This is a genomic window from Planococcus shenhongbingii, from assembly GCF_030413635.1.
In the GTDB taxonomy this organism is placed as follows: domain Bacteria; phylum Bacillota; class Bacilli; order Bacillales_A; family Planococcaceae; genus Planococcus; species Planococcus shenhongbingii.
In genome coordinates this window covers 3,627,801-3,685,471 of sequence record NZ_CP129235.1, presented here as the reverse complement: position 1 = coordinate 3,685,471, position 57,671 = coordinate 3,627,801, and the positions used below count along the sequence as shown (strand labels likewise).

General features: G+C 46.7%; 48 protein-coding genes, 1 pseudogene and 1 riboswitch (2 of these 50 cut by a window edge). Of the genes and pseudogenes, 34 read left to right on the top strand and 15 right to left on the bottom strand.

Features of this window, described 5'->3' with window-relative positions; all coding sequences use genetic code 11:
* Nucleotides 1–989, top strand: the 3' portion of a protein-coding gene (locus tag QWY16_RS17820) for a DUF916 domain-containing protein (RefSeq protein ID WP_300990576.1). It extends 22 nt beyond the left edge of the window; only the last 989 of its 1,011 coding nucleotides appear in the window; its start codon lies off the left edge, out of view; it ends in the stop codon at nt 987–989.
* A gap of 126 nt (nt 990–1,115) precedes the next feature.
* On the opposite strand, the gene QWY16_RS17815 is transcribed toward QWY16_RS17820, so the two are convergent.
* Genes QWY16_RS17815 through QWY16_RS17795 form a run of 5 tightly spaced genes read right to left on the bottom strand, consistent with a single transcriptional unit; the run spans nt 1,116 to nt 5,095 of the window.
* Nucleotides 1,116–1,898, bottom strand: a complete 783-nt coding sequence (locus QWY16_RS17815; RefSeq protein WP_300990575.1) for an FAD synthetase family protein — start codon at nt 1,896–1,898, stop codon at nt 1,116–1,118.
* A gap of 21 nt (nt 1,899–1,919) precedes the next feature.
* Nucleotides 1,920–2,927, bottom strand: a complete 1,008-nt coding sequence (gene dmpG / locus QWY16_RS17810; RefSeq protein WP_300990574.1) for a 4-hydroxy-2-oxovalerate aldolase — start codon at nt 2,925–2,927, stop codon at nt 1,920–1,922.
* 12 nt (nt 2,928–2,939) lie between these two features.
* The gene (locus tag QWY16_RS17805; RefSeq protein WP_300990573.1) at nt 2,940–3,821 is read right to left on the bottom strand and encodes an acetaldehyde dehydrogenase (acetylating); all 882 of its coding nucleotides are present in this window, start codon (nt 3,819–3,821) and stop codon (nt 2,940–2,942) included.
* Complete coding sequence (locus QWY16_RS17800; protein WP_300990572.1) at nt 3,818–4,609, bottom strand: 2-keto-4-pentenoate hydratase; 792 nt, start codon at nt 4,607–4,609, stop codon at nt 3,818–3,820. Before QWY16_RS17800 ends, QWY16_RS17805 begins: the two co-directional genes overlap by 4 nt.
* 12 nt (nt 4,610–4,621) lie before the next feature.
* Nucleotides 4,622–5,095: a flavin reductase family protein gene (locus QWY16_RS17795; RefSeq protein WP_300990571.1), complete on the bottom strand. Its 474-nt coding sequence runs from the start codon at nt 5,093–5,095 to the stop codon at nt 4,622–4,624.
* A gap of 408 nt (nt 5,096–5,503) precedes the next feature.
* Here QWY16_RS17795 and QWY16_RS17790 point away from each other — a divergent pair, with 408 nt between their 5' ends.
* From QWY16_RS17790 to QWY16_RS17775, 4 genes are all read left to right on the top strand, one after another.
* Nucleotides 5,504–7,324: a helix-turn-helix domain-containing protein gene (locus QWY16_RS17790; RefSeq protein ID WP_300990569.1), complete on the top strand. Its 1,821-nt coding sequence runs from the start codon at nt 5,504–5,506 to the stop codon at nt 7,322–7,324.
* 329 nt (nt 7,325–7,653) lie between these two features.
* Complete coding sequence (locus QWY16_RS17785) at nt 7,654–8,859, top strand: acyl-CoA dehydrogenase family protein (RefSeq protein WP_300990568.1); 1,206 nt, start codon at nt 7,654–7,656, stop codon at nt 8,857–8,859.
* Nucleotides 8,860–8,882: 23 nt separating this feature from the next.
* Nucleotides 8,883–9,860 carry a catechol 2,3-dioxygenase gene (locus QWY16_RS17780; protein WP_300990567.1) on the top strand — a complete coding sequence of 326 codons (978 nt, stop codon included), beginning with the start codon at nt 8,883–8,885 and terminating at the stop codon, nt 9,858–9,860.
* A gap of 92 nt (nt 9,861–9,952) precedes the next feature.
* A complete protein-coding gene (locus QWY16_RS17775; protein ID WP_436837154.1) occupies nt 9,953–10,789 on the top strand; it encodes an alpha/beta fold hydrolase in 837 nt (278 codons plus the stop codon).
* Between the two features lie 72 nt (nt 10,790–10,861).
* Here QWY16_RS17775 and QWY16_RS17770 read toward each other — a convergent pair whose 3' ends face one another.
* Nucleotides 10,862–11,371, bottom strand: coding sequence for a DUF6241 domain-containing protein (locus tag QWY16_RS17770; RefSeq protein WP_300990566.1), 510 nt, complete (start codon nt 11,369–11,371; stop codon nt 10,862–10,864).
* Between the two features lie 108 nt (nt 11,372–11,479).
* The gene (locus tag QWY16_RS17765) at nt 11,480–11,626 is read right to left on the bottom strand and encodes a hypothetical protein (protein ID WP_300990565.1); all 147 of its coding nucleotides are present in this window, start codon (nt 11,624–11,626) and stop codon (nt 11,480–11,482) included.
* Nucleotides 11,627–11,768: 142 nt separating this feature from the next.
* On the opposite strand from QWY16_RS17765, the gene QWY16_RS17760 reads away from it, so the two are divergent.
* Together QWY16_RS17760 and QWY16_RS17755 are read left to right on the top strand one after the other, a co-directional pair.
* On the top strand, nt 11,769–12,455 hold the full coding sequence (locus QWY16_RS17760) for a FusB/FusC family EF-G-binding protein (RefSeq protein ID WP_300990563.1): 687 nt from the start codon (nt 11,769–11,771) through the stop codon (nt 12,453–12,455).
* Nucleotides 12,456–12,698: 243 nt separating this feature from the next.
* Nucleotides 12,699–13,889 (top strand): CaiB/BaiF CoA transferase family protein, encoded by a 1,191-nt coding sequence (locus tag QWY16_RS17755; protein ID WP_300990561.1) that lies wholly within the window; start codon nt 12,699–12,701, stop codon nt 13,887–13,889.
* A 230-nt stretch (nt 13,890–14,119) separates the two neighbouring features.
* Here QWY16_RS17755 and QWY16_RS17750 read toward each other — a convergent pair whose 3' ends face one another.
* Entirely contained in the window at nt 14,120–15,223 is a 1,104-nt protein-coding gene (locus QWY16_RS17750) for a CdaR family transcriptional regulator (RefSeq protein ID WP_300990560.1), read from the bottom strand.
* Nucleotides 15,224–15,366: 143 nt separating this feature from the next.
* Between QWY16_RS17750 and QWY16_RS17745 the strand changes: the two genes are divergently transcribed.
* From QWY16_RS17745 to larC, 6 genes are all read left to right on the top strand, one after another.
* Nucleotides 15,367–16,527 (top strand): glycerate kinase, encoded by a 1,161-nt coding sequence (locus tag QWY16_RS17745; protein WP_300990558.1) that lies wholly within the window; start codon nt 15,367–15,369, stop codon nt 16,525–16,527.
* On the top strand, nt 16,524–17,648 hold the full coding sequence (locus QWY16_RS17740; RefSeq protein ID WP_300990557.1) for a 2-keto-3-deoxygluconate permease: 1,125 nt from the start codon (nt 16,524–16,526) through the stop codon (nt 17,646–17,648). The genes QWY16_RS17745 and QWY16_RS17740 overlap by 4 nt, the downstream gene beginning before the upstream one ends.
* An 86-nt stretch (nt 17,649–17,734) precedes the next feature.
* A complete protein-coding gene (gene larA, locus QWY16_RS17735; protein ID WP_300990556.1) occupies nt 17,735–19,012 on the top strand; it encodes a nickel-dependent lactate racemase in 1,278 nt (425 codons plus the stop codon).
* Between the two features lie 24 nt (nt 19,013–19,036).
* Nucleotides 19,037–19,870, top strand: coding sequence for an ATP-dependent sacrificial sulfur transferase LarE (larE, locus tag QWY16_RS17730; protein ID WP_300990555.1), 834 nt, complete (start codon nt 19,037–19,039; stop codon nt 19,868–19,870).
* A 151-nt stretch (nt 19,871–20,021) separates the two neighbouring features.
* A complete protein-coding gene (gene larB / locus QWY16_RS17725; protein WP_300990554.1) occupies nt 20,022–20,717 on the top strand; it encodes a nickel pincer cofactor biosynthesis protein LarB in 696 nt (231 codons plus the stop codon).
* A complete protein-coding gene (gene larC / locus QWY16_RS17720) occupies nt 20,698–22,035 on the top strand; it encodes a nickel pincer cofactor biosynthesis protein LarC (protein ID WP_300990553.1) in 1,338 nt (445 codons plus the stop codon). Before larB ends, larC begins: the two co-directional genes overlap by 20 nt.
* A 185-nt stretch (nt 22,036–22,220) precedes the next feature.
* Here the strand turns inward: larC and QWY16_RS17715 are convergent, their stop codons facing one another.
* Nucleotides 22,221–22,931 (bottom strand): FadR/GntR family transcriptional regulator, encoded by a 711-nt coding sequence (locus QWY16_RS17715; protein WP_300990551.1) that lies wholly within the window; start codon nt 22,929–22,931, stop codon nt 22,221–22,223.
* Between the two features lie 202 nt (nt 22,932–23,133).
* On the opposite strand from QWY16_RS17715, the gene QWY16_RS17710 reads away from it, so the two are divergent.
* The 6 genes from QWY16_RS17710 to QWY16_RS17685 all read left to right on the top strand — a co-directional run bounded on the left by QWY16_RS17710 (nt 23,134) and on the right by QWY16_RS17685 (nt 31,769).
* Nucleotides 23,134–24,282: a M24 family metallopeptidase gene (locus QWY16_RS17710; protein WP_300990550.1), complete on the top strand. Its 1,149-nt coding sequence runs from the start codon at nt 23,134–23,136 to the stop codon at nt 24,280–24,282.
* A gap of 13 nt (nt 24,283–24,295) precedes the next feature.
* Complete coding sequence (locus QWY16_RS17705) at nt 24,296–26,419, top strand: hydantoinase/oxoprolinase family protein (protein ID WP_300990549.1); 2,124 nt, start codon at nt 24,296–24,298, stop codon at nt 26,417–26,419.
* Nucleotides 26,404–28,137: a hydantoinase B/oxoprolinase family protein gene (locus tag QWY16_RS17700; RefSeq protein ID WP_300990548.1), complete on the top strand. Its 1,734-nt coding sequence runs from the start codon at nt 26,404–26,406 to the stop codon at nt 28,135–28,137. The genes QWY16_RS17705 and QWY16_RS17700 overlap by 16 nt, the downstream gene beginning before the upstream one ends.
* 100 nt (nt 28,138–28,237) lie before the next feature.
* Entirely contained in the window at nt 28,238–29,257 is a 1,020-nt protein-coding gene (locus QWY16_RS17695) for a sugar ABC transporter substrate-binding protein (RefSeq protein WP_300990547.1), read from the top strand.
* A gap of 21 nt (nt 29,258–29,278) precedes the next feature.
* The gene (locus QWY16_RS17690; RefSeq protein ID WP_300990546.1) at nt 29,279–30,763 is read left to right on the top strand and encodes a sugar ABC transporter ATP-binding protein; all 1,485 of its coding nucleotides are present in this window, start codon (nt 29,279–29,281) and stop codon (nt 30,761–30,763) included.
* A gap of 13 nt (nt 30,764–30,776) precedes the next feature.
* Complete coding sequence (locus tag QWY16_RS17685) at nt 30,777–31,769, top strand: ABC transporter permease (RefSeq protein WP_300990545.1); 993 nt, start codon at nt 30,777–30,779, stop codon at nt 31,767–31,769.
* Between the two features lie 135 nt (nt 31,770–31,904).
* Here QWY16_RS17685 and QWY16_RS17680 read toward each other — a convergent pair whose 3' ends face one another.
* Complete coding sequence (locus tag QWY16_RS17680; protein ID WP_300990544.1) at nt 31,905–33,032, bottom strand: 2-methylaconitate cis-trans isomerase PrpF family protein; 1,128 nt, start codon at nt 33,030–33,032, stop codon at nt 31,905–31,907.
* A gap of 130 nt (nt 33,033–33,162) precedes the next feature.
* Between QWY16_RS17680 and QWY16_RS17675 the strand changes: the two genes are divergently transcribed.
* Nucleotides 33,163–34,026 (top strand): LysR family transcriptional regulator, encoded by an 864-nt coding sequence (locus QWY16_RS17675; protein ID WP_300990543.1) that lies wholly within the window; start codon nt 33,163–33,165, stop codon nt 34,024–34,026.
* A gap of 185 nt (nt 34,027–34,211) precedes the next feature.
* Nucleotides 34,212–35,519, top strand: a complete 1,308-nt coding sequence (locus tag QWY16_RS17670; RefSeq protein WP_300993515.1) for a CitMHS family transporter — start codon at nt 34,212–34,214, stop codon at nt 35,517–35,519.
* 48 nt (nt 35,520–35,567) lie between these two features.
* Here QWY16_RS17670 and yyaC read toward each other — a convergent pair whose 3' ends face one another.
* Nucleotides 35,568–36,155 carry a spore protease YyaC gene (gene yyaC, locus QWY16_RS17665; protein ID WP_300990542.1) on the bottom strand — a complete coding sequence of 196 codons (588 nt, stop codon included), beginning with the start codon at nt 36,153–36,155 and terminating at the stop codon, nt 35,568–35,570.
* Between the two features lie 252 nt (nt 36,156–36,407).
* Between yyaC and tcuA the strand changes: the two genes are divergently transcribed.
* Nucleotides 36,408–37,904 (top strand): FAD-dependent tricarballylate dehydrogenase TcuA, encoded by a 1,497-nt coding sequence (gene tcuA / locus QWY16_RS17660; protein WP_300990541.1) that lies wholly within the window; start codon nt 36,408–36,410, stop codon nt 37,902–37,904.
* Nucleotides 37,905–37,968: 64 nt separating this feature from the next.
* On the opposite strand, the gene QWY16_RS17655 is transcribed toward tcuA, so the two are convergent.
* Entirely contained in the window at nt 37,969–38,865 is an 897-nt protein-coding gene (locus QWY16_RS17655; protein ID WP_300993513.1) for a LysR family transcriptional regulator, read from the bottom strand.
* 78 nt (nt 38,866–38,943) lie between these two features.
* On the opposite strand from QWY16_RS17655, the pseudogene QWY16_RS17650 reads away from it, so the two are divergent.
* Nucleotides 38,944–39,264, top strand: a pseudogene (locus tag QWY16_RS17650) (HU family DNA-binding protein); the annotation flags it as partial.
* A gap of 468 nt (nt 39,265–39,732) precedes the next feature.
* Here the strand turns inward: QWY16_RS17650 and QWY16_RS17645 are convergent.
* A complete protein-coding gene (locus QWY16_RS17645; RefSeq protein ID WP_300990540.1) occupies nt 39,733–40,170 on the bottom strand; it encodes a hypothetical protein in 438 nt (145 codons plus the stop codon).
* Nucleotides 40,171–40,348: 178 nt separating this feature from the next.
* On the opposite strand from QWY16_RS17645, the gene QWY16_RS17640 reads away from it, so the two are divergent.
* From QWY16_RS17640 to QWY16_RS17605, 8 genes are all read left to right on the top strand, one after another.
* On the top strand, nt 40,349–40,753 hold the full coding sequence (locus tag QWY16_RS17640; protein ID WP_300990539.1) for a (deoxy)nucleoside triphosphate pyrophosphohydrolase: 405 nt from the start codon (nt 40,349–40,351) through the stop codon (nt 40,751–40,753).
* 24 nt (nt 40,754–40,777) lie between these two features.
* Complete coding sequence (locus QWY16_RS17635) at nt 40,778–43,669, top strand: DEAD/DEAH box helicase (RefSeq protein WP_300990538.1); 2,892 nt, start codon at nt 40,778–40,780, stop codon at nt 43,667–43,669.
* 25 nt (nt 43,670–43,694) lie between these two features.
* Nucleotides 43,695–44,021 carry a nucleoside triphosphate pyrophosphohydrolase gene (locus QWY16_RS17630; RefSeq protein WP_300990537.1) on the top strand — a complete coding sequence of 109 codons (327 nt, stop codon included), beginning with the start codon at nt 43,695–43,697 and terminating at the stop codon, nt 44,019–44,021.
* Nucleotides 44,014–46,437, top strand: a complete 2,424-nt coding sequence (locus QWY16_RS17625) for a DEAD/DEAH box helicase family protein (protein ID WP_300990536.1) — start codon at nt 44,014–44,016, stop codon at nt 46,435–46,437. Before QWY16_RS17630 ends, QWY16_RS17625 begins: the two co-directional genes overlap by 8 nt.
* Before the next feature lie 206 nt (nt 46,438–46,643).
* Nucleotides 46,644–48,347 carry an AAA family ATPase gene (locus QWY16_RS17620; protein WP_300990535.1) on the top strand — a complete coding sequence of 568 codons (1,704 nt, stop codon included), beginning with the start codon at nt 46,644–46,646 and terminating at the stop codon, nt 48,345–48,347.
* Nucleotides 48,340–49,371, top strand: a complete 1,032-nt coding sequence (gene mcrC / locus QWY16_RS17615; RefSeq protein WP_300990534.1) for a 5-methylcytosine-specific restriction endonuclease system specificity protein McrC — start codon at nt 48,340–48,342, stop codon at nt 49,369–49,371. The genes QWY16_RS17620 and mcrC overlap by 8 nt, the downstream gene beginning before the upstream one ends.
* 77 nt (nt 49,372–49,448) lie before the next feature.
* Complete coding sequence (locus QWY16_RS17610) at nt 49,449–50,300, top strand: hypothetical protein (RefSeq protein WP_300990533.1); 852 nt, start codon at nt 49,449–49,451, stop codon at nt 50,298–50,300.
* A gap of 118 nt (nt 50,301–50,418) precedes the next feature.
* Nucleotides 50,419–50,913 carry a GNAT family N-acetyltransferase gene (locus QWY16_RS17605; RefSeq protein ID WP_300990532.1) on the top strand — a complete coding sequence of 165 codons (495 nt, stop codon included), beginning with the start codon at nt 50,419–50,421 and terminating at the stop codon, nt 50,911–50,913.
* A gap of 265 nt (nt 50,914–51,178) precedes the next feature.
* Here QWY16_RS17605 and gnd read toward each other — a convergent pair whose 3' ends face one another.
* Complete coding sequence (gene gnd, locus QWY16_RS17600) at nt 51,179–52,591, bottom strand: NADP-dependent phosphogluconate dehydrogenase (protein WP_300990531.1); 1,413 nt, start codon at nt 52,589–52,591, stop codon at nt 51,179–51,181.
* A 70-nt stretch (nt 52,592–52,661) separates the two neighbouring features.
* A complete protein-coding gene (gene zwf / locus QWY16_RS17595; protein ID WP_300993512.1) occupies nt 52,662–54,098 on the bottom strand; it encodes a glucose-6-phosphate dehydrogenase in 1,437 nt (478 codons plus the stop codon).
* A gap of 315 nt (nt 54,099–54,413) precedes the next feature.
* Between zwf and QWY16_RS17590 the strand changes: the two genes are divergently transcribed.
* From QWY16_RS17590 to QWY16_RS17580, 3 genes are all read left to right on the top strand, one after another.
* A complete protein-coding gene (locus tag QWY16_RS17590; RefSeq protein ID WP_300990530.1) occupies nt 54,414–55,031 on the top strand; it encodes a cyclase family protein in 618 nt (205 codons plus the stop codon).
* A gap of 198 nt (nt 55,032–55,229) precedes the next feature.
* Nucleotides 55,230–55,331: riboswitch (purine riboswitch) on the top strand.
* A 240-nt stretch (nt 55,332–55,571) separates the two neighbouring features.
* Nucleotides 55,572–56,507 carry a nucleoside hydrolase gene (locus QWY16_RS17585; RefSeq protein ID WP_300990529.1) on the top strand — a complete coding sequence of 312 codons (936 nt, stop codon included), beginning with the start codon at nt 55,572–55,574 and terminating at the stop codon, nt 56,505–56,507.
* 48 nt (nt 56,508–56,555) lie between these two features.
* On the top strand, nt 56,556–57,671 hold the 5' portion of the coding sequence (locus tag QWY16_RS17580; RefSeq protein WP_300990528.1) for a nucleoside permease. It continues 150 nt past the right edge of the window; 1,116 of the gene's 1,266 nt are visible here — the first part of the coding sequence; it begins with the start codon at nt 56,556–56,558; its stop codon lies beyond the right edge, outside the window.

The following is a 57,671-nucleotide window of genomic DNA, read 5'->3' as shown; positions in this document are numbered from 1 at the left end:
CACTTGCTTTTCTCTTTTTCGTACCGACCATTACTTTAGCTGCTGAACCAACTTCTTCACTGGAGGTGGAACCGATTTATCCGGAAAACCAAGTAATGGAAACGAAAGGGTATTTTGATGTAGATGTCTTGCCGGATGAACAGGTGACCATGCACTTGCGCTTAAGAAACAATGAAGAAACTCCAATAGATGTTCGGGTTGAAAAGGCTAATGCTTATACAAGCCCGACAGGAGGTATTTTGTATCAGCTGGAAACAGAATCCGAAGGTACTACATTGTTGGATGATGCAGTACGGTTGGCTGACCATATGGAAACGGAAGAAATGGTCACGATTCCAGCATTGGAGTCAGTTGATTTACCGGTCCAAGTGACTGTTCCAGACATAGATGGGCAAACTTTGCTCGGCGGCATTAAAATTATCCAGCTCACGGACACAAAAGAAGCGGAGGGCGAAGCTGGAAAAGATGAAGCGACATTTACCATTGATACAGAAACGGCTCATGTGTTTGCCATCCAATTGAACCTGCCGACCAACGCGGAACCGGATTTTTCAACAGGAAAAGCCGGATTTACTGCGCCTACTGCGCAAGTGTATTTAGAGGTCATTAATGATGCGCATTTGATCCAAGGGAACATTGAGTGGACTTATTCGGTTTTGGATCATACAGGAACAGCACTTTTCGATGGTACTGTCACGACATTCAATATGGCTCCGAAATCGAAAATCCGTTTTCCGGCTGCCTGGAACCATGAGGAACTTAAAGATGGCAGCTACACCTTAGTGGCAAACGGCCAGGCCGGCGATCAAGTGATTGAAGTAGAGGAACCTTTCGAGATTTCAACTGAGGAAGTTGAAGAATATGCTGAAGTCATAAATCCAACAGCGGTTGTTGAAGGTGGCGACATTCCGATGTGGGTCTGGGTCAGCATCGCAGTCGCTTTTGGAGTTATCATGTTCTTACTTGGGCAAAGAAGAAAAAAAGTATAAAAGAATAGTTAATGATAAGGCTAGGGTGCTTTAATAGGAAGAAACTGGACATGCACCTAAAATAATATAGAGAAAAAGGAAGAGGCGGAGCCCTGAAGTGTGGCTTCGCCTCTTCCTTTTTATAAACTAAAAATTTCCTATCGCCCGAATCCACTCGATTTTAACCCCGTGGCTCCATCGGCTGAAATCATAAGTGAACTTTGCTTCTTTATCGTTTAGCACCTGTGCTTTGCACACGACGGTTTCATCGTTATGGTGCAGCTTCACTTCGTATTTTCCAGGCGCCGGCAAGGAATAGAAGGGCAGCAAGCCGTTTTTAGGACACCAGTTCACGGAATAGGATTTTCCCAATAGCTTGCGCACGATGGAAATATTTCCTTGGGCCAACGCTTGGCGGATGCGGGTGGAGCTAATTTTTTCGCCGCCATATTCGACCAGCTCGACAACGGATATGTTGAAATGCCCTTTGCCTTGTTCGGCGAGTGACTGCGTATTCCCGCTGCCCCCTGAGCCGTAGTGGAAATCACCGCCGCATACTACGTGGATGGCATTCAGCCCGGTCAAAAACGTTTCGACAAAATCCGCAGGGGGGATGCCGGCGATGTCGCGGTCAAAATGGACCAGAAACAACGTATCAATGCCGAGTTCCTCTAAGACCGCCTGTTTTTCTTCAAGCGGCATCAAGTACCGGAACGGAGCCGCCCCTTTGGACAATACCGTTTTTGGATGGGGGAAAAAGCTCATGACCGAAGACGAGACCCCGTAATGATCCGCTAAACGTTTCGCTTCTTGAATGACGGACAAGTGGCCTTTATGCAAACCATCAAAAAACCCGATTGCAACTGTCTGCTGTGGAAAGTGATGTTGCCATTGCTGCATGTTTTGGCTTGTTAAATGAATGGTTTGCATAAAAAGCCCTCCCGAACCGTACTATTTTTGAACTGCTATTCCTTGGGCAACGTCATAAATCAGATCTTCCTGGCCGCCGACCGCTTTCATGTGGCCCAGTTCCACCAGGATATCGCGTTCGTCAACGCCGAAGCGTTTCGCGGCCACTTGTGTATGCAAAAGGAAACTGGAATAGACGCCTGAATAGCCCATTACCAGACTGGAGCCGGTGATTTCCTGAGGCCGTGGCATGAACGGGGTTACAACGTCATTGGCGGCATCCATGATCTTATAAAGGTCGATGCCGGTCTGATAGCCGAGTCGTTCAAGAACGGCGACCATCACTTCTGTCTGGGTGTTGCCGCTGCCGGCACCTAATGCGCGCAGGCTGCCGTCGATATAGGTGGAACCCGCTTCAACGGCCGCAATCGTATTGGCCATGGCCATTGACAGATTATTATGTCCGTGGAAGCCGATTTCACAGCCGACGGATTGCTTCAAGGCGGAAATGCGCTCGGTGACATCCTGCGGCAGCATATAGCCTGCAGAGTCCGTGACATAAATGACTTCGGCGCCGTAACTTTCAAACAGTTTGGCTTGTTCGACGATTTTCTCCACCGATGCCATATGCGCCATCATCAGGAAACCGACCGTTTTCAATCCCAGTTCGCGCCCAAGTGCAATGTGCTGCGCTGCGACGTCCGCTTCTGTGACATGCGTCGCGACACGCACCATTTTGGCTCCGGCTTTTACGGCATCCTGCAAATCGCCTTTGACGCCGATGCCAGGGATCAATAAGACGGAAACTTCCGCCTGCTTGCATTCATCCGCCGCAATTTCGATCAGCTCGAGCTCGTCATGGGCAGACAAACCGTATTGCAAAGACGATCCGCCCAGTCCGTCCCCGTGGGAAACCTCGAAATAGCGGACGCCTGCCGCGTCCAGCCCCCTTGCCGTATCACGGACTTGCTGCGGCGTGAACGCATGGGACATCGCATGGCTTCCGTCACGGAGTGTTACATCTAAGATTTCAAATGATTTCTTTTCCATTAGTCCCTCTCCTTACGCGTTTGCCGCGATTAGCTCTTTTGCCATTTCGTTTGCCACTTTTGCAGCGGCGGCGGTCATGATATCCAAATTGCCGGAATAGGCAGGGAAGAAATCGCCCGCACCTTCCACTTCCAAAAACACCGATACACGCTGTCCGTCAAATTGCGGCGCTCCCCGCAAACGATAGCCCGGAACATATTCCTGGACGTTTGCCACCATTTTTTCGATCGAAGCGGTCACTTCCTTTTCATCGAATTCCACGTCTTTGATCAATGCATTGACCGTATCGCGCATAATGACCGGCGGCTCGGCAGGATTCAAGATGATGATCGCTTTGCCTTTTTCAGCTCCGCCGACTTTTTCGATGGCACGCGCAGTGGTGTGGGTGAATTCATCAATATTGGCGCGTGTTCCTGGTCCGGCGCTTTTGCTGGCAACCGTCGCCACGATTTCCGCATATGCCACCGGAACAACCCGGCTGATGGCATGGACAATCGGAATCGTTGCCTGTCCGCCGCACGTCACCATATTGACATTCGGCGATTCGAAATTCGCCTTCAAGTTGACGGAAGGGACCGTAAATGGGCCGATTGCCGCCGGCGTCAAATCGATGACTTTCTTTCCGGCAGCCGTCAATAGGTCGCTATGCGCTTTATGGGCATAGGCACTCGTTGCATCAAACACGATATCGACCAGGTCGAGCTGCTCCATCAACCCGTCAATACCGTTGGAAATGGCGGTATAGCCGGCATCCTTTGCACGTTTCAGCCCTTCAGAATCAGGGTCGATCCCGACCATGACACTCATCTCCAGTGAATCGCAGCGCTCGATTTTATACATGAGATCCGTTCCGATATTTCCGGAACCGATGATTCCTACTTTTAATTTGCTCATTTTGTCACCTCTGCCGGTTGGAATGAAATGCTGACATCGCCGAGTTCCCCGAAATCCGCCGTGAAACGGTCGCCGGCTGAAAACGGCAGGGCTTTGGATAACGCGCCGGATAACACGAACATGCCCGGCTCGATTGCGATATCATAGCGGCCCACTTCATTGGCCAGCCAGACAACGGCATTCAGCGGATTGCCGAGCACCGCGCTGCTTGACGCTTGGTCGATCGCTTCACCGTTTTTATAGACCGTCATGCCGATATTGGCGATATCAATATCCGCTAATGCCGTTTGTTTAGAACCCAACAGTGCACCGGCTGATGAGCCATTGTCAGCCACCGTGTCTTCAAACTTGATGCGCCAGTCTTCGATCCGGCTGTCGATGATTTCGATGGACGGCACGACGTAATCCGTCGCGCGGATCACATCTTCAATCGTCACATCCGGCCCTTTCAACGCTTCTTTGAAGACGAAGGCGATTTCAAATTCCACTTTCGGCTGGATAAACCGCTCCGCATCGATTGCGCGGGCTTCTTCAAACACCATCGAATCGAGGACGAATCCGTAATCCGGTGTATGGACATTCAGCATTTCCTGCATCACTTTGCTCGTTAAGCCGATTTTCAAGCCTTTGACCACGGCGCCTTCGTTCTTTTTCAGCTCGATCTGATGCAATTGGATCCGGTAGGCGTCATCGGCTGTAATACCCGCTTCCGTTTCCGTTAAAGGAGCGATGGGCTGTTTATCTATTTCTGCATCCCGCAATTTCTGGGCGATTTTCTCGAGTTCCATTGTCTCACCTGCTTATGCTTTATTTGTTTCAAGCGCTGTTACTTCACGGTATTTCCCGGAATAAAAGAGCAGCGGATTTTTTTCTTCCAGCTGGATGGCAGTCACTTTCCCGATAAATAAGGTATGGTCGCCTTCCACGTAAGTCGAGGCGACATCACATGTTATTTGTGCTACTGCACCGTCGAGTACCGGCAGGCCATCCAAAGAGGCAAACTGCACATCACCTTGCGGCTTTCCAGCAAAATGGTTGGAAAGATATTCTTGGTCCTCAGCTAAAATATTGACCGCAAATCGATTTGACTGGGTTACTTTTTCTAAAAAGCGAGCCTTGTGTCCAATGGAAATCACGACCAGCTTCGGATCCAGTGACACCGACATGAATGCATTCGCGGTCATGCCGTGGATATCCCCTTCATGAGCCGTCGTTAAGACCGTGACACCCGTTGCGAATTTCCCCATTGCTTGTCTGAATAACAAATCATCCATTTTACATTCTCCTCTGCATTATGATATGTTGGCTAAAGCCCGGCTTCTTGTAACCGCTTACTTTTTGTTTCCAGCGGTTTCTTGATGGCTGGATGCAATTGGATTGGTGAACAGTGAAAATCTTACACCTTGAGAATATCAGCTCCCTCATGCTAAAAATACAAACGAACAGTAGCAATTATCTGTTTATTTTAGCGCGAAAAATCTAAAAGGTTTCCTAATATAGCAATTTATCGGAAAATTAGAAGTTGTTAAAATATTAATTGTGTATTTTAATAATATAGAAACTCAGTTGTGAATGCCTTTCTAAATATATCGATTTACTATATTCAATAAACGATATTCCGGAATGATAATAAGGAAAGATTTGAAAGTTAGAAGCTTGCAACATGATAAGGGGGAATGGGAATGAAATCTAAGCAGCTGAAATTGAGTGACGTATTTAACTCCCAGAAAGAAACCGCTGTAACTGAATTATATGACCGGGTGATCACCATCCCGATTGAAGCAAGAACTGCATTGAAAAAAGAACTCTTCAACGTCATCGGCAAAGACCGGACGAAAGGAGTCTTTACCCGCTACGGCTGGCATTGCGGGGTAAGTGACGGTGAAAAAGCGAAACTGTTTGAATGGGAAGACGTTTGGGAAGCCGTATATGCCGGGGCAAAATTCCACATGCTGCATGGCTATCTGGATAAAGTGGAAGTTCTGGAAGTGCGTACGGAACAGGAGCAGCTGGATTTTATTGAGGTGCTATGGGTCAATACATTCGAGGCGGAGCAATATTTAAAAGCAAATGATTTAAGCACCGAGCCGGTTTGCCATACATTATGCGGCTATGCCAGCGGCTACCTGTCAACCGTCTTGCAGCAGCCGGTCCTGGTAAAAGAAATAGAGTGCCGGGCGATGGGCCACGAGCAATGCAAATCCATCTGCATGCCGATTGAAAAATGGGGGGAAGAAATTACGAGTGAACAAGGCTATTACCAGGGCACCAGCATCATCAAGGAACTGGATGAAGTGACTGAGAAACTGAAGGCTGAGCGCGACCATCTGACCAAAGCGAATGACATCCATCAGCGTTTGATTGAGGAATTGCTGTCAAAACAGGGAATCCAAAAGATTGTCGACATTTTATATGAAACTACGGGATTAACGGCCTTTATAGAAGATGAGAATCATCAGATCCTGGTACAGGCAGGCCATTTGGATACGCCGCTTGAACTGCAGAAATTCCAGTCAAAATACACCGCTTTTACCCGTTATTCCGAAGGCATTTCACTGCTGCGCACGCCTGTTTTCTATGAGCAGAGAATAAAAGGTTATTGCTCATTCGTTTATAGTGGGGAAGAGGAGCCCACCGAACTCGATTATATGATTATTGAAAAAGCAGGGCTGACGTCTTCGATTATCCTGCTGAATGAGAACATCAAGATTAATACCGAGCAGAACATCAAACGCAGTTTCTTGGACGATATTCTGGAACGCCGTTTAACGGAAGAAGAAATGTACAAAGTCTCTTATTATTTGAATTTCGATTCCTCTTCGTCTTACTGGATGCTGACGATTGACCGCGACCGAAAGGAAATCGAAAACGAAATCGCCTTTAATGAAGAACTGATTCGCTCCATCTATCTTTTTTTGAATGAACGCAATATCAATGCAATCGTTTCGCAAAAACTCGACAAAATCATTATTTTGATTGAATATCCTTCTTTTGAGAATTTGAACATTTCGCAAGCCAAATTTATTGATCACTTGTTCAAATATTGCCTGCGGCGCTTCTCCAAATACAAATTCTGCATCGGCGTCAGCACGGTGATCGAAAAGTTTATGGATATCGCGCTGCTTTACAATGAAACATTGGCTGCATTGCGCGCCACAAACGAAGAAACACATGTTTCTTATTTCAAAAAACTCGGACTTGAAAGCGTGCTGTTCCAAATACAGGATGAAGTTCTGATTGAGCGCTTTGTTGACCAGCATATCGGCAAATTGCTCGCGATTGATAAAGAATTCGATTTAATCAGGACCCTTTATGCATATATAAGTAATGGCAACAGCATAAACAATACGTCGAAGAAGACCTCGATGTCCATCAGTGGGCTGCGTTACCGGCTCGCTAAAATCAGTGAAATTTTGAACCAGGACTTGACGGATACGGAAGCTCTGTTCTCCATTTACTTGGCCATCAACATTCTTAAATCAAAAGGAACGATTACAATTTAAAGCTATGAAGCCTTGCCACTCTTTGGAGTGGCAAGGCTTTTTTATATGGTCATCGGAAGATATGAGGTGTATTACTAAATTATAAAACTATATTTAAAAGAATTGTAATAACGTCTATTGTTTTAAAATCATTGACAGTAAGCCGTTAAAAGGTTTTTTAGTCTTCTTTAAAAGTATAGTGAAAAAGTATTTGAAAGGAAACGGGTGAAAACATTTGAATTTTCCGAAGATTTCATATCTATTTTCTGATTTCTCTGCCAGTTATGCTGTATTTAATTCTTACCGCTGCGACAGGGGTTTGAAAGCGCTTACCAAAAGGAGGAATTGTCATGTTAATCAATCAAGTAGAAGCCCGAAAAACGGCAGCCAACCGAGATGAGCTGATTGAAAAAGCGAAGCAGATCGGATTAATTGCTGAAAAGTATGCTTCAGAAGCTGAACAAAATGCCAAGCTTTCCGATGTGGTTATTGAAAAAATAAGAGAAGCGGAATTCCATAAGTTGCTACGCCCGAAGGCATACGGCGGGCAGGATCTGGATTACTTCACATTCGGTGAAATGATCCGGACAATCGCCTATCATAGTGTGCCTGCAGCCTGGTTAAGTTACTTCTTCGTTATACATGAAACATGGCCAGCTTTTCTACCGAAAGAAAGCCGTGAAGAATTATTCGGCAGCGGTGAATTGATGGCGGACGTATTCGCCCCAGTCGGAAAAGTGACCGACGACGGAGAAGGCTACCGTTTGTCCGGCCAGTGGAACTTCTGCAGCGGAGTTTTGTGGAGTGACTGGATTGCATTGGGTGCCGTTGCGAAATTAAAAGACGGGGAAGTGCCGGAGTACAGTATGTTTATCGTGCATAAAGATGACGTTGATATCGTAGACAACTGGGATACATTGGGGCTGCGCGGTACAGGCAGCAACGGCGTACTCGTGGACAATGTCTACATCCCCCCGAACCGGGTGTTCAAAATGGCCCGCGTACTGGCCGGCCAAGGGCTCGGGGAAGACAATTACGAGCCGGAATACCAAATCGCCAATGTGCCGTATATGCAATTCTTCCTAATGGGCTTCCAGTTTATCCAGATCGGCGGCGTTGAACGGCTGCTGGATATTTTCCAGAACAAAACGGAAAACCGCATCCGCATTTTCAACAATGGCCAGAACGAAAAAGAAGCGGCGAGCAGCCAGCGCGTCCTCGCGGAGATGAAAATCCAGCTAAGTTCGCTGAAAGGCTTGTCGAATGAGTATTTGGAGCGGCTGACGCATTACCAGGAAAACAGCATGAAGACTTTGGACGAGGAAGAGCGCGAAAAGCTGTTTGCGATCCGCGGCTACGTCTCGAAAAATGCGGCGGAAATGGCGCTGCGCGTTTTATTAACACTGGGCGGCAACTCGATTTTCAAAACCGACCCGACTGAAATGTTCGTCCGCGACATCATGACGGTGGCGGTCCATCCGACGCATCTGTACGAAGATTCACTGGCAGCATACGGCAAATCGATTTTCGGCTTTAAAGGAAACCCAACGTGGTAAAAAAATCTGAGGAGGCAACTACAATGACAAAAGAACCGATTTTGGATGTAGCACAACTGGCGCACGTGGAGATTTACAGCACGAACCTTGAAGGATCCGTCAAGTTTTTCAGAGAAATTTTAGGGATGGAAGAATCCTACCGCGAAGGCAATTCCGTTTACATGCGCGCTTACGAAGATTTTTATCACAATACGTTGATCATCACGGCAAATGACGAAGCGGGCCTTGGGCATGTTGCTTGGCGCGCCACTTCGCCGCAGGCTTTGGAACGCCGTGCCCAGGCGATTGAAGCAACGGGCTATGGCCTTGGCTGGATCGATGGGGACATCGGGCACGGACGTGCTTACCAGTTCACATTGCCGGATGGCCATAAGATGGAAATCCTGTGGGACGTGGAATATTACGAGGCACCGGAAGACCAGAAAACGCCATTATTGAACCGTCCGCAAAAGCGTCCGAACCGGGGAGTGCCGGTGCGCCGCATTGACCATGTCAATTTGGCAGCCAGCGAAACCAACAAAAATGTTGAGTTCCTCGAAGAAGCGCTCGGCTTCAAGGTACGCGAACGTATTCTGGATGAGGATAACAAAGATATAGCTGCATGGTTAAGTGTCAGTAATTTAGTGCATGACATCGCAATTACGGGAGATGGTTTAGGTGAAACAGGCCGCCTTCACCATATCTGCTACTGGTACGGCTATCCACAACATTTAGCGGATGTTGCCGATTTATTAATTGAAGCTGGATTTACTATTGAAGCAGGTCCAGGAAAGCATGGGGTAACACAAGCTAACTTCCTCTACGTAATCGAACCAGGCGGCAATCGAGTGGAATTGTTCGGCGACTCAGGCTACCAGATTTTCGATCCGGCCTGGAAAACGGTCGAATGGAAAGGCGCAGATCTGGAGCATGCGATCATCTGGCACGGCTCGAACCTGCCTGCGGAATTCTTCGAATACGCGACACCGGTCAGAACAAAAGCACCAGTGGAAAATGCATAATAAATAAAATGAATTTCCCGGCATCGACTAATAAGGGGCTGGAGGAAACTAGCAATCGTTTCTTCTGGCCTGTTTACTAGAATGGAAGGAGAATGATGATGACAACAACTGCAAACATCGCTTCAAAATTCATCGACATCAACGGCATCAACACGCATTACCACGAGGAAGGCACAGGGGAAGAAACGATTATCCTCATCCACGGCTCAGGCCCCGGCGTTTCTGCTTTTGCGAACTGGCGCCTCGTCATCCCGACGCTGAGCGAGAAGTACCATGTGTTCGCTCCAGACATCATCGGCTTCGGTGAAACAGATAAACGGGAAAGCAACGACTATCCTGTGGATTTATGGGTCGAGCATTTGATCGGCTTTATCGAAGCGGTATCGGATGGCCCGGTCTATCTGGTGGGCAATTCGATGGGCGGCGCCCTGTCGCTGCATGTCGCTTTACAAAGACCGGAATTAGTGAAAAAACTCATACTGATGGGAAGTGCAGGTATCCAATTCCCTGTTTCAGAAGGATTAGAAAAGGTATGGGGCTATAAAGCAAGCCTGGAGTCTATGCGCGAACTGATCAAAATATTCTCTTATAATCAGGAAGCCGCGAACAACGAAGAACTTGTCCGCCTGCGCTACGAAGCGAGCATACGCCCGGACGTCAAGCAGTCATTCGAAGCGATGTTCCCGGAACCACGCCAGAACAAGCTCGATGAACTGGCGCTGACGCACGACGAACTCCGCCAGATCCAGATTCCGGCACTCCTGTTCCACGGCCTGAACGACCAAGTTATTCCAATCGAAAAAACAAGCTACAAACTTATCGAACTGCTGCCGCACGCCGAGCTGCACGTCTTCAACGAATGCGGCCACTGGACGCAGATCGAAAAAACCGAACCGTTTGTGGAGCATATTTTGACGTTTATTAAATGAATAGAGTGAAGGGGAGAAGATGCCGATAATCGGCATCTTCTTTTTTGAGGTACAGTCCATTAACTTGTTCATTTATTGGAGATGCGTCTGGAGATATGCCTGTTCTTCCTCTTCCGACATCAAGCGGGTCGCTTTGCCGATGGAGCCGCCGTGCCAGTGCCAGATGGTGTTATGGACATCGACGGCACCGGAAAAATCGCCGTTCTGCCAGTCTTCCAGCGTATTGCGGTAAAAGGCTTTTTCCTTAAAGCTGCTGGCTTCGACAATCGCCAGCAGCTCTTCGATGTTTTTCTGGGTCATTGGCCTTGCCGTTCCCCATTTGTCTTCAGCGTAGACTTTGCTGTGGGTCATTTCGTGGAGGTAGAACTGCAGCCGTGTTTCGTTCATCGCTTCAGGCAGACCGGTGCCGGCCGTCTCCAGATGGTCCATGATTTTCTGTGCTTCCGGATCTTTAACGCTGCCAGCTGCTGCATCAGGCTCTTCGCTTTTCGCGGCTTCACGCTGAATGAACAAATAACCGCCAATGGCCAGCAGCGCAATGACAGTAAAACTGATGAATGTGGTCACTATGATCTGTTTCACTTAGAAACTCCTTTTCGCTAGTTAGTTTGCAATTGGTTCTTCTTTACCATTATCCGCTGTCATTTCTTGGATGGCAATGGTGTTTTAAGAAAAGGCGTTCTATCAAAATCAATAACAGCTTGGCTCAAAGCGCTTTTCAGATTTCTTCAAATGGAAAATGACAGTCAATTCGAGTATGATAAACCCATGAGGGAGAAATCCCTGTTTCTGAAGGGAAGTGATATCAGATGACAATGAAACTTCGATTGTCAGCATCAGCAGGAACTCATGCAAAGCCTGGTATTCCGAATGGCGATACTTTGCGTGGGACAAGAAAGATTTAAATCGCCCGTAAATGTGTCATTCCCTTACACGGCTTCCTTATAATCATTCAATTCAACAATAAGGAGTGACTCCAATGATACATGTAAAAGAAACATCCGATCGAACAGGATATACTGGCGAACGTCCGGAAGCATTTATCCGGAACGACCAGTTTAACTTTATTAAAGACCAGACGCGGATTTTGATCACCGGACAGGCGACCAGCAATGACGCCGAAGTGCTGAACGTTCTTCGGCACCTGGCGCACGAAAAAGTCTTCAAGCTGTTTCCATCGCTGAACGACGAACAGAAAGCGGTCCTTAATCCGCTGACAAGCGTCAAGGAAACAGCCGATGCCGAAGTGTTCCTCGAAGGGCTTGAGCCGTACATCATCCCGTTCAAAGCGGTCACCGATGCGGCCCTGAAAAAATTGTTCCCGAAAGCCAAAAAGCTGAAAGGGCCGAAACTGGAGTCGGTCGACTTCAGGAAAATGTCGTATCTTGCCTGGACCGAGAGTTCGAACTTGATGTACCTCGTCTATGAAAAAGATGGGCGCCTGGACGGCATCAACGGAACTCTTGCGCGCAGCCATAAAAAAGGCATCTGCTCGATTTGCAACCGCCACAGCGACGTCGGCATGTTCACTGCCAAGACGAAAGGCTCCGGACAGGACAATTACATCAAGCGCGGTAACTACATCTGCCAGGATGCGGATAACTGCAATCGCAATTTAAATTCCTTGGAGCGGCTTGAGGAATTTACGGAACTGATTCAGAAATAATAAGGTATAAGTTTTTTGACACGACATTAATTGAAATTCGTAGTTTAGAATCTGCCAGAATCTAAACTACGGATTTTTTATTTGTCTATTAGAAAAGATTATTACTAAAGCATTGATTTTTTCAAAAGGCTAAGATAAAGTCGTGGATATCGGAATAAATGAAAAATTCAGAGTATAATTATGGGCGCTGTCAATCAAGCTTTTAATGATGTTTATTTTTAATAGGGAAAGAGGTTGGATTATATGACTAAACCACTTGAAGGAGTGAAAGTTCTTGAGTTGGGCAGTTTAATAGCTGGTCCATTCGCGGCAAGAATTATGGGTGAATTTGGTGCGGAAGTTATTAAAGTAGAGCCTCCTGGCAAAGGAGATCCGATTAGAAATTGGAGGGTTGTACATGAAGGGACTTCTTTATGGTGGTATGTACAATCGAGAAATAAAAAATGTATTACGCTGGATTTAAAATCCTTAGAAGGAAAAGAGATAATACAAAAGCTTGCTGAGGAAGTAGATATTGTAGTGGAAAATTTTCGGCCGGGAACCTTGGAAAAATGGGGGATTGGCTATGAAGATTTGAAGAAGGTTAACAAAAAAATTATTTTCGTTAGAATTTCGGGCTACGGACAAGACGGCCCTTATAAAGACAAGCCGGGTTTTGGCAGTATCGGCGAAGCCGTCGGAGGCATCCGCCATCTTACTGGATATCCGGAGCTGCCGCCTACTCGTGTTGGAATAAGCCTTGGTGACTCTGTTGCTTCTTTGTATGGAGTGATTGGCGCTTTGATGGCTTTAAGGCATCGAGACATAAGCGGAGAAGGACAGATAGTTGATGTGGCTTTATATGAAGCTGTTTTTAGCTTAATGGAAAGTATGGTGCCGGAATACGATCATTCAAAAATAATCAGGGAGCGGACTGGGAGTACACTGCCAGGTATAACGCCTTCCAATATCTATCTTTGCAAAGACGGAAAATATGTGGTGATCGGAGCAAATGGAGACAGTATATTCAAGCGGTTATGCAAATGTATGGATCGCGAAGATTTATCTGCTGACGAAAGATTTCAAACAAATGAAGGGCGTTCCAACTATGCAGAATACCTGGATGGAGAAATTATGAAATGGACAAGCCAACATGATTTAAAAGAAATTCTAATAAAACTGGATGATTACAGTATTCCTTCCGGCCCGATATATAACGTAGCAGATATGATGGCAGATCCTCATTTTTTAGCAAGAAAGATGATTGAAGAAGTGGAGGTGGAAGGGATAGGGAAATTAAAATTTCCAGGAATCATCCCCAAATTAAGCCTCACTCCAGGAACGACAGAATGGTCCGGTCCGGCTCTAGGGAAGCATAACATGGAAATTTATAAAGATTTAGTGGGTTTAAGCGAAGAAAGAATCAAATCTCTGAAAGAGCAAGGAAAGATTTGATTTTTAATGGAGAGACTCGTATTTGCATCATCAATCTTCCTTCTATTTTAAATCATCAATTTAAGCTGATCGCGGCAATTACATCTGCCAGGACACGGATGTCTGTAATAGCAATTTGAATTCCTTGGAGCGGCTTGAGGAATTTACGGACATGATTCAGAAATAAATGAAGAAAAAGGGCTTTCCAGGAGACTGGAGGGCCCTTTTTGTGTAGACAGGGAAAGGGGGCATCAGGAACCGCTCTTCCGTTCTTTCTTCTGGAAAATCCACAGTGCCACTTGCAGCACCAAAGCATCCTCGAAGCTTTTTGGATCGTATCCCGTGTCCTCGATGATTTTCTTGAGGCGATAGATTAAAGTGTTGCGATGCAGGAAAAGCTTATCTGCCGTCTGCTGGATATTCTGGTTGTTGGCAAAGAACACTTCCAGCGTTTCGGCTTTCTCTGTATCGAAGTTTTTCAGTACCCGATGGGAAAAGCGCTCAGCCACCGTTTCATCTACTTGATAGAACAGCGACTTCACTTCGATGTTGGCGAAGGAAGCGCAGTCTGTGGCGGCATCGCTGATTTCAAGTGTGATTTCGCAATCCTTATAGGACTGGCTGAACTGGTCGGCTTTATAGAAAGGCAGGCTATAGGCAATCCGGAACTTCACTCCCAAACTTTTTAGCAATTGGTGAAGAGAGGCCACGCGTTCAGGAATATCAGACTCAGCTATGCCGGTCAAGGCGATGAACAGGCGGTTGAAGTTGATGAAGCTGACAATGCCTTTGCGCTTTCCTATGGCGCCCTCCACCTGCTCGATGAACGCCCGGTTTGTCAGGGAGCGTTCTGAAATTTGGACAATGATGGAGGTGAAAGGCGGAACCAGACTGATTTCGAGAAGCCGGAGATTTTCGTGAATATCCTTAAAGGAAGGATCTTTCTTCAGCAACTGATCAGCGACCATTTCCTTGGTGCGCTGCTTCCATTCCAACTGGGAGTCCAGGAATTCCTGCTTGATCATCAGTTCGGTTGTCATCTTGACCAGTTCCCCGATATCTACCAAGTCCTCCGGATTGCCCGTGATGCCAATGACCCCGATAATCTGGTTCCTGAAAACGAGAGGGAGGTTGACACCAGGCTGCGCACCTTCCCATTTCTGGTCAGGATAGATGACGAGCGTCTTTTTGGTGGCAAGTACTTCAAGCGCGCCTTCGTGAACCGCTCCGATGCGGGATTTGTCTAAAGCGGAAATGATGATGCCATCGGTATTCATGATGTTGACATTGCGCTGGAGGCGCAGTGAAGTCTCCCGGACGATTTCATTCGCTATTTTTTTCGTCAGCTTCTGCAAGAAATTCACCCCTTTTGGTTAGAATGAACAAAAAAGTTAGAATATTATGTGTTTTATTCGTATAGTACAGCCATAGACTGAAGAGGTCAATGTCCATATAATTTAGAAAATGTATTTGGAAGCGCTTTCGAAGGAGGAAATTTATGAAAATCATCATAGCTCCGGATTCATTTAAAGGAAGCCTAAGTGCTGTGGAAGCGGCAAATGCAATAGACAAGGGCATCAAAAAAGCTTTCAAGCAAGCGGAGACAACCCTGTTGCCGATAGGCGACGGGGGAGAAGGGACCATGGAGACACTGGTTGCAGCCACCGGAGGCGAAATTAGGAAGGCAAAGGTAACAGGGCCATTGGGGAACAGAGTTGAAGCAGCTTATGGCATTTTGGGTGACGGCAGGACCTGTGTAGTGGAGATGGCGTCAGCATCCGGCCTGCATCTGGTTCCGGAAGGCGGACTTTCTCCGCTGAAGGCGACGACTTACGGGACCGGCGAATTGATTCGCCGGGCACTTGATGACGGCTTCACTTCGTTCATCATCGGCCTTGGCGGTTCTGCCACCAATGACGGCGGAGCGGGGATGCTGCAGGCGCTCGGCATGGGCATCCTCGATGCGGAAGGAGATGAAATCGGCTTCGGCGGAGGAGCGCTCGCTGATGTCAGACGGATTGACGCAGGGGCATTGGATTCCCGCATCAGCGGAAGCACGTTTCTCATCGCCTCGGATGTGCAGAATCCTTTGGTCGGCCCGGACGGCGCCTCGCACGTCTTCGGTCCGCAAAAAGGGGCGGATCCGGAACAAGTGGAGCTGCTTGACCGGAACCTTGCCCACTGGGCAGACCGGATAGAAGACGCCGCCGGCATCCGGCTGCACGACTTGGCGGGCGCAGGTGCTGCTGGTGGCATCGGAGGTGCGTTTCTGGGCTTTTTCCCGGTGGCCATGAAGCGGGGAATTGATGTTGTGCTCGACTACATCCAGCTGGAAGAGGAGCTCGCAGACGCGGATCTGGTCATTACCGGGGAAGGGCAAGTCGACCGCCAGACGGCTTTCGGCAAGACGCCTCTTGGAGTTGCACAGCGCGCCACCAGCCAAAACGTGCCGACCATAATACTTGCAGGGTCGGTCGGAGAAGGGGCCGGTGTGCTGCACGATTACGGCGTGGTAAGCATCCACAGCATTGTTACGGGCCCCATGACTTTAGCCGAAGCCATTGAAAGAGCGGAAGAATTGCTGGAAGTCAGCACGGAACAGATTGTCCGGGCATATTTCCACCAAAACATAAAAATCAAAGGGAGGTTAGTAGTATGAACATCAAAGACACCATTGAAAAAGTACCCGGCGGCCTGATGGTCGTCCCGTTAATGCTTGGCGCTACTCTGAACACAATCGATCAGCTTCACTTGCCGTTTGTCCAGAGCTTTCTGAAGCGGCTGGGTGCGGCACCGACAGAAGAAGGCTTCTACGAGTTTCTCCGCATCGGCGGATTCTCCCAGGAATTGTTCAAAGACGGTGCATTGGTGCTGATCGCTTTGTTCCTTTTCTGCATCGGCAGCCAGATGAACATGAAAGTCGGCGCCAAGGCATTGAAAAAAGGTGTGCTATTGACCGGTTCCAAATATCTTGGAGGCGTGGCGGTCGGGGTGGCATTCGGATTCTTCTTTGATCCATGGCATGGCCTGCTCGGCCTCTCGACACTTGCCATAATCGCCGGAATGACCAACAGCAACGGCGGCCTGTATGCGGCATTGACTGGCCAATACGGCAACCGTTCCGACGTCGGCGGGTTGTCTGTCCTGTCGCTCAATGACGGCCCGTTCTTCACATTGGTGGCGCTTGGCCTGATGGGGACTGCATTCCCGGTCATCGCGTTTATCGCCGTCCTGCTGCCGCTTGGAATCGGCATGCTTTTAGGAAACCTGGACCCGAAAATCCGCGAATTCCTGAAGCCGGGTGAGACGCTGACCATTCCGTTCTTCGCATTCGCACTTGGGGCCGGCATGAACTTGGCCAACTTCTTCAATCCGGAAGTCCTGGCTGGCGGATTGGCACTTGCCTTCCTGACGTTCTTTGTGACGGCCTTGCTGGGCATACTGGTGTTCAAGATTTTCAAAGAGAAAAGCTTTATCGCACCCATCGCGGAATCTTCAACGGCAGGGAATGCGGCTGCCACGCCTGCGGCCATCCTGGCAGCTGCTGCGGTGGCGGTAAGTTCAGGCGCTATGTCAGCGGCGGAATATGCGCAGCTTGAAAGCATTGTGCCGATCGCGACCGCCCAAATCTCCATTTCGACAATCACTACTGCGCTGCTATGCCCGGTCGGTGTGATCCTGATGGACAGATACCAGCGTAGAAGAGGCATTGACGGCCGATTGGATGAAGTGGAAAATGTACCGCAAAATGTCAAAACCAAAGAAGCCATCGACAACTAAAAAAATTATCCCCCTATTTCCGATAGGGGGATTACGTGTTATTCAGCCCCCTGATCAAAATCTATCGGCAAAGTGAGGCATTCAGTATGAAAACAGAACTGCTTTATGGAAAAGACGGCATCACCTTGGATCTTCCGGACACTGCTTTTGTCATCGAACCGAAAAACCTTCCGAAACTGGAAAATGACCGGGAAGCGATCCGGCAGGCGCTCCGCAGCCCGATTAATGCGAAGCCGCTGCGCGAATCCGTCATGGCGACGGACACCGTGTCGATCGTCATTTCCGACATCACGCGCCCGACGCCGAACCACATCCTGGTGCCGGCGCTGATCGAGGAATTAGGCCACGTGCCGCTTGAGAACTTCGTCATCATCAATGGCACCGGCACGCACCGCGACCAGACCCGCGAAGAATTCGTCGGGATGCTCGGCGAATGGGTGGTCGACAACATCCGCATCATCAACAACCATTGCCATGACAAAGACACGCTCGTCCATGTCGGCCGCAGCCGCTTCGGCTGCGACGTCTACCTGAATAAGGATTACGTCGAATCAGATTTCCGCATCGTCACAGGCTTTATCGAACCCCATTTCTTTGCGGGCTTCTCCGGCGGACCGAAAGGCATGATGCCGGGAATCGCCGGAATCGAGACCATCATGACGTTCCACAATGCCCGGATGATCGGCGACCCGCTCGCCACCTGGGGCAATATGGAGAACAACCCGGTGCAGGACATGACGCGTGAAATCAACGGGATGTGCAAGCCGGATTTCATGCTAAACGTGACGCTGAACCGGGAAAAGGACATCACCGCCATCTTCGCCGGCGAGCTCTACGAAGCGCACGACCGGGGCTGCAAATTTGCCAAAGAGCACGCTATGCTGCGCTGCAGCGAGCGCTTTGACGTCGTCATCGCGTCAAACTCGGGCTACCCGCTCGATCAGAATCTGTACCAGGCTGTCAAAGGCATGAGCGCCGCACATAAAATTGTCAAAGAAGGCGGCACGATCATCATTGCATCCGAATGCTCGGACGGCCTGCCGGACCACGGCAATTTCAAGAAGATCTTCGGCATGGCAAAGTCGCCGCAGGAGCTGCTTGACATGATCAACAATCCGGAATTTAAAGTGTTCGACCAGTGGCAGGTGCAAAAACAAGCCGTCATCCAGGTATGGGCGGACATCTACGTCTATTCGAAACTGACCGACGAGCAGGTTGAAAGCGCCATGCTGAAGCCGACGCACAATATTGAAGCGACCATCGAAGAATTGAAGAAAAAATACGGGGAGGGCATGTCGATTGCGGTATTGCCGCTCGGCCCGCTGACGATTCCGTACGTTGAAGAAACAGTAACTGTGGAATAAAAAAAACGAAAAGAGGCGAAAGTGATGACAGCAACTATCGAAAAAAACAACAGGCTTGGTGAGATTCTGAAAGGCATGAACCGCGTCATCGTGGCATTCTCAGGCGGCGTCGACAGCACATTGGTGCTGAAGCGGGCACAGCAGGAGCTGGGCAGCGACAATGTTCTGGCTGTAGTCGTGGCATCGGAACTGTTCCGCAAAGAGGAGTTTGAAGGTGCTGTACAACTGGCGAAAGCGCTCGGGGCGAATGTCCTTGAAACCGAAATCCGGGAGCTCGAAGACGAAGGCGTCGCGGCGAACACGCCGGACAGCTGGTATTTCAGCAAGAAGCTGCTTTATGGACAGTTGAACCAATTGGCGAGAGAACTGGGCTATGATTGGGTCCTCGACGGCATGATCATGGACGACTTGGATGATTTCCGCCCGGGGCTCCGCGCCCGTACGGAAGCGGGTGCGCGCAGCGTCCTGCAGGAAGCGGACCTCTACAAACGCGAAGTGCGCGAACTGTCGAAAGCGCTGGAGCTTCCGGTATGGGACAAGCCGGCATCGTGCAGCCTGTCTTCCCGCATTCCGTACGGTGAACGCCTCGACAAAGAGAAAATCCGCCAAGTCGATGAAGCGGAGAAATTCATCAGCAAGCTGGGCGTGGACATGGTGCGTGTCCGCCACCACGGCAACACGGCCCGCATCGAAGTGGCGCCGGAACAGATGGCAAAGCTGCTGAAGCACCGCGAGCGGATCCTGCTGAAGCTGTCGGCGCTCGGCTTTCAGTACATTTCCATCGACCTCCGCGGCTACCGCACAGGCAGCATGAACGAAGTGCTGTCGGAAGAAGAGATGGAAGACAAGGCCAACTGAGGAATCTCAAGGCGAAACACACGCGGACCCGGCCTTCACGGAGAACGGGTTCGTTTCTCTGCAGTTATGGAGGCAGCGGACAGGCGCATGAAACTCTGGAATAAAAGCGGGGCACGCTTTTAAAGCCAAGACTAAGATAGCAGGTGACAACATGGAGAACTTTGAAGATTTGGGATTCAGTAAAGTGGATTATGACCGGGAGCAGCGGCAGGGCTTTCCGGAAGTTGTTTACGGTGAAGGGAAAGCGGTCGAGCATATTGAGGCAATCATGGGCAAATTGATTGAACGGCACGGCAAAGTCATGGTGACGCGGGTCGCCAAGGAAAAAGCGGAGATGCTGCTGAAGCGCTTTCCGGAAGCGGTATATGACAGCACATCGCGCATCCTCCTATACGGCAAGCCCGTCCTGAATTTCGGAGGGGGAGTGCTGGTGCTGGCAGCCGGAACGTCCGATCTGTTCGTCGCGGAAGAAGCGGCGATCACGGCCGAATGGATGGGCTGCAGCGTCAAGCGGATCTATGACGTCGGCGTCGCCGGCATCGACCGCTTGCTCGCCTACAGGGACGAAATCACCAAAGCGAGTGTCCTCATCGTGGTGGCCGGCATGGAAGGCGCCTTGCCAAGCGTCGTCGGCGGACTCGTCCAGCGGCCGGTCATTGCCGTCCCGACATCCGTGGGCTACGGCGTGCATCTGGAAGGCATCACGCCGCTGCTGGCAATGATGAGCTCCTGTGCATCCGGCATGAGCGTCGTCAATATCGACAACGGCTTCGGGGCAGCTTACCAGGCCGCCATGATCCTGAAACTGGCAACCGAGGGGGTCCACCATGAAACTTCTGTATCTTGACTGCCAATCTGGCATCTCCGGAGACATGACGCTGTCGGCGCTCATCGATCTCGGAGCTGACATCGGCTACATCAGTGGACACTTGAAAAAACTGCCGATCGACCCGTTCACGCTGAATGTCAAGCAAGTCGACAAGCGCGGCATTTCAGCGAAATTGCTGGATCTGCAGTTCCAGGAAGCGGAACACAGCCATGCGCATTCACACGCTGACGATCATTCAGCTGGACATAGCCAAGAGCATTCGCATAGCCATACGCATCATCATGAGCATTCGCACAGCCACAGCCATTCCGGCCACGAGCATGCGCATGACGACGGCCATCATTCCCATTCGCACCGGAAAGCATCGGCCATCCTCGGCATGATCGAAAGCAGCGAACTGCCGCCGCGCGTCAAACAAAGGAGCCTCGCTGTGTTCCAGACCATCGCCGAAGCGGAAGGGAAAATACACGGTATGGATCCGCAAGAAGTGCATTTCCATGAAGTGGGCGCAATGGATTCCATCATCGACATCATCGGCGTGTGCCTGGCGCTTGAAAACCTCGGCATCGACCGCATCGCGGCATCGCCGGTGCCGACCGGCCACGGCAAAATCATGATTGCCCATGGGCTGTATCCAATTCCGGCGCCGGCGACCGCCGAAATCCTGAAAGGCGTGCCGCTCGCCGATTTCCACGTGCGCGGCGAATTGACCACCCCGACCGGAGCGGCTTTTCTGAAAGCGCTGGCGGACGATTATGGCCACTTGCCGGCACTGGCCATCGACAACATCGGCTATGGAGCGGGAAAAAAGAACTTCGAGCACCCGAATGTCCTGCGCGCCGTGCTGTTCAATGAAGAAACCATGGCTGCCCGCGAGAAAATCTCGGTACTTGAATGCCAGCTCGATGATTCGACAGGAGAGACGCTCGGCTACGTCATGGAAAGGCTGCTTGGCGCCGGCGCACTGGACGTCTACTACACGCCGGTCGCCATGAAGAAAAGCCGGCCGGGGACACTGATTACGGTCCTGGCGAAACCGGAAAATGCGTTTGTCCTGGAAGATATCCTGCTGCGTGAAACGAGCACGTTCGGCGTCCGCAAAACTGATTGGACCCGGCGCATCCTGGACCGGGAATTCAAAATCGTCGCCACGGCTTTCGGCAGCATCACCGTCAAAGTGGGCAGGATCGAAGGGGAAATCATCAAGATGTCGCCCGAATTCGAAGAGGTGAAAAAAGCGGCGGCTGCGCATAAGGTGCCGCTTCGGGATGTCTTCCTGGCAGTCCAACAGGCGGCTGGCACCCACGTCGAAACTCTGGATAATGTGAGGTACTGATTGTGGCAGAATTGAATCTGCTGTCCATTCTTGTCATCAGCTTCCTGCTCGGCATCAAGTATGCCCTTGAGCCGGACCTAAAGAAAAGGGCTTTCCAGGAAACTGGAAAGCCCTTTTCTTGCATGCAGATGAGAAACGAAGATCCTCTGCCAGTTCCGAAATTCACTCTCTTAAAGCTGCGGCTGTCATTTATTATGGTAGTACTTGAAATGTTCCATATGCTCCGTCATTTTCTCTTTTGCCTCTTCCTCATCTCCATTTTTCACGGCTTCGAAAAGTTCCGGCAAGCCATCTATTATAGACTGCTTCTCAACCTCGCTAATGAAAATATCCAATTTGAAATAGGCATACACTAAAGACTCTACTAAAGTCTTCGCTAAGGGATTGCGGGTGCATTCCGCCAGCTTGATATGGAACCTGGCATCTGCCTCGAAAATTTCAGGGACGCTCTTTGTCAGGATTTCTGGACCAGGCAGCAGCAGCTCCAACTCCCTGATATCTTCCTCGGTTCTGTTTTTTGCCGCTAAAGCAGCACACGGAATTTCAATCATTTCTCTAATTGCAAAGAGTTCCCACTTCGTTAATGTATTAAAAGTTAAAGATAGCAATATAATATCTTGCACGCTTTTCAAGGCTTTATCGGGATGGAAATTAGCGATGACATAACTTTTCGATTTGGGCGATTCCCGTTGGATTAACTGGGATTCCATCAACAAATCCAGCGCTTCCCGGATGGTCGGCCTGCTCACCGCGAAAAAATCCGCCAGTTCTTCTTGTTTCGGCAAACGGTCTCCGGGTTTCAACTCTTGCTTGTATATTTGTTTTTGAATGGCTGTTGCAATCTGTAAAGGCACTGACTGCAGCTCGAAATCTTTCAGTTTAGTGAACAGTTCCATAATATCCTCCTTAATGTTTTACTCGAATAAGATTTATACGTATAAAAATTTTTGTGTAAACTTTTTTTACATGAAACTTTATTGACTTTGATTTTCTCTTATCATACATTGTAGTCAAATCAATGTACAGAATTTTCTATAAACTTAAAAGCGAGGTTGCTCTTTACATTGATGCTCTAAATTTAGCAAAGGGGAGAATACAATGACGAATAAGATAATGGAAACGTACAATGAAAAAAACGCCGTAAAATATCGATGGGATCAGCTGGATTCATTAATGGAAACTGAAAAGCTGGATGTAGTCGTCGTCTACGGCAAAGGAATCATTACGCAATATGGCTTCCTTTATTATTTTGGAGGGTATTATCCAATCCTTCGGCCGGGTTTCATCATTTATGCGAAAGGGCAGGAGCCGATTGCTTATTACACGACAAGGGCAGACCGGTATTTAGCGGAGCACATGGGCTTTGTGAAGGATTCCCGCTTCCTTGGCACAGGAGACGTGATTCATTCGGAAGCTGATTTGTACCAGCAGATCGGGGAACTGATCAATTCGTATGAGCCGAAGAAAGTAGGAGTGGTCGGGCTTGAATCGATGATGAGCAGCAGCCAGAGTTCTACGCTGAAAAGCCTGTTAGATGCTGAAGTGCTGGATATAACCAAAAACATCGAGAAAATCAAAGGCATCAAATCTCCGGATGAGCAGGACGGGATCCGCCAATCTTATTCTTTGGCCCTTGAAAGCTTTGAAGAGTTTAAAAACGCGATCAAGCCCGGCAGAACCTCAGCGGAAATCGCTGCTGACATTGAAAAAATCGCACGTGCAAAAGGAGCCATCGACACGTTGATTTTTGTGGAAGAAGGGCCGTATTTCCTGAGAAAACCGACTTCTGACAAAATCACCAACAACTCAGTTGTAACAGCATACGTTGAATTGATTGATGAAAACGGTTACTGGGTGGAAAAAGGCGGGTTATTCACAGTAGGGGAAGTTTCAAAGGAAGAATTGGAACTGGCGCAATCCTGTGTCAACGCGATGAAAGAAATCCAGCAGACCTTGAAACCGGGAATTCCGATCAATACAGTAGCGAAAATCATCCACAAACATACTGAAAACCTGGACGTCAACATGGGCATCTGGCATGGCCATGGAATTGGCGTAGACCATGATTTGCCGATTTTAACGGATACCGATACAAGCCTGTTCGAAGAAAACATGGTCATTAGCGTGCATCCGAATTACTCGGACAAGCAAGAGAAATACGGAGTCAGTATTGCCGATGTATTTATCATCACTGAAGACGGAGCGGAATCACTCAGCCAAAGCGCGTACGATATCATCAAACTTTAAGGGGGACACGATTATGTCGAAATTTACAATGGGCATTGATGTTGGAGGCACTTTCACTGACTTTCTGTTTCTGAATTCCGAAAATGACCAGCAGTTGATTGAAAAGGTATTGACGACACCCCATGATCCATCGGAAGGCGTGCTGAACGGCATCCGCAATATTGCTGCGAAATTCAACTTGACAGCCCAGCAGCTATTGGAGCAGACCGGTTTGATCGTTCATGGAACGACCGTAACGACCAATGCGGTGTTGACTGACAAAGGAGCCAAAACCGGCTTGATCACAACGGAAGGGTTCAGGGATGTCCTGCAGATGCGCCGCGGCGTACGCAGCAAAGAGCATCTTTATGACAATAAATACGCGGCACCGAAGCCACTGGTCCCCCGGCACTTGATATACGGCGCAAAAGAACGGACCCATCTCGACGGGGAGGTGTTGACCGAAGTCACCAAAGAAGATTTAAAGAACGCCGTCGAGCTTTTCAAGGAAGAAGGGATTTCATCTGTCGCCATTTGCTTCATGCATTCCTACGCCAATCCCCAAAATGAAATTTTGGCGAAGAAATACGTAGAGGAATTGATGCCGGACGCGTTTGTATCCATTTCCACGGATGTGGCATCTGTTGTCCGGCTTTATAACCGAGTGAGTACGGTCGCGATGAATTCGTATGTCGGCCCTATCCTGAAAAATTACATCGGCCACCTTGTCGACAAACTGCGCGGCCTCCATTTCGAAGGCGAATTGCTGATCATGCAGTCCAACGGCGGCGTAACTAATCCATTAAACGTGGTGGAAGTCCCGGCGACAACTGTTTTATCAGGCCCGGCAGGAGGCCCGGTAGCAGGCAGTGTGTTTGCCAAAACGAGCGGGTTCAATGACGCTATCGTCGTTGATATGGGAGGGACTTCTTTTGAAGCTTCCATCATCGACAAAGGAGAAATAAGCATCAAAAAAGAGGGGGAAGTAAAACGAAACCTCATTTCCCTGCCGATGGCGGATATCCACACGATCGGCTCCGGCGGGGGAAGCATTGCCTGGATCGATGACGGCGGCTTATTAAAAGTCGGTCCGCAAAGCGCCACGGCAGTTCCGGGCCCGGCATGCTACGACCGCGGCGGTGAGCTGCCGACCTGTTCCGATGCCGACCTGGTACTGGGGTATCTGAATCCTGATTATTTCCTGGGAGGCGGCATTTCGCTGAACCTGGAAAAGGCACGGCAGGCCGTGTCCGAGCATGTGGCCAAACCGCTCGGGATGAGCATCGAAGAAGCGGCACTCGGGATTTACGAGATCTCCAATTTGAATATGGCGAACGGCATCAAGGAAGCGACGGTGCTGCAGGGCCATGATCCCCGTTCATTCCCGCTGGTGGTAGCGGGAGGCGCTGGTCCGGTGCATGCGGCGATGATTGCAAAAGAACTGGACATCAAGGAAATCGTCGTTCCAAAATTCTCTTCCGTGCTGTGTGCGGTAGGGATGCTTGCATCCAATTTGAGACATGACTATGTCAAGACCTACAACAAAAACTGGAAGGCTGCCAACATGGCCGAAATCATGGACGTGCTGAGTGAAGACCGGACGCTCGGGCTGAAAGCCTTGTTGAACGAAGGCGTCAAAGAAGAAGAAAGCGCATTGGTCTACGGGCTGGATATGCGGTACCTCGGCCAGCATTATGAAGTGACCATTGAAATAGCGGAAGAAGACATGGCCAAAGAAAATAAAGCGGAAGTCGCTGACAAATTCCATGCCGAACATGAAAGGCTGTTTGGCTTCAGCTTATTGAACAGCGACCTTGAAGTCATGAACATCCGCTTGACGTGCAAAGGCAAACAGTCGGAGTTCAAAGCCCAGACTATTGAAGAAATGGCAGAGCATGAAAAACTCCAAGCCAAAAACAAACGCAAGGTATTCGATCCGGTGACGAAACAATTGCTCGAAACCGATGTATACGACGGCGAAACCATGAAAGCGGGAGCGGCGCTTCAAGGGCCGGCAATCATCGAACTGACTACGACGACAATCGTCGTGCCGACCGGCTTCAATGTTCATCTGAACAAACACGGCAATTTCATCATCCGGGATTCAGCCCTTGCACTTCAAGCACAAGAGGAGGAAAAAGTATGGATCAAATCCTAGTTTCAATACTGTCCAACCGTTTGAAAGCAATCGGGCGCCAAATGGGAGTTGTCATTGAACGAAGTGCGCATTCGCCTTTGCTTGTGGAGGGCCGTGACTTTTCATTAGGGATCTATGATTTCCAGGGGAATTTGATTGAGCAGACAGAATACATCCCGATTCTTGGATATGCAGCAAGTCCGGGCGTCAAGGAAGTCGTGAAATACTTCGGTGAGGACGTCTATGAAGGGGACGTTTTCCTCCACAACGATCCGTTTACCGGAGGCAACCAGAACTCCGATTGGAAAGTGCTGAAACCAGTTTTCCATAACGGGGAATGTGTGGCATGGACGGTCATCACAGCCCACCAGGCGGATGTAGGGGGAGCTGTTCCAGGCTCCTACAATCCCAATGCCACCGATTTATGGCAGGAAGGCTTGCGGATCACCCCTTTAAAAATCTATGAAAAAGGGAAGCTGCGGTACGATGTGTGGGATCTGGTCATCGGCAATGTCAGGCTGCCGATCGTCGGGGATGATATCCATGCCATGGTAGGCGGCTGTACGGTCGGTGAAAGAGAACTGAAAGTGCTGTTTGAACAATATTCAAAAGAAGTGATTTACGAGGCGGTTGAAGAAATCTTCAATTCCACCGAGAAGATGGCGAAAAAGATCATCAAAGGCATGCCGAACGGCAATTACAAGGCGTCATGGAAAGTCAGAGATGACGGCCATGACCATGATGCGGAAATGACCATCAAAGTCGACATCCAAGTGGACGATGAACACATTACGTTCGATTTTGAAGGGACTTCCCCTCAAACGAAAGGGTACGTCAATGCGCCGTATCCGGTAACGCTTTCTTCCGTAATGATCACGTTCTTCATGTTAAGCGAGCAGGAAATCGCCCACAACGAAGCCGTTCAAAGATGCATTACGCTGAAAGTCCCTGAAGGAACCATGCTGAACCCTAACTATCCTGCAGCGACAGGGTTCGGGAACCACTTGAGCGACCAGGTCTGCTCCGTGATCATGCTGGCATTAGAGGAAGCGCTTCCTGAACGGGTCACCGCAGGCTGGAATACCTTATTATGTGCCATTGTCAACGGCTCGGATTCCAGAAGACAGATGCCGTATGTGGATATTCTGCTGAACGGCACCAAAGGCGGAAGCGGCGGCACTTACGGAACGGACGGATACGACCATATCGGATTGATCGCTTCCGGCGGGGCCTTGGCTGCCCAAGACCCGGAAATGTTTGAAATGGTCAATCCGGTTTTCCTGACTAAATATGAATACAGCCAAGATTCTGCAGGAGCTGGCCAATGGCGCGGCGGTCTGGGAGTCGAAACAACTTTCACTTTCCTGGATGATAAAGGCCAAGCCAGTATTTTCGGGGATGGTGCAACAGAAGATACGAGAGCTCCCGGCATATTAGGCGGGGAGCAGGGAAGCATCAATACAATCGAACTGCATTACCCGAACAATGAAACATACGTTACCCACGTCAAAGATCTGATTTCCGACATCCCTAAAAACACCGTTTATAAACAATTGGCCGGCGGCGGAGGCGGCTACGGGAATCCGGCAGACCGCGCGGTTGAAAAAGTGGCATTTGATGTGAGATGCGGCTATGTATCGGAACAAGTGGCTCTGGAACAATATAAAGTTGCATTCAAAGATGCAGGGCGGGGCATTGTGGATACGGATCAAACAGAAAAACTGAGACAGACGGTCTGACCAGTTGAATAGGAATGAGCCGGCAAATTTTACGGAGTACAGCAGTTTGCCGGCTCATTTTTTCAACTAATAAAATTGAAACACGGGGAGTGGCCAGCTTATGAAGAATAAAAGTTATTTATTCATTGTCACCTGTATGATTCTGATGCTCATTCTGTCAGCCTGTGGATCCGAAAACGCTGCCTCAGGAAAAGACGCATTGAAAATAGGCGTCTCCATCCCGGCCGGTGCAAACAATACGGTAAAGAATTGGTACGAAGCGATTAAAACAAGTGGGGAAGAACAAGGATTTGAAGTGATTGGCATAGACAGCCAGGGAGATCCCAGCAAGCAAGTGGGAACCATTGATAATCTGCTGACACAGAACGTCGATGCGCTCATCGTCTGGCCGCTCGATGCCAATACCGTTCAGCCGGCGCTTGACCGCGCAATCGCTAAAAACATCCCGGTGCTTGGCGTGGATTTCAATGTGGCAAAAGGCGGGGATGGCTATAATCTGACAAGCCAGGTAATTTTTGACCGGGGAGCGTCTGCTGCAGAAGCGGCCAAAGTTTTTGCTGAAACCTTCAACGGGCAGGACGTGGAAGTTGCGGGAATCGGCATGGCCATTCCAGTGCCAGGGAACATCTTCGTCATGTCGAAGTTCAAAGAAGAAACAGGAAAATACGACAACCTGAAATGGGTGGAGCAGCAGGACAACCCGACCGATAATATTGCCGGGGCAGCTCCGATCATGGCCAATATCCTGACCAAGAATCCGGATGTACGGGCCGTTTTCACCTACAATGACGAAACCGCCATCGGAGCAGCGCAAGCCATCAAAAATGCCAATAAAACCTTATACGAAGAAGACCCGGAAAAAGGAATCATGATTATCGGCGTGAACGCTGAAAAAAGCGGAATCGAAGCGATTGAACAAGGGAAAGTCCATGCGACATTTAACTTGAATCCCATTAAAGCCGGCGTAGAATCGGTCGATTTCCTGAACCAGCATTTCAACGAAGGGAAAAAATTAGAAGAGCTTCCGAAAGAAATTGTGATTCCGGTTCCTATGGTCAATAAAGATACAGAAGACTTTGTTTCATGGGAAGAAGAGCTGAATTCAATATCAGCTGACTAAGGAGCAATGGGAGTGTGAGTTATGAAAAAAAGCGAGGATGCAATCGAATTCACGAACATCTCCAAATTCTATCCGGGAGTCAAGGCGCTTTCAAGCATCAACTTTTCGATCAAGTGGGGGACCATCCTTGGGCTGGCAGGAGAAAACGGCTCAGGGAAGTCCACTCTCCTGAAACTTTTGACAGGCATTGAAAAAGCAAGTGAAGGCGAAGTCCGCGTCCGGAATGAGGCCATCACCTCCATCAAAAATGCACGCCGCCAGAAAATCGCCATGGTCACGCAAGAGCCTTCGTTGGTGGAGGAGTTGTCGATCGCCGAAAACGTCATCGTCAATGAGAACGGCAAGTGGTTTGTGAACTGGAAAGAAAAAGAAAAAAAGACTTCATTCTATCTGAATAAGCTCGGGCTGGACCTGGACGTCAAACAGAAAGCCGGGAAATTGTCCCCGGATCAGCAGCAATTGGTGTCCATCGCGAAGGCCTTGGCAACAGAGCCGACCATTCTGCTGTTGGATGAAGCGACCAGTTCCTTGACGGACGACCAGACCGAATTGGTATTCGAGCTGCTGCAGGAATTCAGGAAAAACAACAATATCGTCATCTTCATCTCACACAAATTGAAGGAATACTTAAAGATCTGCGACGAAATCATTGTGCTGCGGGATTCCCAGTATATAACCCGGCTTGTGCCGCCGCATTGGACAGAAGAAACCATCATCTCGTCGATGGTCGGGAGGGAATTGTCCGATCTTTACCCCGCGAAAAAGCAAGCGCAGCACACGAGCGTCATGCTGAGCATCAAAGAGCTGGAAATAAAAAAATCCGCCAACAAAGCGCTGGACATCGATATCAGAAAAGGGGAGATATTCGTCTTTTCGGGATTGGTGGGCTGCGGAAGAAGTGAAATCCTGCGGGCGCTGATCGGGGAAATGGAATCTTCCGGCCACATCGATCTGGCCGGAAAAGCTTATCCGTGCCAAAGTCCGGTAGAAGCATTGAAAAGGGGTGTCACCCTGATTCCGGCCGAAAGGAAATCCGAAGGTATCATCGGCCATCTGTCCGTTTATGAAAACGCGGTGCTCGGTGTCCGGTCCCGGAAGTCCCTGTTCGGATTGGTGAACAAGAAAAAAGAAGAGAAAGTCGTTGAGAAGATCATAGCGGATCTGGGCGTCAAAACTTCGTCCGTGCATACCCATATTGAACATCTGTCCGGAGGCAACCAGCAGAAAGTGATTCTGGGAAGAGCCTTATCGATTGCGCCGCAAGTGCTGCTGCTGGACGAACCGACACGCGGCATCGATGTCGGAGCCAAGTCGGAGATCTATCACCTGCTGCGAAAGCTTTCAGATGAAGGCCTGACGGTCATCATTTCCTCTTCCGATCTGCAAGAAGTGGTCGGAGTGGCAGACCGGGTCGGCGTCATGTTCAGAGGCGAACTGAAAACGATTTTAACCAACCATGAAGTTACCGAGGAAAATATCATGTACTACGCCACAGGTAACGATTAGAACGGAGGTAACTATGGAGACTGAAACTACCTTAAAAACCACCGAAGAAGTCAGCCGGAAAAAGATGAACTACAAGCAGTTATTATTGAAGTTTGCCGGCATCGGGCCGCTGCTGGTTCTGCTGTGCATCATCGTGAGCATCATCAACCCGGCGTTCCTGACCGTCCAGAACTGGATCAATCTATTAACTGCAAGTTCCGGAATTTGGATCATGGCCATGGCGATGACGCTGGTGCTGCTGACAGCCGGCTTCGATTTGTCGGTCGGTTCCACGATGGCATTGAGCGGCGTCATGCTTGTCACGCTGTTGTCTGCCGGGATGCCGCAGCTTCTGAGCATCGTAGTGACGATAGCGGCCATTACGGCAATCGGTTTTCTCATCAACGGCCTGCTGATCGGCAAAGTCGGATTGAACTTCTTTGTCGTCACACTGGGCACCTTATCGCTGTTTCGCGGAATCGTCTTTGTCTGGACCAATGGGGAAACCAAGTATGTTTCGGAGTATCCGCTGATCATGGCGCTTGGCAACGGTAAGCTCGGTGCGGTTCCGTATCCGATCATCATCATGCTGGCCGTATTCCTCGCTTCGTTTTTGTTTTTGAAATACACCAGTTTCGGCCGTTCCATCTATATCGTCGGGGGCAATCCCCATACGGCAAGGCTGTCCGGCATCAACGTCACGCTGGTGATCACGGTGGTTTACGCCATCAGCGCCATGTTCGCCGCATTAGCGGGCATTATCGAAACCGGAAGACTGGCTTCGGCTGCCCCGACAATCGGCACCAGCACGGAATTGCTGGTCGCAGCGGCAGTACTGCTCGGCGGAACCAGCTTTAAAGGCGGCGTCGGCGGCGTCGCAGGAACCGCACTCGGCGTCTTGTTCATCGCCGTATTGCAGAACGGCCTGAGCCTGGCGAACGTTTCGTCGTACTGGCAAAATGTCATTACCGGTATCATCCTGATACTGGCGATCTTTTTGAACCATGTGAAATCCAAAAATCTTTAAATGGAATTTCAAGTTCATCTCAAATGATGCTTTACATGTATAATTTGTAATTAAATAAAGTAAAAGGGTTTTCCAGGAAACTGGAAAACCCTTTTGTTATTCTGCTGCAAAACCTCAAGCTTTAAGAGACATTCCTCAGGCCAAAGATTTGCTGTAATCATAGTTATGCTTCGTATAGACATACCCTTCCAAAATCATTCGGGCTGTGCGCACGACTTTGATATTGCCGATGTGGCCGGCAATCATGTCCACTTTCGTCTCAATGATTCCGGACGGGTGACCTAAGCGCAAGACGGTATTTTCGACTTGGATGACATCGTTTAAAATAGTGTCTTTTAAAAAGGCTCCAGCAGTTGTGCAAATAGCTCCTGTGATTGCCAAGGCCTGATGCGGTTTTTGCATCGACATCATCCGGATTCGACAATTCATGTCCTCTGCTTTCCGTTCAACACCATTAACGTCCAAATAGGTTTCAGGAGGAGCGACAATCGTGAGTTTAGGCACTGCGGGCGACTTCACCGTCGCTTCTTCTTTAGTTGAAAACAAGCACATTTCAGCGGCTGCCGAGCGGATTTCTTCCAGTTCCGCCAGTTTTTCCGCCGTGAACTCATACGGCAATTCCGACCCGGTCAGTCCTACATCTTCTGCCCTTACAAAAACCAAGGGGTTGGCAACATCAATGATGGATACTTCAAGAAGGCCGTTTTTTGTTTCAATCCGGTCAATCGGATTTTCAGTCGGGAACAGCTTTCCGGTGACGGCGCCTTGCGCATCTGTAAAGGACAAATAGATAGGGGAACCGGTCCCTGGAACTCCGGGGATTTCGCATTGCCCTTCCGTTTTCACCCGTCCATTTTCCACTTCGACTTCCGCGATGATTACTTTTTGTGTGTTGGTATTAAAAATTCTGACCATTGTCACAGGTTCCACTGCTGCAAACAGTCCTTGCTCAATGGCATAGGGGCCCACTGCGGAAGAGATGTTCCCGCAATTCCCCTTAAAATCCACCAATTGATTTTCAATGCTGACTTGCGCAAAGGTATAATCCACGTCGATTTCGTCCAACTTCGACTTTTTGATGATCGCTACTTTACTTGTTAGGGAATTCCCCCCGCCCAGACCATCAATTTGCCGCTGGTCAGGGCTTCCCATGATGTCCAGCAGGAAGCTATCCCAAAGCATACGGTCCTCCGGCATTTCCTCATAATTGATAAATACTCCTTTACTGGTTCCGCCGCGCATGACGGCAATCGGTATCTTCATCTGACGAACCACCTTTCTGAAAATTCTATTGCTTCTAAAAATAGACTATGATAATTTGAATCATAAGTGAAATAGATATTTTGTTCAGTGTCTTATCGAAAATACTTATAACATAAATGGAGTGATTGAAATGGATGAAAAAGATTGGGAAGCGATGCAAGTTTTACATGAAGAAAAAAACATTAGCCGGGCCTCGGAGCGCTTATATATTTCACAGCCGGCTTTAACGTACCGCTTAAAAAATTTGGAGAAAGAAGTCGGTACAAAACTTTTTTTCAAAACAAAAAAAGGGGTAGAACTGACAGCTGAAGGAATCTATTTAGCCCAATACGCGGAAGAAATGATTACAAAGCTTCAAAATACTAAAGATTATCTTCAAAATATGCAGCAAGAAATTCGAGGGACAATCCGTCTAGGTGTTTCGAGCAATTTTGCACAATACAAATTGCCTCCATTGTTGAAGGAGTTTTTGACTACTCATCCAAATGTCCAGTTTAGTGTAAACACGGGATGGAGTGCGGATGTAATGGGGCTGCTCAATTCATCAGAAGTGCATCTCGGCATTCTGCGCGGCGATTATAATTGGACGGGGTCGAAGACCTTGCTGCAGACTGAGCAATTATTTTTGATCTCTAAAAAAGAAGTGGATTTGGAGAAAGTGCCGGAATTGCCTTTCATCAATTACAAGACGGATAGTTCTTTAAAAGACATTATCAACAAATGGTGGCATAACCGTTATATCGAACCGCCGAAGATTACCATGGAAACAGACCGGCAAGAAACCTGCAAAGAAATGGTTAAAAACGATTTAGGCATTGCCATTTTGCCTGAAATTTGCCTTCGTCCTTCAGATCAGCTTTATAAATACCCTTTATTTTATGAAAATGGGGAACCTGTAACACGGGATACGTGGTTAATGTACAACCAGGAATTTTTGAAATTATCTACAGTGCGAAAATTTATAGATTTTCTGAATGACCACCCTTCCTTTTAGAGTTTGGCCGATTTTATAAATAAATGATGGGTTATAAGTTTTTTTATTCATTTCTAATAAGATTTATCTATTTTACTTATTGGAGTAGATGAAATATTCTTATAACTAATTCGAAATATAAGCAGCCAAGGGACATAGCACTTTTGGGAGAATTGTAAGCGAATACATTCAAAGGGGGAATTCTTATTCTTACATTTTTAGGGGTGTCGATGGTTGTTGTATTTACGTATCTGATCATGGCGAAAAAGATGTCAGCGGTGGCAGCGTTGGTAGTGGTTCCGATTTTCTTTGCTTTGATTGGAGGGTTTTGGTCGGGCTTAGGGGACATGATGATGGAAGGATTGAAACAGGTTGCTCCATCAGCTGCTTTACTGTTATTCGCGATTTTGTTCTTTGGCATACTGATAGACGCCGGCCTGTTTGATCCATTGATCAACAAAGTCATGAAAATCGTTAAAGGGGACCCGGTGAAGATTGCAATGGGAACAGCCGTCATTGCGATGATTGCAGCTTTAGATGGTGACGGGACGACGACTCATATGATTACCATTTCAGCTATGCTGGCGCTTTATCTGCGCTTAGGGATGAATCCTTTGGTTTTGGCAACAATCTCTATTTTGTCCGTAAGTATTGTCAGCGGCATGACGCCGTGGGGCGGACCGGCAACACGGGCTATTGCATCGCTTGGTCTGGATGCCAATGAATTCTTCGTTCCAATTGTACCGACGATGCTGGCAGGGATGCTTAGCGTATTAGGTGTGGCGTATCTGATGGGCAAAAAAGAACGGGCCCGGCTTGGCATCATTAATGTGGAAAAAATTCCAGCGGCCTCAGAAAGCATGCTTCAAGTAGCCGCCACTCACGCGGTGGAAAATGACTTGAAACGGCCTAAACTGATTTGGGTCAACTTAATCTTGGTAGTGACAATCATGACGGTTTTAGTGATGGGGTTATTGCCAGCTCCGATCAGTTTCCTGATTGGTTTTGTAATAGCAGCAACAATCAACTATCCTAATTTAAAACTTCAAAAAGAGCGGATCCTGGCTCATTCCGGAAATGCCATTACCGTTGTCGTTCTGGTATTTGCAGCGGGAATCTTCTCCGGTATTTTCTCGGGGACTCAAATGGTCGATGCCATCTCCAATTCGTTGATTTCCATTATTCCGGCTTCCGTCGGTTCGTTTTATCCATTGGTGGTGGCAATTACCAGCATGCCATTTACGTTTGCACTTTCAAACGATGCCTATTATTTCGGCGTCTTGCCAATCTTGGCAGAGGCGGGAGCCGCTTATGGCGTCAGTCCATTGGAAATAGCCCGGGCATCTGTTTTGGGGCAGCCTATCCATTTCCTGAGCCCGCTCGTCGCTTCAACTCTGTTGGTTGCCGGCATGGTGCAGAAGGACATCGGCGAACTGCAGAAGTTTGCATTTAAATGGGCATTTATCTGCTGTATCGTAATCATTGCAGTTGCGTTTATTACAGGAGCGATTTAAACCATAAAGGGATTCCGCCATTCATAGCGGAATCCCTTTTGCTTTTTATTATTCTTTATCGCTGTCCAGAATGATTTGCGTAATCAGCTTAGCCAGTTTCATGACCGTATGGAGGCGTGTATCGTTCAGAAACTGGGAGCTGGGAAGCGGATCGAGGTAATTGACAATGCCTTGGAAGTGATAGTCGCCTACTTCCGGAAGCATTTTTTCAAGGGCTTTTCCGGGAACCAGAGGCCCTTCGTTGAACAGCACATCCCCGACTTGTTCTTTTGTGCCAAGGCTAGCGTCAATGCTGATCAGCAACGGATTGCCGCTTTTCCTATAGATGTCTTTTAAAGCGATTTTCAAATTAAAGGCATGAACCGGTTCTTCCAAAGTGCCATATACAGGATGAGAAATGCCGTTCTCCACCATCATGCTGCCGATCAGCGGGCCAAGCGAATCCCCGATATAGCGGTCCGAGCCGATGCACAAGAAAACGACTTCGCGCTGCTGCTGCTTCGCTTCCAAAAAGATGTTCTTCAACTTCGCAATCAGCAACGCCATTACTTCGTTCCCGGTCTGTTCATTGAAATGTAAGGATGCCTTGACCGGTACTTGTAAATGTGAATTTTTATATTTCCGAAAAGTATGCATGAACTCATACCACCTTCGAGTGTATTTGCCATTAAACTATGTCTTCATTATAGCGTTAGAACCGCCTCTATTGATAGAAAATAGCTTTTATGGTCAGAAGCCAGCAGAGTAAAAAAAGATGATAAGAAAATGCTATTTTAAATTATGTTTTAGATAAAATTCTTTTATGATTAACTATAGATTTTTTCGATTTTATTTTCTGACAACTTCCCTCTATCATAAAAGCAAGAAGAATTTTAAGGAGGAATCACGATGCCAGAGAAAACATATGATGTAGTAGTGGTAGGAGCGGGGAATGCGGCTCTTTGTGCAGCGATTTCTGCCCACGAATCCGGGGCAAATGTGCTGGTGCTGGAAAAAGGGCCGAAAGAAAAAAGAGGAGGCAATTCTTTCTTCACAGACGGTGCAATCCGTTTCGCGTATAATGGGCTAAATTCCATCAAGGAAATAGTCAATATCTCGGAAGAGGAAGCGGAAAAGATCGAGATGCCGAACTACAGCGAAGAAGACTATTACAACGACCTCATGTGTGTGACGGGCAACCGGAGCGAACCAGGCTTGGCGCGCCAACTCGTGTCGAAATCGTTTGAAACGATTTCCTGGATGAAAGACAACGACATCACGTTTGAACTGATTTATGACAACCAGTCATTCGAGAAGGACGGCAAGCGGCATTTCTGGGGAGGGCTGCCGGTCAAGACGGCGGATAAAGGCGTTGGTCTGATCAAGCAATTGAACGAACGCGTCAATAAACTCGGCATCGACGTCTGGTATGAGTCGGCGGCAACCGGCTTGAAAAAAGAAGCGGACCAAATCACCGGAATCACCGTCAGCCGGCAAGGACAGGAGCTGACTGTACACACGAAAGCTGTGGTGCTCGCTTGCGGCGGCTTTGAAGCGAACAAAAAAATGCGGATGGAGCATTTAGGCGAAGAATGGGAAGCGGCCATTGTCAGAGGGACGGAATTCAATACGGGCGACGGGCTTTCCATGGCAGTGGAAGCCGGCGCAGCAACGTTCGGCCAGTGGTCAGGCTGCCACTCAATCGGCACCGATTACAACGCGCCGAAAGTCGGCGACTTCACCAAACCGGGGGACATCTTCAAAAAGCACTCGTATCCACTCGGAATCATGCTGAATAAGGACGGCAAGCGCTTTGTCGATGAAGGCGCGGACCTGAGAAACTACACGTACGCCAAATACGGCCGCGAAATCCTGAAGCAGCCGGACCAGATGGCGGTCCAGATCTACGACGCACAGGTTAGACCGATGTTGCGGAAAGAATATAATCTGGAAGAGACGACGGAATACAAAGCAGACACGCTGGAAGAACTGATTGCGCAATTGCCGGTTGACCAAGAGCAGTTTTTGAAGACAATCCAGGAATACAACGCGGCTGTCCAGGAAGGCGAGTACAGCCCGAACGAGAAAGACGGTAAAGGCACACAAGGCATCACGCCACCGAAATCGAATTGGGCGTTAAAAATCGAGCAAGGCCCGTTCTATGCGTACCCGGTTACATGCGGCGTCACGTTCTCGTTCGGCGGACTGCGTGTGAATCCGGACGGCGAAGTGTTGGATGAAGGCGGACAGGCGATCGACGGATTGTTTGCAGCAGGCGAAATGATCGGCGGCATTTTTTACGACAACTATCCCGGCGGATCGGGCTTGATGTCCGGTGCCGTTTTCGGGAAAATTGCCGGCAAGGCAGCTGCAACGCGTTCGAAGCAAGCGAAAGTAAACGCATAAAGAAAAGGCGAAACCCCTTGGCTGTAAATCAGCCAGGGGGTTTTGCCTTTTCTGAGAAATCCGTTTACAACGACGGGTTATCCGCTGAGTCCGGTTCAGCAGCGGAGGAAGAGGCGATCAGAAAGTCGATGAAGTTCTGGACTGCGGGATACAGGACATCCGTTTCTTTGTAGATCAGCCAAGTGGGACGGTCGAAGGGCTGCCCGTTTTGATCCAGCAATGTTACCTTGTGGAGGTCGTCCATATCCGTTACGGCGAGCTCGGGCACAATGGCGTAGCCCAATCCTCTAGAGACGAGCTTCGTGCACGTCTCGATATTATCAATCTCCATATTGATGGACGGCGGCTGCGAGTAGTTGCTGTACCACCAGCTGTCCATCATCTGTTGGAGCTTGGGATCGGTATTGAACACGATGCGCGGCTCTTTCGGAAGGCTCGGAAAATCGATGGGATTCTTGGAGATGATGCACAGATTCTCCCGGTTCAACAGCACTTTATTGCTTTGCCAGTAGATATCACCGCGCACAATCCCAAGGACAATATTGTCCTGTTCCATTTCCTTCAGCACTTCATAGCTCCAGCCGGTAAACACCTTGAACTGGACGTTGCTGTATTTCTCGGAAAACTCCTTCAAGACATCGGGCAGGATGAAGCGGGCATAATTGCTGGATACGCCCAAGCGGATCATGCCGGCAAATTCTTCGTTCGTGTTGAGCAGGTAATCTTTCGTCTGCTGGAGTTTCATCAGCATTTCCTTGGCGTACTGCACGACGTATTCCCCTTGAGGCGTGAATTTGATGCCTTTTTTATGGCGCCAGATGAGGCGAACGCCGACTTCCTCCTCCAGCTGGTTCAACCGGTACGTAATCGCCGGCTGGGAAGTGAAGAGTTTATTCGCCGCTTTTGTAATGTTCTTTTCCTCATAGATGGTCGTAATGATCAGCCAGTCTTTTTCATCCATAGCAAGCAACTCCTTAACCGAATTATACTACATTCGGAAAGCCCTTATTTCCACAATTCTCACTTTTAAAATTGTATAATAAAGGATAGTAGAAAAAGGCAGCATGCACCTTTACAAACAGGGGGAAAAACGATGAACAAAAAAGAATTGGTCCAAGCCGTTTCACAGAAAAGCGGTATCACGAAAGACCAGGCAGCAAAAGTGGTCAATGAAATCACCAGCAGCATCACTTCAGCTTTAACAAAAGGCGAGGAAGTCAAAATCAACGACTTCGGTGCCTTTGGAGTTGCCGAAAAGAAAGAGCGCAAAGGCCGAAATCCGCAAACCGGGGAAGAAATCACCATTGCCGCTTCAAAAGCGCCTCAGTTCAAAGCAGCGAAAGTTCTAAAAGACATCATCAACCAAAAAAGTTTTATCGAGAATTTCGTTTCCACGGGCAAGCTCAATGAAGAAGAAGCCCGTGTTCTGACTTATGTATTTGAAGAAAGCAAAAAGGCAAAGGCAGCCGGCGGAAATCTGGAAGAATTGACCATTGTGGAAGTAAAGAAAATTGCAGAAGATCTGGATTTGGATTTCAGGGAAGCTGAAATGATCGTCAACCGGCTGATTGGCAAAAAGATTTTGAATACGAAGGTCTTTACGAGCCAGATCGAAGAAGTGTTTTTGAGAGGGAACTACCGGAAGTACTTATGATAGAAATTTATCGAATGAAGGCTCTCAATAGATTTCAAAACCTAGCAAACGATGATGCTGATTCTTGAAAATGTAATTTATTTGCTAATAGATTATTTGTTAAATATATATGGAAGAGCGCATCAGGAAATTTCAATGCGCTCTTTAGCGTATATTCATAGAAGGACAATAAATTTAGGCTTTTTTGTTAAGCAAATTCTGTAATTGATGTACGGAAAACTCACGTATGGGATACCTTTTGTTGGGATTTTGCTGATTGATTATGTAATGAGTTGAATTTGAAAATTTTATATTGAACTTCCAATGCGCACGACCGGAACTCGGGAGAACATATAGGTCTGCTGGCATCATTTCACGAATGAAACGGTCTAGGTCAGCCACTAAGAACTTATCAAAGAAACGAACAACCAAAAATCCTTTGTAGGGTTTTTCTTTATAACGGTCAATATTCACTTTACTCAAATCAAACCAATTATGTTGGTTTTGAGCAGAAGGCGAAAGGACGAATAGTCGATCTCTCAGAAAGACCGCTGTATTAGAAAACTGCCTCAAGTTTAGATCGTGAGTTAGCACATGCTTATTAACACTCATAGAACTTTGCTTATCAGTCATTTTAGCTGCTCCTTTCCATAAGGGTAGATATCCCTTAGTAAAACGCGTAGATTATAATTTGATGGAAGATATTAGTTTAGATCTAATTATAATGCAATTTCAAAAATATGTAACTAAAGGAATATAATGATGTGAAATGAATTAAAAGATGAGTTATTAGAAAAGAGAGGGATTCTTAATGAAAAAAAACATTCACGTAGTAGGAGCAGTTATCACGGACGGCGATAAAATTCTATGCGCACAGCGAGGAACAGAAAAAGCATTACCAGGACTATGGGAATTTCCTGGAGGCAAAATCGAACAAGATGAATCGCCGCAACAAGCTTTGCAGCGTGAAATTCAAGAAGAAATGCATTGTGAAATTGAAATCGGAGAACAAGTAGAACATACCGTATATGAATACGATTTTGGCATCGTGCATTTAACCACATTTTACTGCAAGTTATTACAAGGAAAGCCGGTTTTAACAGAACATACCGCGATCAAATGGCTAGGGCCGGACGAATTAGAACAACTTGAATGGGCACCTGCTGATATTCCAGCGATTGAAAAAATAGCACAAACCTTTGTTAAACAGAACTAAGAAGAAAACGAATGGTGGTCGACAATGAATTTACTTCAGAATTTACAAGATTCCTTATACAAAGGTTTTATCGATCAAACTCAACATAGTGGAGAACGCTTTAAGCCAACATTATTAGTTAACAATACGAACGAAAATGTTTTAAACGCCTTGCTTGAAGAGCTTGATCATTGTCAGTCCTTTCTTTTCTCAGTCGCTTTCGTGACAGAAAGTGGCTTGGCTACATTGAAATCGCATTTTTTGGATCTGGAGCGAAAAGGGGTTAAAGGACGTATTTTAACGTCTACTTTTCTAAACTTTAACCAACCGAAAGTATTTAAAGAACTATTAAAAATCACCAATGTCGAAGTTCGTTTGGCAAATAAAAAAGGATTTCATTCTAAAGGATATATTTTCAATCACGAAACCCATCATTCGTTAATCGTAGGCAGCTCTAATCTAACTGCTAACGCGTTAAAAGTGAATTACGAATGGAACGTCAAACTGACTTCACTCGAAAATGGTGAAATCGTCAATCATTTCAATGATCAATTTGAAGAAGTCTGGGAAACTTCAATTCCTTTAACAGACGAGTGGATCGCACGCTATGAATCTTCTTATGTGCCGCCTACAAACAATCGTGAAGCAAGCCTGGTTACCGATTTTCCGGCAGTGTACGAAACAAACGCCATTGAAGAGGCTTTGAAAATCACGCCAAATAAAATGCAGCAAGCAGCGCTGCAAGAAATTCAACTTGTACGAGAAGCAGGTAATGATAAAGGTTTGGTCATTTCTGCAACAGGAACCGGGAAAACCTATTTATCGGCTTTTGATGTCCGCAGCTTCGCGCCAAAGCGGATGTTATTTATCGTTCACCGCGAACAAATTTTACAAAAAGCCAAGTCGGACTTTCTTCAAATCCTAGGTGGTGCAGAAGAAGACTTTGGGATTTTATCCGGTTCGTCGAGACAAACCGATGCACGGTATTTATTCGCGACCATTCAAACCATTTCAAAAGAAGACACACTTCGACAACTGAATCCCGAAGCGTTTGATTATATTTTAATTGATGAAGTACATAAAGCAGGAGCAAAATCGTATCAAAAAGTTATGGATTACTTTAAACCGAAGTTTTTAATGGGCATGACCGCTACTCCTGAACGAACAGACGATTTTAATATATACGAGCTATTTGACTACAATGTCGCTTATGAAATCCGCCTACAAGAAGCGCTTGAAGAAGATATGCTTTGCCCATTTCATTATTTTGGAGTTACCGATATTGAGTATGATGAAGGGGTTATTGATGAAGCAACTGCTTTTTCAAAACTCGTAACAGAAGAACGAGTAAATCACATTCTCCAAAAAATTCATTATTACGGCCATTCAGGTGACCAAGTAAGAGGATTAATGTTCTGCAGCAGAAAAGACGAAGCAGAAAAACTGTCGGTTGAGTTAAATAATAAAGGACTTCGAACCGTGGCTTTAACAGGCGATCATTCTCAAGAAGAGCGCGTCCGCCAAGTAGAGCGTTTAGAACAAGGACAACTCGATTATATTTTAACAGTAGATATTTTTAATGAAGGAATCGATATTCCGAGTGTCAATCAAGTGGTCATGCTGCGTCAAACGCAGTCGAGCATCATCTTTATCCAGCAATTGGGTCGCGGCTTGCGGAAGCATGGATCGAAAGAATATGTAACGATCATCGATTTCATTGGGAATTATAAAAACAACTACCTCATTCCAGTCGCTTTATCTGGAGATCGCTCTCAAAATAAAGACAATATCCGACGGCACATGAAAGACACCAGTTATATTAAAGGTGTTTCTACCGTGAACTTTGAAGAAATCGCCAAGAATCGCGTCTTTAATGCCATTAAGCGCAGTAATTTAACCGATATGAAATTATTGAGAGATGCTTATATCGAACTCAAGAATAGAATTGGAGAAATTCCAAAGCTGCAAGACTTTATCATTCATAACTCTCTTGATCCACTTGTGATTGTACAAAAGTATGTGAATTACTATGAATTCCTATTGAAGTTAAAAGAGATTGAACCGGTCTTATCAACTTACGAAGAACAAGTCATTACGATGCTTTCTCAGGAACTATTAAACGGTAAACGGAAGCATGAAGTGGTGTTATTGGAGTTACTTTTAATTGAAGGAAGTATGTCAAGAGAGAAATATCTTCAGGAGTTAGAGAAGCAAGGGTGCGTCACAAATGAAGAAACGATTAAATCTGTAGAACGCATTTTAGATCTTTCGTTTTACACTGAAGCTACTCAGAAGAAGTATGGAAACAAACCGCTCGTTCTATTCGAATCAATGGATTCTTTGTCCTTCAACTTGGAAATTGCAGAGCGGTTAACTGCTAATCCTATATTTAAAGAGATGCTGATCGATATCGTAAACACTGCAGCATCTCTTAGTGAACAATATTTATGTGAGAAACCACTAACTTTGTACAAAAAATACACAAGAAAAGACGCTTGTCGACTATTGAACTGGTCAAATGATGAAAGCTCTACGATCTATGGATATAAGACAAAGCATGGAACTTGTCCAATCTTTGTTACTTACCATAAACACGATGAAGTTGAATCCAGTGTTGCGTATACCGAGGGCTTTATCAATCCTGAGGTCTTTAAATGGTCGACAAGAAGCAATCGTACTTTAGCATCCGAAGAAGTGATAAAAATCATTAATGCAAAAGAACAAGGAATCGATCTACATCTGTTCGTGAAAAAAGACGATGATGAAGGTGGCGATTTCTACTACTTAGGAGAAGTTGTTCCTGATAAAAACATGGTTGAGCAAAGTACGATGGAAGATAAGAATGGGAAAGAGATTCCTGTGGTTCATATGAATATGGTGTTGGAGAAGAGTTTGGAGAGTAAGCTGTATCATTATATTATGAGTGGAGAAAATTAAAATTTATAAAGAGAGGGAAAACTGTATGCCTATCTATAATAAGTTAATCCGTGATGCAATACCCGAAGTAATTGAAAAGACAGGAAAAGTATTTTCAACTCGTATTTTACTAAATGAGGAGTACATAGTTGAATTAAAAAAGAAATTAAGAGAAGAACTAATGGAGTATGAAGAAGCAAAAACAAACGAAGAGGCAATCGAGGAATTAGCAGACATCCTTGAACTTATTCATGCAGCAACGAAAATCCACGGCTCTTCTTTTGAGGAACTAGAAAATGTCCGCAAAGCAAAAGCGGAAAAGCGTGGAGGCTTCGAAAAGCGTATCTTTTTAATTGAGGTTGAAGATGACTAATCTGGAACTGGTGACTTCTCAGCTTGTAAACCATTTGGAGAGGTTATCAAAAGAAGCGGTTGAGATTCATTGGATCACTGCTTTTGCTATGAAGTCGGGAGTGAAAAAGATTACCCCTTTTCTTCAGGAAGCGACTGAAAGAGGAGTGCCGCTTAAACTGCTTATTGGCGATTATCTTTTTGTGACGCAGCCGGATGCCCTGGAACTGCTTTTAGAAGAAGTCCCTTTAGCGGAAATTCGGATATGGAAAAGCGGCGGAACTTCCTTTCACCCGAAATCTTATTTATTCCGGGGGACTGAGACTTCCCATTTGGTTGTAGGTTCCTCGAATCTATCGGCATCCGCTTTAACAACAGGAGTGGAGTGGAACTTAATCGCTCCAACGTCTGTTGATGCTGAAGTTTTCGACGAAGCGGTTACACAGTTTCATAAGTATTTTTATGCCGAGCAGACCGTGCCTTTAAATGCAGAAACACTTGCAGAGTACCGATCTTTACATAAAGAAACGAATTCGGAACGGCCAATAAGCCCAGTATGGTCAGAAGCGGAAGAGGTAGAAATGACTGTCGGCCCTATTTCCCCGCAGCAGCCGGAAATTGCCGAAACTCAGACACTTTACAGCACTGATATTTCCCCAAGACCGGCTCAACGGGAAGCGCTGGATGCCTTGGAAAACGTTATGGCTGAGGATTACAGCCGAGCAATGGTGGTGCTGGCTACGGGACTCGGAAAAACTTATTTAGCCGCTTTCTTTGCAGAGAAATTCAAACGGGTTTTATTTGTCGCCCATAGAGAAGAAATCCTTTATCAGGCGGAACAATCATTTAAGCACGTTCATCCGGACAGATCGAGCGCTTTTTATAATGCTTTTGAAAAAAGAACGGACGCCGATTTTATTTTCGCTTCCATCTACACATTAGGCAGCCAGTATCATTTAGACCGGTTTGAAAAGGATGCTTTTGATTTAATTGTGGTTGATGAATTCCATCATGCAGCAGCGCCGACGTACGAGCGCCTGTTGAATCATTTTGAACCGAAATTTTTACTGGGGATTACAGCCACACCGGACCGGATGGACAATAAAGATGTTTATGCGCTATGTGATGGGAACGTTGCGATTTCGATTCATTTCCTGGATGCGATTGAACGCAATTGGCTTGCTCCATTCAATTATTACGGAGTATATGACGACACTGATTATTCAATGATTCCGTGGAGGGGAACCCGGTATGACGAACAGGAATTGCTTCAGGTTCAGCTCCGTGAAGATTTCGCACAGAAAATTTTTGATGAGTGGGACCGGTACAAGCAGACGAGAACGATTGTGTTCTGTTCTTCAGTAAAACAGGCGCTATACATGAACAGCTTCTTTCAGTGTAAAGGCGTCCGTTCCATTGCGCTTCACGGCGAGTCGCATCCGGAAGAGCGCAAAACTGCCCGTTCAAGGCTGGATTCCGGTGAACTTGAAATCATTTTCACGGTGGATTTGTTTAATGAAGGCGTAGACATTCCAAAAGTGGATACACTTCTTTTCATCCGTCCGACAGAATCACTGGCAGTTTATACGCAGCAAATTGGGCGTGGCCTGCGGATAGCAGAAGGGAAGTCGCATTGTGTCATTATTGATTTCATTGGCAATTACCGCAATGCCGACTTGAAATTGGCTGTCTTTGACAAGGAAGAGAAGCCAGCGGGGAACAAAGCTATTCAACCGCTTGTACCTGTCCACTGTGAATTTAACTTGGATCTGCAAGTGATTAATTTGCTGGAGGAAATGCGCAGAAAAAGAGCGCCTCGAAAAGAAGCGCTTGTTATGGCTTATTATGAATTGAAAAAAGAAATGGGAAGCCGTCCGAGCTATCTGGAATTTCATCTGCATGCCAATGTTGATTCTAAAACCGTAAAACAGGAATTCGGAAGCTACTTTGGCATGCTTGCCTATGCCGATGAGCTAACAGAAGCAGAAAAAGGTGTATGGCTGAAGTATAAGCACTGGCTCATTGAAGTTGAAAAGACAGGCATGACCAAAAGCTATAAGATGATTGTCCTGAGTTATATGCTTTCAAAAGGCGTAAAAAAATGGCTTGAGCCAATAACTCCAGAAGAAGCGGCACTGTTTTTCCATGAGTATTTAACTGAAAAGGACTACCGCCGAAACATTGATTTTAGCGATGCGCAGGGCAAAAAGCTTTGGGTATATGACCAAAGAAAAGTAGCTGATTTGATTGCAAGAATGCCGATGACTAAATGGAGCGGCAGTGCAAAAGACGGCATTGTGGCTTTTGAGGATGGTACATTCTTTTTTAAATTGCAGCCTTCCGATGAAGAAAACAGGTACTTGTACAAATGGACTGACGAGATATCTGAATATCGGCTGCATGCCTATTTTGAACGAAAAACAATTCCCTTGCATTAAAAAAGAAAAGTTTATTTTGCCATGTCGATTCTTCTGTTTATTAAAGCAGGAGAGCGATATGGCTTTTTGTTTTATAGGAGTAATTAAGGAAACAAATGAAGTTAATAAATGTAATTATTTTCAAAATAAAATGTTAATATATTCTTAATGGCTTAAGAATTGCTAAACACAAATTATGTACCCACTAAAAAAGGAGCTGGCAGTATATGACTGAAAGTTATTTAAAGAAGCCTTTTCAAGCATGGATGACGAAGCAGAAGAAATCAAACGGAGAACCGTACAAGACTGGAACTATCAATGCATATACAAATGCTTTGAGAAACAGCAGCGCAAAATTACAACTTAAAGAACTGCCGCAGACAGATTTGTTCCATATTACTTCTTTTGAACAATTTAAAAAAATACATAACATGCTGAAATCTGCTCCCAATTTTGAGGAAATTGATATTAAGGCAGGCAACAAAGCATACTCCAATTCAATGGTTCTATATTCAAAGTTTTTAAAGGAGTTAGAAGAACCTGCCGTTTGGATATTCCAAGGAAACCCGAAATACTATGATGTAGTTGGCGCTGTAAATGATCTGGATGAAATCACATGGTCCGTCAATCAGTATCCGAAGCAAATTAAAGAAGGAGACGAAGCATATATCTGGCTTTCAGGACCTGGCGGCGGCATTGTGGCGTCTGGAACAATTCTATGCAATCCTGAAATGAAACAGCCGGCAGAGGACGATTTCTATAGCCGGAGCGAAAAATTGAACAACGAACCTTATTTAGGTGTAGATATCTTTATACAAGAGAATCTTACAGAAAGAATTGTGGAAAGAACGCTTTTGCTTTCAGATGAACGGACTAAAAAGATGGAGATATTAACTTATGCAGGAGCTACAAATTTTAAGGTGACTAAAGAAGAAAATATAGTTATTAAGAGTATTATTGATGGAAGTTACGAACATATTCCCGCTTCTGCCTCGTCCGATTATAGTGTGAAACTGGAAAATAGCTTTGAAGAGAGAATAGGAGAGTCTGCAGATCGAGTAGAAGAGGAACCACATTTCGAAAGTTATTTAGAAGAGAATTTTTTATCAGAAGTATATATGAGCGAAGAGAAGTATCATACACTTAAGAATTTGCTTATCAGAAAAAAGAATTTAATTTTATCGGGGGCGCCGGGAGTAGGAAAAACTTATGCTGCAGAACGGCTCGCCTACTCCATAATGGGCGAAAAAGATAAAAGCCGTGTGCAAGTTGTGCAATTCCATCAAAGTTATAGCTATGAAGATTTTATAATGGGCTATCGCCCCAATAATGCTGGGTTCTCTTTGGCTAACGGCCCATTCTATCAATTCTGTAAAAAAGCAGAACCTGATGATCGCCCTTACTTCTTTATCATTGATGAAATTAACAGAGGAAACTTGAGTAAGATTTTCGGCGAATTGCTGATGCTGATTGAAAACGATAAAAGAGGAAAAGAACTGCGGTTGCTCTACTCCGATGAACAGTTTTCAGTTCCTGAAAATGTCTATATCATCGGCATGATGAATACGGCTGACCGCAGCTTGGCGATGATTGACTATGCCTTGCGCCGGCGTTTTGCTTTTTATGAATTCGAGCCTGCTTTTGCCAGTGAAGGATTTAAAAAATACCAGGACAGCATTGAAAATGGGAGATTCGGAAGTTTGATTAATACTGTGGCGGCATTGAATCAGGTAATCAGTGAAGATGCTTCTCTTGGCAACGGCTTCCGCATTGGCCACAGCTATTTCTCTTCAAAAAATGAGATTGATGATGAATGGCTGTCAGAAGTCGTAGAGTATGAATTGATTCCCTTGATCAATGAGTACTGGTTTGATGAGCCCTCACAAGTAGAGTACTGGAACGGCAAACTTCGGAGTTCTATCCGTGATTAGGCTGAAAAATATTTATCATATGCTAGCTTATGCTTATCGCATTCTGAACGAGGAAGGGTATAAAAGCATTCAAACTGAAAAATTTAAAAACATACATGATTTAATGGCGGCCATTCTTATACAGGGAGTAGCCAGCCAGTGTAAACGCGGGCTTCACAAAGAATATATTGAACAGACAGAAGCAACAGGAAGTTTGCGGGGGAAAATCGATGTCACAAGTTCCATTAAACAAAATACTCTTATAAGAAGAAGCATGGTCTGCCGTTTTGATAACTTTTCTAAAAATATACTGATGAATCAAATTGTGAAAACGACGATGCAGCTGCTCATGCGCAGCAAAGAAGTCAAAGACAGCAACCGGAAAGAACTGCGCAAGTTAGTTCTCTTCTTCGAAAATGTTGATGCCATTGATCCGCAATCCATTAATTGGAGCGCATTGTCTTATCATCGAAACAATGCAACATACAAACTGCTATTGAATATTTGCCAGTTGGTTATTAACGGACTGTTGATGACCACTGACAGCGGAGAATATAAGATGAAGCAGTTTTTGGATGATCAGCAAATGCACAGTTTATATGAAAAGTTTTTGCTGAGCTACTTCAAAAAAGAGCATCCCGAATACTCCGCAAGTGCTTCCTATATTGATTGGAATATCGATGATGGCATAAAAGAATTCCTGCCAGCGATGAAGACAGATATCACTCTTTCGAAAAAAGATGAAGTTTTAATCATAGATGCCAAGTACTACGGAAGAACCATGCAGACGCATACCTTATTCAATAATAAAACGATCAATTCAGCTAACCTGTACCAAATGTATACTTATGTAAAAAATAAAGATCGGACAGGCAGCGGAAACGTGAGCGGGCTGATACTTTACGCTAAAACTGATGAAGAAGTTACACCGAATAACGAGTACCAAATTGATGGCAATAGAATTATGGTAAGAACTTTAGATTTAGGTGCGGATTGGCCGGAGATCGTTAGGCAGTTGGATAGTATTCCTTTGCTCATATCTTAATTTTTAGAACGTGCACGGAGTATTAATTTTTTTTAACCAACAGATTAATCGGAGTTTATTTGGCGAGGAGCAACAAAATGAAAAAAGTAATTAGTATTGTTATTGCGTGTATTTTTCTTCTCATTATTACATTAGTGGGGTGTACTGGAAATTCAAATAACCATGAAGGTGAAGCAAAAACACCCTCAGGGTCAAGCATTCAACAAGGCAAAGATTACAAAGAGGTTGTTAATGAGTTTAAGGAAAAAGGATTCAAAAACATTGAAACAGAAAAGGTGGAAGATCTAGTAACAGGCTGGTTGACCAAGGACGGTGAAGTTGAATCTGTTTCGGTTGACGGTGACAATGCCTATTCTCCAGATGATTGGTACGCTGACACCGTAAAAGTAGTCATTACTTATCATACATTCCCTTCAGAAGAAGAAAAACCTGAGCCAACGTCTTCAAATGAAGAAGAACCTCAAAAGGAAAACAATGGTGAAGCCGCAATAGCAGCACTTGAAGCGATTTTCCCTGTTGAAAATGCGAAACGTTCTGCAGTGGTCGCAATAACTAACGGCTATGCAATTGACGTATTTGAAGAAGATGGAAACACATATGATATTTCGAAATTCCACAGTTATGCAGACACATCGAGCAATGTTGACGACTATTTTATGAAAGTGAACTCATGGGGTACTTGGAGCACTAAGGATGAGAAAACATGGCATGTGGATTCGCTTATACTTGAGAATTCTTTTGGGGTCATTGCCAATGCAGCGCTTGATGTTAATTTTGATGGCACCAATTATGTGGTTTCAAATATAAACGGCACTTTTGGAAACCCTGGCATATCTGCAGAAAATTTACTGGATTTAAGTGACATTGCAACTGGAAGTAATATTCCGTATCTTACAGTATCGGCAGAATTAATAAAGAAGGATCGTTGAAATCAGTGTAGTAAAGAGAGATGAAATTTAAACGACGCTGATAATAGACGCAATAAATGACGTATTCTACAGTAAAATGGGATGAATAACCAAATATCCTCAACCGGGGGGAGAAGAAATGCCGCAAGTCACGACCGACAGATTAAAAGTCATCACTTTTGAACTCGAAATGATCGAGGCACTTCTTGAAGGCCCTGAACAGCTAGAGAAGCTGATCCCCTACCAAGTGCTTGCAGACTATCCGATGGATGTCTACAAACAGTTCTTCCCATACAAAATCGACCGGTTCATTGAGCAGCCGGAAGAGAACGTATGGGAAGGATTGATTATCAATAGAGAGCTCCATATGGTCATTGGCGACATTGGCTTCAAAGGCGGACCGGATGAAAAAGGTGAGATCAACCTAGGCTACAGCGTCCTTCCGCGCTTTCAAGGCCACGGCTTTGCGACAGAAGCGGCAGCCGCGATGCTCGAGTGGGGATTGGAGCAGCCGGGCGTTAAGAAAGTCACAGCCACTTGCTCGCCGGGAAACATTGCTTCGATCCGCGTGCTGCAAAAAGCGGGGTTAAAGCAGCTGCGTGAGGATGCCAAGAAAATCTATTGGTCGTCCTAAATACAAGGGAACCATGGTACCGAAAGAATTTGATGAATAGAAAAAAGCCGGTTCAAGTAGAACCGGCTTTTTTCTATGAGATAGATTTTAATGTAAAGGGGAATGCCTCGAGAACAATAAGGATCCATAACAGGTTCGTGTAAAATGCAAATTACTGAACCCGCACTTCCTAAAGGTTCTGGTCACTGCTGACGATAAGTACCAGACTTAGGACTGAAAAAATTAAATTAGTTGTTTAATTTTTTCAGTCAGTGCATTTTCCAGATTAGTTGGATGACCAATTCGTATGGAAAATGCCTTCTTTGTCGATGCGCTTGTAGGTATGGGCGCCAAAATAATCCCGCTGTGCCTGAATCATGTTGGCTGGCAATACTGCAGAGCGGTAGCTGTCAAAGTAAGCCAATGCGCTTGAGAAAGCAGGCGCTGGAATTCCTTGCTGGATGGCCAAGGTCAATACTTTGCGAAGGGAATGCTGGTATTCTTCGATAATCTCCTGGAAGTACGGATCCACTAATAAGTTTGGCAGTTCCGGATTGCGGTCGAATGCTTCTTTGATCTTTTGCAGGAACTGTGCACGGATGATGCACCCGCCGCGGAAAATCATTGCTACATCGCCGTACGGAATATTCCAGCCGTATTCATCGGAGGCTGCGCGCATCTGGGCAAAGCCTTGGGCATACGAGCAGATTTTGCTCATATACAGCGCCTTGCGGATAGCTTCGATCAATTCCTGGGAATCTCCTGCCGGTTTTTCCGCTTCAGGGCCTTTCAAGATCTTGCTTGCCGCGACACGTTCTTCCTTGATAGCGGAGATGAACCGGGCAAATACCGATTCCGTTATGATGGGGAGGGAGACCCCTAAGTCCAATGCGTTTTGGCTTGTCCATTTCCCGGTCCCTTTCTGTTCGGCTGCATCAAGCACCTGGTCGACCAGCGGATTGCCGGTTTCATCATCCTTTTTCGCCAAAATGTCCGCCGTAATTTCGATAAGATAGCTGTCAAGTTCCCCTTTGTTCCATTCCGCGAAGATGCCCTGCATTTCCGGCGCGCTCAGGCCGAATGCCTGTTTCATGATGAAATACGCTTCAGAAATCAGCTGCATATCACCGTACTCGATGCCGTTATGGACCATCTTCACATAATGGCCGGCGCCGTCAGGACCCATATACGTGCTGCAGGGAGTCCCGTCCACTTTTGCGGCAATGGCATCAAGAATCGGCTGGACCTGTTCGTAAGCTTCTTTCGATCCGCCCGGCATGATGGAAGGGCCGTAGCGGGCGCCTTCCTCACCGCCCGAAATGCCGGCGCCGATAAAATGCAGGCCTGCTGCTTCAATGGCCGCTGTCCGCCGGTTCGTGTCTTTGAAGAACGAATTTCCCCCGTCCATCAGGATGTCCCCTTTTTGAAGATGCGGGAGGAGCGATTCTATAACCGAATCGGTTGCGTCTCCCGCCTGGACCATCATTAAAATTTTGCGGGGCGTTTCCAGGGAAGAGACGAATTCTTCGATGCTGTAAGCGCCTTGAATGTTTTTCCCTTTCGCTTCTTTAGCGGATAGCTCGTCGATCCGGTCTGTCCAATAGTCATAGATGGCTACCGAATAGCCGTTGCTTTCCATATTCAATGCGAGGTTCGTGCCCATTACGCCTAAACCGATCACGCCGATTTGCTGTGTCATATTATCCTGCCCCGTTCTTTTATGATTTTTCGAACACCGTTAACCGGTTTTCAAGCAGATGAATTCGTTTTTACCACCATTTGTGCTGGTCTTCCTGCAGCAGCTCTTCTGCAGCTTCAGGACCTGTTGAACCTGCGCGGTAAGGCTGCAAAGGCAGCAGGTCTTCCTGATATGCGTTCAATAATGGTTCGATCCATTCCCATGAAAGCTCGACTTCTCTCCAGTGGGCGAAAAATGTCGGATCGCCGAGAATGGCGTCAAACAGCAGAAGTTCATAGGATTCCGGCTGGTTTTCTGAATTAGTCGAGAAGTTGATCCACACAGGCTTGAACTGATTGCCGGACGCCTCTTTCAAGTTGACGCGCAGCGAAATGCTTTCGTTCGGACTGATTTCAAGCACCAGCAGGTTGGGGGAAGTTCCCTTCAATTTAGTGGAATCGACCATCTTATGCTTGAATTCGACCACAATCTGTGTAGACTTTTTGTTCAGCCGTTTCCCGGTGCGTATATAAAAAGGGATTCCTTCCCAGTCCGGGTGGTCAATCGCCAGACGTGCCGCGAAATAAGTGTCATTCTGCGAGGAAGCGTCGACGCCGGGCTCCTCTTTATAGCCGATGACCGGCGTATCATGGATTTCGCCGGCTTCATACTGGCCGCGGACCACATGCAGATGTGCTTCTTCTTTCGGAATCGGGCGAAGCGACTCGATGATTTCTGTTTTTTTAGCGCGGGTCTTATTGTCCGTCAGGTTCTCCGGCAGGTAAAGGGCTGCCGTCATAACGAGCTGAAGGAGATGGTTCTGGACCATATCCCGAATAGCGCCTGCTTTATCGTAATAATCAGCCCGGGTTTCCACCCCGACAATTTCACTTGCCGTAATCTGGACGTTGGAAATCAGTTTTTGGTCCAGCATTGAATCCAATACGGGATTCGCTAAGATCAAGGTATTGAGGCTTTGGACCATCGGTTTCCCCAGATAGTGGTCAATCCGGTAGATTTCATCTTCGCTGAAGGTTTTCCGTAATTTTTGGTTTAATTGTCTGGCAGTCTCTACATTGCTCCCGAATGGTTTTTCGATAATGAGGCGTTTCCATCCGCGGTTTTGGTCCAGGCCGCTGGAGTGGAGGCTGGTCGTGATCACATCCACCAAACTTGGTGCCACTGACAAATAGAACAGCCGGTTTTGCGGAATCCCCAGCTCGTTTTCCTGGGTTTCCACCAGTTCGAGCAGTTGTGTGTAAGATTCTTTAATTGTCGCGTCAAAAGTGAAATAGCGGAACTTTGCCAGAAACTCCTGCAGATTTGAAAGCTGGACGCTTCTTCGCGAATAGGCACGAAGCGCTTTTTCCACCTTCGCTTGGAAATCCTCATCTGAAGAATACTTTCTTCCCAAACCGATGACGGAGAACGAAGCAGGCAATTTGCCATCAAGATATAAATTATATAAAGCAGGAAATAATTTTCGCTTTGCCAAATCTCCCGTGGCGCCAAATAAAATAAAAGTCATGTCTTCCAGGGGCAAATCGTTCTGAAATCCGATGAAACCATCTTCCGGATTAGCCCCAGCTGCTGGATGTCCATTGTTCATACAATAAATCCTCCTCATTTCATCGTCCTGATTTTTTTATGAATATGTATAGCAACCGCTTTTAGTATAAAGATTTATGCAATTTAATGGTAGCGAGGGACTCGGAAAATACGAATGTATTGGATAGGTGGCACTGTGCCGCAGGAAACCTTTTTTTAAATGCTTCACTGGACAGTTTCATCAGGAACATGCGAAGGTGTTTATACAACTATCTATTAGGAAAGGGTTGATTTGATGAAAATGTACGATATCACAGGCTCGATTTATGAAGGCATGACCGTATACAAAGACAAACCGGAGAAACAGCCGAAACTCAATCGGCAGACAAACGGCTATGTCACGGAAACGCGTCTGGAACTGGATGTCCATACCGGCACGCATATCGATGCGCCGCTTCACATGATGGTTGAAGGGGAAACATTTGAATCGGTTCCACTGGATAAATTGGTGGGGCCATGTAAAGTGCTGGATCTGACCAGCGTGAAGGATGCTGTTGCGAAAGCGGACTTGGAAGGGTTCGGCCTCGAAAAGGATGACTTTGTTTTATTCAAAACAAGAAATTCCTTTAAGGAAAATTTTGATTTTGATTTTGTTTTTTTGGCGAAAGATGGTGCGGACTATCTGGCTGAAATTGGAATCCGCGGCGTCGGCATCGATTCTCTTGGAATCGAAAGAAGCCAGGAAGGGCATCCGACTCATAAAACTTTGTTCGCAAACGATATCATTATTATAGAAGGTCTGCGCCTAAAGGACATTGAGCAAGGCGAATACTTTATGGTAGCGGCTCCTTTGAAATTAATCGGCACCGATGCTTCCCCTGCTCGGGTATTGCTGTTTGAAGGGCTGAAATAAACGTCTCTGTATATAACTAAGGGCTGTGGAAATTCCATGAATTCTTAAGCTAATGATGTTCCTGAATTGTTGGGATATATAAGAATTTCAAAATAATAACAATAAAAACACTTCAAAACACAAACAATGTTAATAAGTGTTGTTACAATTGTTTGCTTTTTAATTGACCTTAAGCGAAATTCTTGTTATTATTAACTCGAATTTAATATCGAATAATGTCGTATAAGATTGGGGATATGGCCCAATAGTTTCTACCAAGCCGCCGTAAAGGGTTTGACTACGAGGTAAGTGTTCAGCGGAAGAAGCGTTCGATTCTTCCCTTATTTACACGTTCCCTAGTCAATGCTCCGGTAGCTGCCGGAGCATTTTTTGTGTTTTAAGAGGCAAAGTCCAACTTTATGACAAGAAGCAACAAGCCAGGAGAATTTTGAGGGCTATTGGTATGGAAGCAAATATGGCGTTATTCGAGCGGTTCAACAAGAAAATAATTGGGCGAATGGCAAGCAATTTAAAGCATTCACCACGGAGGGAACGGAAAAAATGAAAGAGAAAATTTACTTTAACCATGATGGCGGAGTCGACGATTTGGTTTCGCTATTTTTACTTTTAAAAATGGATACAGTTGAGTTGACAGGCGTTTCAGTTATTCCAGCTGACTGTTATTTGGAACCGGCAATGTTCGCGAGCCGGAAAATTATTGACCGCTTTGGAAACGGCGGCCTTGACGTAGCTGAGTCCAATTCACGCCCTAAAAACCCTTTCCCGAAGGATTGGCGTATGCATGCGTTTTATGTGGATGCCTTGCCGATTCTGAATGAATCTGGAACAGTTGTGACACCGGTGGCTGATCAGCCGGCACATCTCCATTTAGCAGAGACGGTTTTGGCGACGGAAGAAAAAACGACTTTATTGTTTACAGGCCCGCTGACGGATCTTGCCCGCGCATTGGACGCAGCGCCTGAAATCGAAGAGAAAATCGAACGGCTTGTCTGGATGGGTGGCACATTCCGTGAAGCCGGGAACGTCCATGAACCGGAACATGATGGGACAGCGGAATGGAACGTGTTCTGGGATCCTGAAGCAGCAGCCCGTGTATGGGACAGCAGCATAAAAATCGATCTGGTGGCGCTTGAAAGCACCAACCAGGTACCGCTGACTTTAGATGTGCGTGAGCGCTGGGCGAAAGACCGCAAGCACCTCGGCGTGGATTTCCTTGGGCAATGCTATGCGATGGTGCCGCCGCTTGTCCACTTCTCAACGAACTCGACCTATTATTTATGGGATGTGCTGACCACCGCATTTGTCGGCAATTCTGATCTTGTGAAAGTGCAGACCATCAACAGCATCGTGCACACAGACGGCCCAAGCCAAGGGCGTACAGCTGAAACCGCTGATGGACGGCCTGTGAATGTCGTGTATGACGTGGACCGCGATGCCTTCTTTGACTATATGACGGAACTGGCTAAAAAAGCGTAACAACTGTAACTAAGCCGCATGGACACTAAAAATAGGAAGAGGATAACAATGACTATAAAATTTCGCCTTAAAATTATGATTTTCCTCCAGTTTTTCATTTGGGGAAGCTGGCTCGTGACCCTTGGCTCGTATATGATCAATACTTTAGGTTTTTCCGGTGCACAAGTCGGGACCATTTACGGCGCATCCGGACTGGCTTCTCTTATCATGCCAAGTCTGGTCGGGATTATCGCTGACCGGTGGATGAAAGCGAATAGACTGTATGGCATCTGCCATTTTCTCGGTGCGATTTCCTTGCTTATAGCCGCACAAGTTTCGGATCCGACGGCTATGTTTTGGGTGATGTTCTTTAACGCGGTGGTTTTCGTGCCGACGATTTCATTATCTTATACCATTTCCTATATTAGTTTGGAAAAAGCAGGGCTCAATACGACGAAAGAATTCCCGGGCGTCCGTGTCTATGGAACCGTCAGTTTCATTTTTGCCATGTGGCTCATCAGCCTTGGCGGATTTGAGTTGAGCAATATGCAGTTGTACATTGCAGCAGGGGCTGCCGTCTTGCTGGCCCTCTTTTCACTGGTCCTGCCGGATTGCCCGACATCAAATGACAAGACGGACAAGTCGTGGACAAGCCGCTTGGGACTCGATGCTTTTGTCCTGTTCAAACAAAAGAGAATGGCCATCTTTTTCTTGTTTGCCATGCTGATCGGGGCTGCGCTGCAGATCAACTTGGCATTTGCCAACCCGTTTCTTCATGACTTTGCATTGAATCCTGCCTATGAAGATAGCCTGGCTGTGAAATATCCATCGATTTTATTGTCGCTTGGGCAATTTTCAGAAATCATCTTTATTCTTGCCATTCCGTTTTTCCTGCGTAAATTCGGGATCAAGACGGTCATGCTGTTGAGTATGGCGGCTTGGACCTTGCGGTTTGTTCTATTAGGTTTTGGAGACCCGACTGGATTAGGGTTTGCCTTTTTGCTGTTATCGATGATCGTTTACGGTGTAGCGTTTGACTTCTTTAATATTTCCGGATCGATGTTTGTCGATAAAGAAGTGGACCGCCGGATTCGCGGGAGTGCCCAGGGATTATTCATGACCATGGTGAACGGGCTCGGCGCTTATTTGGGAGCGGTGATCAGCGGAAGAGTAGTGGATTATTTA

Bases quoted from the DNA above. Each gene is read 5' to 3' on its own strand.
- QWY16_RS17760 (WP_300990563.1), top strand. From the start codon at position 11,769: ATGATACATGTAAAAGAAACATCCGATCGAACAGGATATACTGGCGAA.
- QWY16_RS17695 (WP_300990547.1), top strand. From the start codon at position 28,238: ATGAAGAATAAAAGTTATTTATTCATTGTCACCTGTATGATTCTGATG.
- QWY16_RS17795 (WP_300990571.1), bottom strand. From the start codon at position 5,095: ATGGATGATTTGTTATTCAGACAAGCAATGGGGAAATTCGCAACGGGT.
- QWY16_RS17630 (WP_300990537.1), top strand. From the start codon at position 43,695: ATGCCTATCTATAATAAGTTAATCCGTGATGCAATACCCGAAGTAATT.
- QWY16_RS17610 (WP_300990533.1), top strand. From the start codon at position 49,449: ATGAAAAAAGTAATTAGTATTGTTATTGCGTGTATTTTTCTTCTCATT.
- QWY16_RS17690 (WP_300990546.1), top strand. From the start codon at position 29,279: ATGAAAAAAAGCGAGGATGCAATCGAATTCACGAACATCTCCAAATTC.
- QWY16_RS17680 (WP_300990544.1), bottom strand. From the start codon at position 33,032: ATGAAGATACCGATTGCCGTCATGCGCGGCGGAACCAGTAAAGGAGTA.
- QWY16_RS17675 (WP_300990543.1), top strand. From the start codon at position 33,163: ATGGATGAAAAAGATTGGGAAGCGATGCAAGTTTTACATGAAGAAAAA.
- QWY16_RS17620 (WP_300990535.1), top strand. From the start codon at position 46,644: ATGACTGAAAGTTATTTAAAGAAGCCTTTTCAAGCATGGATGACGAAG.
- larB (WP_300990554.1), top strand. From the start codon at position 20,022: ATGGAGAACTTTGAAGATTTGGGATTCAGTAAAGTGGATTATGACCGG.
- QWY16_RS17635 (WP_300990538.1), top strand. From the start codon at position 40,778: ATGAATTTACTTCAGAATTTACAAGATTCCTTATACAAAGGTTTTATC.
- larA (WP_300990556.1), top strand. From the start codon at position 17,735: ATGAAAACAGAACTGCTTTATGGAAAAGACGGCATCACCTTGGATCTT.
- QWY16_RS17800 (WP_300990572.1), bottom strand. From the start codon at position 4,609: ATGGAACTCGAGAAAATCGCCCAGAAATTGCGGGATGCAGAAATAGAT.
- QWY16_RS17745 (WP_300990558.1), top strand. From the start codon at position 15,367: ATGAAAATCATCATAGCTCCGGATTCATTTAAAGGAAGCCTAAGTGCT.
- larC (WP_300990553.1), top strand. From the start codon at position 20,698: ATGAAACTTCTGTATCTTGACTGCCAATCTGGCATCTCCGGAGACATG.
- larE (WP_300990555.1), top strand. From the start codon at position 19,037: ATGACAGCAACTATCGAAAAAAACAACAGGCTTGGTGAGATTCTGAAA.
- QWY16_RS17605 (WP_300990532.1), top strand. From the start codon at position 50,419: ATGCCGCAAGTCACGACCGACAGATTAAAAGTCATCACTTTTGAACTC.
- QWY16_RS17700 (WP_300990548.1), top strand. From the start codon at position 26,404: ATGGATCAAATCCTAGTTTCAATACTGTCCAACCGTTTGAAAGCAATC.
- QWY16_RS17715 (WP_300990551.1), bottom strand. From the start codon at position 22,931: ATGGAACTGTTCACTAAACTGAAAGATTTCGAGCTGCAGTCAGTGCCT.
- QWY16_RS17765 (WP_300990565.1), bottom strand. From the start codon at position 11,626: ATGCTGACAATCGAAGTTTCATTGTCATCTGATATCACTTCCCTTCAG.
- QWY16_RS17775 (WP_436837154.1), top strand. From the start codon at position 9,953: ATGATGATGACAACAACTGCAAACATCGCTTCAAAATTCATCGACATC.
- QWY16_RS17785 (WP_300990568.1), top strand. From the start codon at position 7,654: ATGTTAATCAATCAAGTAGAAGCCCGAAAAACGGCAGCCAACCGAGAT.
- tcuA (WP_300990541.1), top strand. From the start codon at position 36,408: ATGCCAGAGAAAACATATGATGTAGTAGTGGTAGGAGCGGGGAATGCG.
- dmpG (WP_300990574.1), bottom strand. From the start codon at position 2,927: ATGGAAAAGAAATCATTTGAAATCTTAGATGTAACACTCCGTGACGGA.
- QWY16_RS17590 (WP_300990530.1), top strand. From the start codon at position 54,414: ATGAAAATGTACGATATCACAGGCTCGATTTATGAAGGCATGACCGTA.
- QWY16_RS17805 (WP_300990573.1), bottom strand. From the start codon at position 3,821: ATGAGCAAATTAAAAGTAGGAATCATCGGTTCCGGAAATATCGGAACG.
- QWY16_RS17640 (WP_300990539.1), top strand. From the start codon at position 40,349: ATGAAAAAAAACATTCACGTAGTAGGAGCAGTTATCACGGACGGCGAT.
- QWY16_RS17585 (WP_300990529.1), top strand. From the start codon at position 55,572: ATGAAAGAGAAAATTTACTTTAACCATGATGGCGGAGTCGACGATTTG.
- QWY16_RS17625 (WP_300990536.1), top strand. From the start codon at position 44,014: ATGACTAATCTGGAACTGGTGACTTCTCAGCTTGTAAACCATTTGGAG.
- yyaC (WP_300990542.1), bottom strand. From the start codon at position 36,155: ATGCATACTTTTCGGAAATATAAAAATTCACATTTACAAGTACCGGTC.
- gnd (WP_300990531.1), bottom strand. From the start codon at position 52,591: ATGACACAGCAAATCGGCGTGATCGGTTTAGGCGTAATGGGCACGAAC.
- QWY16_RS17740 (WP_300990557.1), top strand. From the start codon at position 16,524: ATGAACATCAAAGACACCATTGAAAAAGTACCCGGCGGCCTGATGGTC.
- QWY16_RS17705 (WP_300990549.1), top strand. From the start codon at position 24,296: ATGTCGAAATTTACAATGGGCATTGATGTTGGAGGCACTTTCACTGAC.
- QWY16_RS17655 (WP_300993513.1), bottom strand. From the start codon at position 38,865: ATGGATGAAAAAGACTGGCTGATCATTACGACCATCTATGAGGAAAAG.
- zwf (WP_300993512.1), bottom strand. From the start codon at position 54,098: ATGACTTTTATTTTATTTGGCGCCACGGGAGATTTGGCAAAGCGAAAA.
- QWY16_RS17685 (WP_300990545.1), top strand. From the start codon at position 30,777: ATGGAGACTGAAACTACCTTAAAAACCACCGAAGAAGTCAGCCGGAAA.
- QWY16_RS17645 (WP_300990540.1), bottom strand. From the start codon at position 40,170: ATGACTGATAAGCAAAGTTCTATGAGTGTTAATAAGCATGTGCTAACT.
- QWY16_RS17815 (WP_300990575.1), bottom strand. From the start codon at position 1,898: ATGCAAACCATTCATTTAACAAGCCAAAACATGCAGCAATGGCAACAT.
- QWY16_RS17710 (WP_300990550.1), top strand. From the start codon at position 23,134: ATGACGAATAAGATAATGGAAACGTACAATGAAAAAAACGCCGTAAAA.
- QWY16_RS17755 (WP_300990561.1), top strand. From the start codon at position 12,699: ATGACTAAACCACTTGAAGGAGTGAAAGTTCTTGAGTTGGGCAGTTTA.
- QWY16_RS17780 (WP_300990567.1), top strand. From the start codon at position 8,883: ATGACAAAAGAACCGATTTTGGATGTAGCACAACTGGCGCACGTGGAG.
- QWY16_RS17790 (WP_300990569.1), top strand. From the start codon at position 5,504: ATGAAATCTAAGCAGCTGAAATTGAGTGACGTATTTAACTCCCAGAAA.